The organism is Streptomyces sp. NPDC004134 (genome assembly GCF_042874195.1).
In the GTDB taxonomy this organism is placed as follows: Bacteria; Actinomycetota; Actinomycetes; order Streptomycetales; family Streptomycetaceae; genus Streptomyces.
Genome location: NZ_JBIAMS010000011.1, coordinates 112314 through 168391 on the forward strand (window position 1 = coordinate 112314; position 56078 = coordinate 168391).

At 74.5% G+C, this 56078-nt stretch carries 49 protein-coding genes and 1 pseudogene (2 of these 50 cut by a window edge); 33 read left to right on the forward strand and 17 right to left on the reverse strand.

Annotation, left to right across the window (positions count from 1 at the left end; genetic code table 11):
- Nucleotides 1–95 carry the final stretch of a sensor histidine kinase gene (locus tag ACFYVJ_RS16360; RefSeq protein ID WP_388891616.1) on the forward strand. 907 nt of this gene lie to the left of the window's left edge, so only the last 95 of its 1002 coding nucleotides appear in the window; its start codon lies off the left edge, out of view; the stop codon is at nucleotides 93–95.
- A complete protein-coding gene (locus ACFYVJ_RS16365) occupies nucleotides 92–754 on the forward strand; it encodes a response regulator transcription factor (protein WP_101420740.1) in 663 nt (220 codons plus the stop codon). The genes ACFYVJ_RS16360 and ACFYVJ_RS16365 overlap by 4 nt, the downstream gene beginning before the upstream one ends.
- A 109-nt stretch (nucleotides 755–863) precedes the next feature.
- Here ACFYVJ_RS16365 and ACFYVJ_RS16370 read toward each other — a convergent pair whose 3' ends face one another.
- Together ACFYVJ_RS16370 and ACFYVJ_RS16375 are read right to left on the reverse strand one after the other, a co-directional pair.
- Nucleotides 864–1532, reverse strand: coding sequence for a response regulator (locus tag ACFYVJ_RS16370; RefSeq protein WP_388891621.1), 669 nt, complete (start codon nucleotides 1530–1532; stop codon nucleotides 864–866).
- 369 nt (nucleotides 1533–1901) lie between these two features.
- Complete coding sequence (locus ACFYVJ_RS16375) at nucleotides 1902–3005, reverse strand: FAD-dependent monooxygenase (RefSeq protein ID WP_388891623.1); 1104 nt, start codon at nucleotides 3003–3005, stop codon at nucleotides 1902–1904.
- Nucleotides 3006–3144: 139 nt separating this feature from the next.
- On the opposite strand from ACFYVJ_RS16375, the gene ACFYVJ_RS16380 reads away from it, so the two are divergent.
- The 6 genes from ACFYVJ_RS16380 to ACFYVJ_RS16405 are packed head-to-tail and all read left to right on the forward strand — an operon-like array spanning nucleotide 3145 to nucleotide 7151.
- Nucleotides 3145–3417, forward strand: a complete 273-nt coding sequence (locus tag ACFYVJ_RS16380; RefSeq protein WP_388891626.1) for a hypothetical protein — start codon at nucleotides 3145–3147, stop codon at nucleotides 3415–3417.
- Nucleotides 3414–3803, forward strand: coding sequence for a helix-turn-helix domain-containing protein (locus ACFYVJ_RS16385; RefSeq protein WP_326799220.1), 390 nt, complete (start codon nucleotides 3414–3416; stop codon nucleotides 3801–3803). Before ACFYVJ_RS16380 ends, ACFYVJ_RS16385 begins: the two co-directional genes overlap by 4 nt.
- A 56-nt stretch (nucleotides 3804–3859) precedes the next feature.
- Nucleotides 3860–4372 carry a 2-oxo-4-hydroxy-4-carboxy-5-ureidoimidazoline decarboxylase gene (uraD, locus tag ACFYVJ_RS16390; RefSeq protein WP_388891629.1) on the forward strand — a complete coding sequence of 171 codons (513 nt, stop codon included), beginning with the start codon at nucleotides 3860–3862 and terminating at the stop codon, nucleotides 4370–4372.
- A gap of 2 nt (nucleotides 4373–4374) precedes the next feature.
- A complete protein-coding gene (gene uraH, locus ACFYVJ_RS16395) occupies nucleotides 4375–4776 on the forward strand; it encodes a hydroxyisourate hydrolase (protein WP_388891632.1) in 402 nt (133 codons plus the stop codon).
- Between the two features lie 3 nt (nucleotides 4777–4779).
- The gene (gene pucL, locus ACFYVJ_RS16400) at nucleotides 4780–5733 is read left to right on the forward strand and encodes a factor-independent urate hydroxylase (RefSeq protein WP_388891635.1); all 954 of its coding nucleotides are present in this window, start codon (nucleotides 4780–4782) and stop codon (nucleotides 5731–5733) included.
- Nucleotides 5734–5774: 41 nt separating this feature from the next.
- Entirely contained in the window at nucleotides 5775–7151 is a 1377-nt protein-coding gene (locus ACFYVJ_RS16405) for an 8-oxoguanine deaminase (protein WP_388891638.1), read from the forward strand.
- Between the two features lie 171 nt (nucleotides 7152–7322).
- On the opposite strand, the gene ACFYVJ_RS16410 is transcribed toward ACFYVJ_RS16405, so the two are convergent.
- Nucleotides 7323–8102, reverse strand: a complete 780-nt coding sequence (locus ACFYVJ_RS16410; RefSeq protein ID WP_388891641.1) for an SIS domain-containing protein — start codon at nucleotides 8100–8102, stop codon at nucleotides 7323–7325.
- Nucleotides 8103–8284: 182 nt separating this feature from the next.
- Between ACFYVJ_RS16410 and ACFYVJ_RS16415 the strand changes: the two are divergent.
- Nucleotides 8285–9479, forward strand: a pseudogene (locus ACFYVJ_RS16415) (RNA-guided endonuclease InsQ/TnpB family protein); the annotation flags it as partial.
- Nucleotides 9480–9608: 129 nt separating this feature from the next.
- Here the strand turns inward: ACFYVJ_RS16415 and aceB are convergent.
- The 3 genes from aceB to ACFYVJ_RS16430 form a co-directional block, all read right to left on the reverse strand.
- Nucleotides 9609–11210: a malate synthase A gene (gene aceB / locus ACFYVJ_RS16420; RefSeq protein WP_388891644.1), complete on the reverse strand. Its 1602-nt coding sequence runs from the start codon at nucleotides 11208–11210 to the stop codon at nucleotides 9609–9611.
- A 166-nt stretch (nucleotides 11211–11376) separates the two neighbouring features.
- A complete protein-coding gene (locus ACFYVJ_RS16425) occupies nucleotides 11377–12030 on the reverse strand; it encodes an NTP transferase domain-containing protein (RefSeq protein WP_388891647.1) in 654 nt (217 codons plus the stop codon).
- Nucleotides 12031–12082: 52 nt separating this feature from the next.
- Nucleotides 12083–12874: an IclR family transcriptional regulator gene (locus ACFYVJ_RS16430; RefSeq protein WP_388891650.1), complete on the reverse strand. Its 792-nt coding sequence runs from the start codon at nucleotides 12872–12874 to the stop codon at nucleotides 12083–12085.
- A gap of 174 nt (nucleotides 12875–13048) precedes the next feature.
- On the opposite strand from ACFYVJ_RS16430, the gene allB reads away from it, so the two are divergent.
- Both allB and alc read left to right on the forward strand, forming a co-directional pair.
- Nucleotides 13049–14410, forward strand: a complete 1362-nt coding sequence (gene allB, locus ACFYVJ_RS16435) for an allantoinase AllB (RefSeq protein ID WP_388891653.1) — start codon at nucleotides 13049–13051, stop codon at nucleotides 14408–14410.
- Entirely contained in the window at nucleotides 14407–15498 is a 1092-nt protein-coding gene (alc, locus tag ACFYVJ_RS16440) for an allantoicase (protein WP_388891656.1), read from the forward strand. The genes allB and alc overlap by 4 nt, the downstream gene beginning before the upstream one ends.
- A gap of 222 nt (nucleotides 15499–15720) precedes the next feature.
- Here the strand turns inward: alc and ACFYVJ_RS16445 are convergent, their stop codons facing one another.
- Complete coding sequence (locus ACFYVJ_RS16445) at nucleotides 15721–18429, reverse strand: beta-N-acetylglucosaminidase domain-containing protein (RefSeq protein ID WP_388891658.1); 2709 nt, start codon at nucleotides 18427–18429, stop codon at nucleotides 15721–15723.
- 247 nt (nucleotides 18430–18676) lie between these two features.
- On the opposite strand from ACFYVJ_RS16445, the gene ACFYVJ_RS16450 reads away from it, so the two are divergent.
- Together ACFYVJ_RS16450 and ACFYVJ_RS16455 are read left to right on the forward strand one after the other, a co-directional pair.
- Nucleotides 18677–19648 (forward strand): sugar kinase, encoded by a 972-nt coding sequence (locus ACFYVJ_RS16450; RefSeq protein WP_388891832.1) that lies wholly within the window; start codon nucleotides 18677–18679, stop codon nucleotides 19646–19648.
- Nucleotides 19649–19749: 101 nt separating this feature from the next.
- Nucleotides 19750–20370 (forward strand): bifunctional 4-hydroxy-2-oxoglutarate aldolase/2-dehydro-3-deoxy-phosphogluconate aldolase, encoded by a 621-nt coding sequence (locus tag ACFYVJ_RS16455; RefSeq protein WP_388891660.1) that lies wholly within the window; start codon nucleotides 19750–19752, stop codon nucleotides 20368–20370.
- A gap of 259 nt (nucleotides 20371–20629) precedes the next feature.
- Here ACFYVJ_RS16455 and ACFYVJ_RS16460 read toward each other — a convergent pair whose 3' ends face one another.
- A complete protein-coding gene (locus tag ACFYVJ_RS16460; RefSeq protein ID WP_388891663.1) occupies nucleotides 20630–21637 on the reverse strand; it encodes a Gfo/Idh/MocA family oxidoreductase in 1008 nt (335 codons plus the stop codon).
- Between the two features lie 98 nt (nucleotides 21638–21735).
- On the opposite strand from ACFYVJ_RS16460, the gene ACFYVJ_RS16465 reads away from it, so the two are divergent.
- The 8 genes from ACFYVJ_RS16465 to ACFYVJ_RS16500 all read left to right on the forward strand — a co-directional run bounded on the left by ACFYVJ_RS16465 (nucleotide 21736) and on the right by ACFYVJ_RS16500 (nucleotide 29115).
- Entirely contained in the window at nucleotides 21736–22500 is a 765-nt protein-coding gene (locus tag ACFYVJ_RS16465) for a GntR family transcriptional regulator (protein WP_388891665.1), read from the forward strand.
- A gap of 164 nt (nucleotides 22501–22664) precedes the next feature.
- Nucleotides 22665–23666 (forward strand): sugar ABC transporter substrate-binding protein, encoded by a 1002-nt coding sequence (locus ACFYVJ_RS16470; RefSeq protein ID WP_388891668.1) that lies wholly within the window; start codon nucleotides 22665–22667, stop codon nucleotides 23664–23666.
- On the forward strand, nucleotides 23663–24715 hold the full coding sequence (locus ACFYVJ_RS16475) for an ABC transporter permease (protein ID WP_388891671.1): 1053 nt from the start codon (nucleotides 23663–23665) through the stop codon (nucleotides 24713–24715). The genes ACFYVJ_RS16470 and ACFYVJ_RS16475 overlap by 4 nt, the downstream gene beginning before the upstream one ends.
- Complete coding sequence (locus tag ACFYVJ_RS16480; protein WP_388891674.1) at nucleotides 24712–25578, forward strand: ATP-binding cassette domain-containing protein; 867 nt, start codon at nucleotides 24712–24714, stop codon at nucleotides 25576–25578. Before ACFYVJ_RS16475 ends, ACFYVJ_RS16480 begins: the two co-directional genes overlap by 4 nt.
- A 257-nt stretch (nucleotides 25579–25835) precedes the next feature.
- Nucleotides 25836–26957 (forward strand): ROK family glucokinase, encoded by a 1122-nt coding sequence (locus ACFYVJ_RS16485; protein ID WP_326799238.1) that lies wholly within the window; start codon nucleotides 25836–25838, stop codon nucleotides 26955–26957.
- A gap of 65 nt (nucleotides 26958–27022) precedes the next feature.
- Nucleotides 27023–27565 (forward strand): hypothetical protein, encoded by a 543-nt coding sequence (locus ACFYVJ_RS16490; RefSeq protein WP_388891676.1) that lies wholly within the window; start codon nucleotides 27023–27025, stop codon nucleotides 27563–27565.
- Between the two features lie 21 nt (nucleotides 27566–27586).
- Nucleotides 27587–28231: an MBL fold metallo-hydrolase gene (locus ACFYVJ_RS16495; RefSeq protein WP_388891678.1), complete on the forward strand. Its 645-nt coding sequence runs from the start codon at nucleotides 27587–27589 to the stop codon at nucleotides 28229–28231.
- Between the two features lie 92 nt (nucleotides 28232–28323).
- Nucleotides 28324–29115 (forward strand): exodeoxyribonuclease III, encoded by a 792-nt coding sequence (locus ACFYVJ_RS16500; protein ID WP_388891835.1) that lies wholly within the window; start codon nucleotides 28324–28326, stop codon nucleotides 29113–29115.
- Nucleotides 29116–29163: 48 nt separating this feature from the next.
- On the opposite strand, the gene ACFYVJ_RS16505 is transcribed toward ACFYVJ_RS16500, so the two are convergent.
- A complete protein-coding gene (locus tag ACFYVJ_RS16505) occupies nucleotides 29164–30975 on the reverse strand; it encodes an SGNH/GDSL hydrolase family protein (RefSeq protein ID WP_388891681.1) in 1812 nt (603 codons plus the stop codon).
- A 177-nt stretch (nucleotides 30976–31152) separates the two neighbouring features.
- Between ACFYVJ_RS16505 and ACFYVJ_RS16510 the strand changes: the two genes are divergently transcribed.
- Nucleotides 31153–31599 (forward strand): DUF6278 family protein, encoded by a 447-nt coding sequence (locus ACFYVJ_RS16510; protein WP_388891684.1) that lies wholly within the window; start codon nucleotides 31153–31155, stop codon nucleotides 31597–31599.
- 21 nt (nucleotides 31600–31620) lie between these two features.
- Here the strand turns inward: ACFYVJ_RS16510 and ACFYVJ_RS16515 are convergent, their stop codons facing one another.
- Together ACFYVJ_RS16515 and ACFYVJ_RS16520 are read right to left on the reverse strand one after the other, a co-directional pair.
- Nucleotides 31621–32367 (reverse strand): GntR family transcriptional regulator, encoded by a 747-nt coding sequence (locus ACFYVJ_RS16515; protein ID WP_388891687.1) that lies wholly within the window; start codon nucleotides 32365–32367, stop codon nucleotides 31621–31623.
- A 133-nt stretch (nucleotides 32368–32500) separates the two neighbouring features.
- Nucleotides 32501–33244: a hypothetical protein gene (locus tag ACFYVJ_RS16520; protein ID WP_388891689.1), complete on the reverse strand. Its 744-nt coding sequence runs from the start codon at nucleotides 33242–33244 to the stop codon at nucleotides 32501–32503.
- Nucleotides 33245–33393: 149 nt separating this feature from the next.
- On the opposite strand from ACFYVJ_RS16520, the gene ACFYVJ_RS16525 reads away from it, so the two are divergent.
- The 4 genes from ACFYVJ_RS16525 to ACFYVJ_RS16540 all read left to right on the forward strand — a co-directional run bounded on the left by ACFYVJ_RS16525 (nucleotide 33394) and on the right by ACFYVJ_RS16540 (nucleotide 37997).
- Nucleotides 33394–34842 (forward strand): hypothetical protein, encoded by a 1449-nt coding sequence (locus tag ACFYVJ_RS16525; protein WP_388891692.1) that lies wholly within the window; start codon nucleotides 33394–33396, stop codon nucleotides 34840–34842.
- 129 nt (nucleotides 34843–34971) lie between these two features.
- Nucleotides 34972–35814, forward strand: coding sequence for a nitrilase-related carbon-nitrogen hydrolase (locus tag ACFYVJ_RS16530; protein ID WP_388891695.1), 843 nt, complete (start codon nucleotides 34972–34974; stop codon nucleotides 35812–35814).
- A 68-nt stretch (nucleotides 35815–35882) separates the two neighbouring features.
- A complete protein-coding gene (locus ACFYVJ_RS16535; protein WP_388891838.1) occupies nucleotides 35883–37109 on the forward strand; it encodes an aspartate aminotransferase family protein in 1227 nt (408 codons plus the stop codon).
- Nucleotides 37110–37421: 312 nt separating this feature from the next.
- Complete coding sequence (locus ACFYVJ_RS16540) at nucleotides 37422–37997, forward strand: LuxR C-terminal-related transcriptional regulator (RefSeq protein ID WP_388891698.1); 576 nt, start codon at nucleotides 37422–37424, stop codon at nucleotides 37995–37997.
- Between the two features lie 47 nt (nucleotides 37998–38044).
- Here the strand turns inward: ACFYVJ_RS16540 and ACFYVJ_RS16545 are convergent, their stop codons facing one another.
- The 4 genes from ACFYVJ_RS16545 to lanKC form a co-directional block, all read right to left on the reverse strand.
- Nucleotides 38045–39898: an ATP-binding cassette domain-containing protein gene (locus tag ACFYVJ_RS16545; RefSeq protein ID WP_388891701.1), complete on the reverse strand. Its 1854-nt coding sequence runs from the start codon at nucleotides 39896–39898 to the stop codon at nucleotides 38045–38047.
- 47 nt (nucleotides 39899–39945) lie between these two features.
- The gene (locus tag ACFYVJ_RS16550) at nucleotides 39946–41820 is read right to left on the reverse strand and encodes an ATP-binding cassette domain-containing protein (protein ID WP_388891703.1); all 1875 of its coding nucleotides are present in this window, start codon (nucleotides 41818–41820) and stop codon (nucleotides 39946–39948) included.
- 245 nt (nucleotides 41821–42065) lie between these two features.
- Nucleotides 42066–42182: a SapB/AmfS family lanthipeptide gene (locus ACFYVJ_RS16555; RefSeq protein ID WP_018837057.1), complete on the reverse strand. Its 117-nt coding sequence runs from the start codon at nucleotides 42180–42182 to the stop codon at nucleotides 42066–42068.
- Nucleotides 42183–42204: 22 nt separating this feature from the next.
- The gene (lanKC, locus tag ACFYVJ_RS16560) at nucleotides 42205–45000 is read right to left on the reverse strand and encodes a class III lanthionine synthetase LanKC (RefSeq protein WP_388891707.1); all 2796 of its coding nucleotides are present in this window, start codon (nucleotides 44998–45000) and stop codon (nucleotides 42205–42207) included.
- 277 nt (nucleotides 45001–45277) lie between these two features.
- On the opposite strand from lanKC, the gene hydA reads away from it, so the two are divergent.
- From hydA to ACFYVJ_RS16575, 3 genes are read left to right on the forward strand one after another with little or no spacing between them, the layout of a single operon-like run.
- Nucleotides 45278–46678 (forward strand): dihydropyrimidinase, encoded by a 1401-nt coding sequence (gene hydA / locus ACFYVJ_RS16565; protein ID WP_388891710.1) that lies wholly within the window; start codon nucleotides 45278–45280, stop codon nucleotides 46676–46678.
- A gap of 50 nt (nucleotides 46679–46728) precedes the next feature.
- Complete coding sequence (locus ACFYVJ_RS16570; protein ID WP_388891713.1) at nucleotides 46729–47748, forward strand: TIGR03842 family LLM class F420-dependent oxidoreductase; 1020 nt, start codon at nucleotides 46729–46731, stop codon at nucleotides 47746–47748.
- Nucleotides 47749–47757: 9 nt separating this feature from the next.
- Nucleotides 47758–49320 (forward strand): NCS1 family nucleobase:cation symporter-1, encoded by a 1563-nt coding sequence (locus ACFYVJ_RS16575; RefSeq protein WP_388891716.1) that lies wholly within the window; start codon nucleotides 47758–47760, stop codon nucleotides 49318–49320.
- Nucleotides 49321–49330: 10 nt separating this feature from the next.
- Here the strand turns inward: ACFYVJ_RS16575 and ACFYVJ_RS16580 are convergent, their stop codons facing one another.
- Both ACFYVJ_RS16580 and ACFYVJ_RS16585 read right to left on the reverse strand, forming a co-directional pair.
- Nucleotides 49331–50692 (reverse strand): hypothetical protein, encoded by a 1362-nt coding sequence (locus ACFYVJ_RS16580; RefSeq protein ID WP_388891718.1) that lies wholly within the window; start codon nucleotides 50690–50692, stop codon nucleotides 49331–49333.
- Between the two features lie 37 nt (nucleotides 50693–50729).
- Complete coding sequence (locus ACFYVJ_RS16585) at nucleotides 50730–51488, reverse strand: NAD-dependent deacetylase (RefSeq protein ID WP_388891721.1); 759 nt, start codon at nucleotides 51486–51488, stop codon at nucleotides 50730–50732.
- A gap of 431 nt (nucleotides 51489–51919) precedes the next feature.
- Between ACFYVJ_RS16585 and ACFYVJ_RS16590 the strand changes: the two genes are divergently transcribed.
- The 4 genes from ACFYVJ_RS16590 to ACFYVJ_RS16605 all read left to right on the forward strand — a co-directional run.
- Nucleotides 51920–52780, forward strand: coding sequence for an inositol monophosphatase family protein (locus tag ACFYVJ_RS16590; RefSeq protein ID WP_388891724.1), 861 nt, complete (start codon nucleotides 51920–51922; stop codon nucleotides 52778–52780).
- Nucleotides 52781–52882: 102 nt separating this feature from the next.
- Complete coding sequence (locus tag ACFYVJ_RS16595) at nucleotides 52883–54298, forward strand: phytoene desaturase family protein (protein ID WP_388891727.1); 1416 nt, start codon at nucleotides 52883–52885, stop codon at nucleotides 54296–54298.
- A 96-nt stretch (nucleotides 54299–54394) separates the two neighbouring features.
- Complete coding sequence (locus ACFYVJ_RS16600) at nucleotides 54395–55921, forward strand: AlkA N-terminal domain-containing protein (RefSeq protein ID WP_388891730.1); 1527 nt, start codon at nucleotides 54395–54397, stop codon at nucleotides 55919–55921.
- A 5-nt stretch (nucleotides 55922–55926) separates the two neighbouring features.
- Nucleotides 55927–56078 carry the start of a methylated-DNA--[protein]-cysteine S-methyltransferase gene (locus ACFYVJ_RS16605; RefSeq protein ID WP_388891732.1) on the forward strand. 334 nt of this gene lie beyond the right edge of the window, so only the first 152 of its 486 coding nucleotides appear in the window; its start codon is at nucleotides 55927–55929; its stop codon lies off the right edge, out of view.

Consider the following 56078-nt stretch of genomic DNA (forward strand, 5'->3'; position numbering starts at 1 on the left):
CGGAGGAGGTGGGCGGCACGCTGCGGATACTGCCGCGGACCGACCTGCCGCACGGGACGCTGGTGCGCGCGCTGCTGCCGGGAGGGACGGTATGACCGCGGTGCGGGTGTACGTCGTGGACGACCACCCGGTGTTCCGGGACGGGGTGCGGGTGGCGCTGGAGAACGTGCCGGACCTGGAGATCGCGGGCGAGTCGGGGGCGGGGGAGGACGCGCTGACGGCGCTGGCGGAGCCGGACGCGCGGGTGGACGTGGTGCTGATGGACCTCCATCTGCCGGGCTGCTCGGGGGTGGAGGCGACGCGGCAGCTCAACTCCCCGCGCCGCGGGGGGCCTTCGCCGCGGGTGCTGGTGATGTCGGCATCGGTGGAGGACGACGCGGTGGTGGCGGCGCTGCGCGCGGGCGCGTACGGGTACCTGGACAAGGCGGCGTCGCGGGCGGAGCTGCTGGGGGCGGTGCGGTGTGTGGCGGCGGGCGGCGCGGTCTTCAGCCCGGCGGTGGCGGAGCGGCTGAGCCGGTACTTCTCGGCGCTGCACACGGTGCCGGCGGGGCGGGCCTTTCCGCAGTTGACGCAGCGGGAGCGGGAGGTGCTCGACCTGATCGCGCGCAGCTACAACAACCGGCGGATCGCGCGGGAGCTGGTGCTGTCGGAGAAGACGGTGCGCAACCACATCTCGAACATCTTCACGAAGCTGGGGGTCCAGGACCGGATTGCCGCGATGCTGCGGGCGCGGGAGGCGGGGTTGGGGGAGTGACGTCGTGGTGACCTGCGGTCGGCGGTGGGTGGGAGGGGTTCCGTGGGGGTGCAGGACCGGATCGCGGTGACGTTGCGGGCGCGGGAGGCGGGGTTGGGGGAGTGAGCGGTTACCGGCGGGAGGGGGTTACCAGGCCGGTTTCGTAGGCGGTGATGACCAGTTGGATGCGGTCGCGGGCGTCCAGCTTCGTCAGGAGGTGGCTCACGTGGGACTTCACCGTCGGCAGGCTCAGCCCCAGCCGGTCCGCGATCTCCCCGTTCGCCAGCCCGCGCGCCACCAGCACCAGCACCTCCTGCTCCCGCACCGTCACCCGCGTCAGATCCCGCGGCAGGTCGGGCAGCGGCTCCGGCAGCCGGCTGAAGTGGCGGATCAGGCGCTGCGTCACCGACGGCGCCAGCAGCGCCTGCCCCCGGGCCACGACGCGGATCGCGCGCAGCAGTTCCGCCGGCGGGGTGTCCTTGAGCAGGAAGCCGCTCGCGCCCGCGCGCAGCGCCCCGTACACGTACTCGTCGAGGTCGAACATCGTCAGGATCAGCACCCGCACCCCGGCCGTCGCGGGTGAGCCGCAGATCTGCCGCGTCGCCTCGATGCCGTCGAGCTCCGGCATCCGTACGTCCATCAGCACCACGTCCGGCAGCTCCGCCGCCGCCAGTCCCACCGCCTCCGCCCCGGTCGCCGCCTCGCCCACCACGCTGAGCCCGGGCGCCGTCTCGACCAGCACCCGGAAGCTCCCGCGCAGCAGCGCCTGGTCGTCGGCGACCACGACTCGGATCGACATGTGTACACGCCCCGTCCCCGGCCCCCTGCGGGCGTGACGATACCCGGCGGTGCGTCACCACTTCGTCACGGGGGGTGCAACTCCGGCCAGAGGCGGGCCCCTTCCCCCGCCACGCGAAACGGGGGAAGGGGCACTGACGGCCCGCGAGTTCCGCGGGGCCGCGCGCCGTCTCGGACCGGCGTGCGGGCCCGCGCGAAGTGGCCGGTGGCGGGGCGGGGAGCCGGTGCGAGGCCCAGTCGCACCGCTTGCCGTGCCCGCCGCCTGCCGGCCGCTCGCGGCCGTGCGGCCCGGTGCCGACCTCCGGGCCGTCCTTCCCGGCACCCCGCCCCCAAGACGGGGCGCCGGAGTCTTCGTCTGCCCATCCGCCCGTCAGCCCGGCAGGTGTTCCTCGATGTCGTAGACCTGCGCCCAGGTCACGTCCGGTACGGCGGCGGGGCGGAAGGCGTTGGCGCGCGAGCCGAGCTGCACCCGGGCGGTGTGCGGCAGCCGCAGCGCCTCGTACCGGCGCAGCGCCTGCGCGGGAGTGGGGGCCGTGGCCAGGTGGTGGGCGAGGGCCACCGCGTCCTCCAGGCACTGGCTGACGCCCTGCCCGTGGTACGGCAGCATCGGGTGCGCGGCGTCGCCGAGGAGCGTGACGCGGCCGCTGCCCCAGCGCTTGAGCGGGGCGTGGTCGTACGGGGTCCACGACCGGATGCCGCCCGCCGCGGCCGTGATCGCCTTGACGTCCGGCGCCCAGCCGCCGAAGTCCGCCGCCAGCGCGGCGGGTTGGCCGCGTACCGCGCGCTGCCCCGCGGTCCGGCTCCGGAACGGCACCACGGCGACGAAGCCGATCTGCTCGCCCTCCGACACCGGCGCGGCCACCATGCGGGCCTCCGGGCCGAGCCACACCGTGATCCGGTCGCGGGCGAGCCCGGGCACCTCGTCGGCCTGGAGCGCGCCGCTGTAGGCGGTGGTGCCGTGGTAGACGCGCCGGGGCGTACCGATCAGCCGGGAGCGCACCAGCGAGCGCACGCCGTCGGCGCCCACCAGGACGTCGGCCGTCGCGCTGCCCCCGTCCGCGAACTCCAGCTCCACGCCGTCCGCCGTCTGGCTGAAGCCGGACAGCCGGCGGCCCAGCCGGATGCGCTCCTGCGGCAGCCGGGCGAGGAGCAGGTCGTACAACTCGTCGGTGAGCAGCGTGCAGTACGGGGCCGCGAAGGCGCCCGGGCCCATCCTCCCGAGCGGCTGGCGCCAGGTCAGCGAGCCGTCGCTCCACTCGCGGAACTCCAGCGCGATCGGCTGCACGGCGAGCGCGAGCAACTGCGTGCCCAGCCCCCAGCGCTGCAGGACGCGGGTGCCGTTGGGGGCGAGGTGCAGTGCCGTCTCGTCCTCGGGCAGCCGGGGCCGCTGTTCGTAGACGGCGACCTCCAGGCCCTGCCGGACGAGCGCCGCCGCCGCGGCGAGTCCGCCGAGCCCGGCGCCTGCGACAGCCACCCGCAGGTTCCTTGTCATGGGTTACCTCCCGGAATCACGCGGCTACGCTAGGCAACCCGCTGTCCCGGGCACCTGGGAGCGGCGCCCCGGCGCCGCCCGGCCGCCGCCGGAGCCGTGACCGGGCACGTATGCTGCTCGGATGCGACTCAGGGTGGAGTTCACGACCGAGCCGTTCGACCTGGAGGAGCCACCGCCGCACGCGGTGGCGGCCCGGGATCTGGTGGAGTCGGCGGACCTCGACGCCGTCGACGTCGGCCCGTTCGGCAACAGCGCGGAGGGTGGCGCGGAGGTCGTGCTCGACGCGGTGGACGAACTGCTGCGCAGGTCGCTGGCGTCCGGCGCCACCCGGATCTCGCTGCAGGTGAGCGTCGTCGGGGGCGCGCCGGAGGAGACGGGGAAGGCCGGCGCATGACGGTGCCCGCGGACCACCCGTTCGTCGCCGCGGTCAAGCCGCTGGTCGACGCGATGGGCGGGGAGATGGTGCCGCCGGAGGCGGCGGAGGGCGACGACGTCGTGCTGTCCTGGGAGGGCCGGCCGACGGTCGCGGTGCGGCTGCCCCATCTGGCGGACTCGCTGGACCACATGCTCGCGGAGCTGGAGCGCCGCCACGGCGTGCCGCTCGCGCGGCTCGACCGCAAGGCGAAGCAGCAGGTCGTACGGGTGCTGGAGACCCGCGGCGCGTTCTCCGTACGGCACGGGGTGGAGACGGTGGCCGGCGCGCTGGGCGTCAGCAGGTTCACCATCTACAACTACCTGAACAGGGAAGCCCGGCAGGGCCCGCCGCCGGAGGGCGGCTGACCCGGAAAATTCAACAAACTGTTGACGCGATGCGCCGGGGCTCATAGCTTGCGGCTGTGACTTCGCGCGTTCCGCCGGGCCTCGCCCGGCTCAACTCCGCCGACCGGCAGGCCGTTGCCGTGCTGCTGCACGAGGTGTGCGCGGCGGGCCCCTGGATCGAGACCGTGGCCGCGGGCCGCCCCTACCCGGACCCGGCGCACCTGTACGCCGCCGCCGAGGCCGCGCTCGCCGCGCTCGACGAGGCGGGGCTGGCCGAGGCGATGGCCGGGCACCCGCCCATCGGCAGGCCGGCGCCGGGCGATCCGGTGTCGGCACGCGAGCAGCGGGGCGTGGCGGGCGCGCCGGAGGAACTGCGGGCGGAGCTGCGGGAGCTGAACCTCGCGTACCAGGAGCGGTTCGGGCACGTCTTCCTGATCTGCGCGACCGGCCTGGGCGCCGTGCGGATGCGCGACGCGCTGCGCGCGCGCCTCGGCAACGCGCCGGAGCGGGAGCGGGAGATCGCCCGCGGCGAGCTGGGCAAGATCAACCGTATCCGGCTGACCCGCCTCGTCGAAGCAGAAGGAGCCTGACCATGAGCGTCGGCGCCACGTCCGTCTCCACGCACATCCTGGACACCAGCGTCGGCCGCCCCGCGGCCGGGGTCGCCGTCGAACTCTCCGTCAGAACCTGCGGTACGGGCGACGGGGACGCCGGCGGCTGGACCGCCCACGCCGCCTCCGCCACCGACGCCGACGGCCGCGTCCGGGACCTCCCGGCGCTGCCGGCCGGCGCCACCCACGTACGGCTGGTCTTCGCCACCGGCCCGTACCTCAGCGAACCAGCAGCCGAGGACCGGCAGGACGCCCCCGCGCACCGGGACGGCGGCGCGTTCTTCCCGGAGGTGGCGGTGGTCTTCGCCGTCGCCCCCGGCGAGCATCACCACGTGCCGCTGCTGCTCACCCCGTTCGGCTACTCCGTATACCGAGGGAGCTAGCAGATGGCAGACCGCCCCAAGACCGTGCGCGCCGCGCGCCCCGCGGTGCTCGGCCGCAACCAGTACGGCAAGGCCGAGACCCGCGTCGTCAAGGTCACCCGCGACGGCGGCACCCACCACGTACGGGACCTCAACGTCTCGGTCGCGCTGGCCGGCGACATGGACGAGGTCCACTACTCCGGCACCAACACCCACGTGCTCCCCACGGACACCACCAAGAACACCGTCTACGCCTTCGCCAGGCGCTACGGCATCGAGTCCCCCGAGGCGTTCGCGATCCACCTCGCCCGGCATTTCACCGGCACCCAGGAGGCGATCCACCGCGCCCGCATCCGCGTCGAGGAGTACGCCTGGGAGCGGATCGACGCCCCCGGCCGGCACTCCTTCGTACGCGGCGGCCGGCAGACCCGCGTCGCCCAGGTGACCTGCGACGGCGAGCGCCTCGAAGTCCTCGGCGGGCTCAAGGACCTGGTGGTCATGAACACCACCGCCTCGGAGTTCTGGGGCTACGCCAAGGACGCGTACACGACGCTCCAGGAGGACTACGACCGCATCCTCGCCACCGAGGTCTCCGCCTGGTGGCGGCACGGCTGGACCGGCGCGGCCGATGCCGCGGGCGCCGCCGGTGCCGGGCCGCCGCTGTGGGACGAGTCGTACGAGCAGACCGCGAAGCACCTCCTGGCCGCCTTCGCCGACACCTACTCGCTCTCGCTCCAGCAGAGCCTGTACGCCATGGGCGCGCGGGTCGTCGAGCACCGCCCGGAGATCGAGGAGATCCGCTTCTCCCTGCCCAACAAGCACCACTTCCGGGTCGACCTGGAGCCCTTCGGGCTGAAGAACGACGCCGCGGACGGCGCCGTCTACTTCGCCGCCGACCGTCCGTACGGTCTGATCGAGGCGACCGTCCTGCGCGCCGGCGCGGACGCCCGGATACCCGACGACATGACCAACCTCTGACCGCCGGCCACCCGCCGCCGGTGAAGGAAGCCGAGGAACCCATGGCAGCACGCCGCACCGTCGTCGAGAACTGCGCGATCGCCACCGTGGACACGGCGGGCACGGAGTACGCCTCCGGGCACGTCGTCGTCGCGGACAACCGGATCGAGTCGGTGGGCGCGGGCCCGGCGCCCGCCGGACTCGCCGGCGTGACACGCCGGATCGACGCCGCCGGCCACCTGGCCACGCCCGGACTCGTCAACACCCACCACCACTTCTACCAGTGGCTCACCCGCGGCCTCGCCCAGGACGCCAGCCTCTTCGACTGGCTCGTCGCCCTCTACCCCACCTGGGCGCGCATCGACGAGCCGATGTGCCACGCGGCGGCACGGGGTTCGCTGGCGGTGCTCGCGCGCGGCGGCGTGACCACGGCGATGGACCACCACTACGTCTACCCGCGCGGCGCGGGGGACCTCTCCGGCGCGATCATCCGCGCCGCGGGCGAGACCGGCCTGCGCTTCACCTTCGCCCGCGGCTCGATGGACCTCGGCGAGTCGTCCGGCGGCCTGCCGCCGGACTTCGCGGTCGAGACCCTGGACGGCGCGCTGGCGGGCACGGAGGCGGTCGTCGACGCGTACCACGACGCGTCGTACGACGCGATGGTGCAGGTCGCGGCGGCGCCGTGCTCGCCGTTCTCCATCTCCGCGGAACTGCTGCGCGAGGGCGCGGAACTGGGCCGCCGCAAGGGGGTACGGCTGCACACGCACGGCAGCGAGACGGTGGAGGAGGAGAAGTTCTGCCACGAGCGGTTCGGGATGGGCCCGACGGCCTACTTCGAGTCCACGGGGTGGCTGGGCGACGACGTGTGGATGGCCCACTGCGTCCACATGACCGACGCCGACATAGCGGCCTTCGCCCGCACGCGTACGGGCGTCGCCCACTGCCCGTCGTCCAACGCCCGCCTGGCGGCGGGCATCGCGCGCGTCCCGGACATGCTGGCGGCGGGCATCCCGGTCGGCCTGGGCGTGGACGGCAGCGCGTCGAACGAGTCCGGTGAACTCCACACGGAGCTGCGCAACGCGCTGCTGATCAACAGGCTGGGCGCACACCGGGAGAAGGCCCTGACGGCCCGCCAGGCGCTGCGCCTGGCCACGTACGGCGGTGCCCAAGTCCTGGGCCGCGCGGACGCGATCGGCTCCCTGGAGCCGGGCAAGCTGGCGGACCTGGTGCTGTGGAGACTCGACGGCCTGGCCCACGCGTCGATCGCGGACCCGGTGGCGGCCCTGGTCCTGGGCGCGCCGGCACCGGTGACGCTGTCGCTGGTCGACGGAAAGCCGGTGGTGGAGGAGGGCCGGCTGGTGACGGTCGACGAGGAGTCGGTGGCGGCGGTGACGAGGAAAGAGGCGAGGAGACTGGCGCGGCTGGCGGCGGGCGACTGAGGGGAACCACAGACTCCCGGCCGGGGGGACGGCCCCGGCCGGGGCCCGGCGGCGGAACTGGAACTCCCGGCTCGAACCCGGGGTCGGGAGCCTCGTGGGGGTCCGGGGGCTCCGCCCCTGATTTTCGGGAAGGGGCGGGGACAGGGGAACGACCCCGCCCCCCGCCCCCGGCTACAGCTCCGGGATGCGGTCTCCGTAGTGGGTGAAGTTGCGGCGGTTGGCCTCGTCGCCGCCCGGGACGTTCGCGCTCACCCACCGCGGCAGCTCCACCCCCCGCTCCGCCGCCCGCTCGTCCAGCTCAGCCAGCAGCAGCGCCCACGTGTACGCCCCCAGCACCGTCGACACCGCCGCCGTGCGCGGCGACTCCTGCGGATGCACCACGTCGCCCGGCGGTACGCGGGTGTCCAGCACCACCGTCGCGTGGTCCGCCAGCCGCGTGCTCGACCGCGCCGTCGCGCTCGCCGACGCCGGCATCGACGTCACCGCCACCACCGGCACCCCCCGCGCCATGCACTCCTGCGCGATCTCCACCGGATACGGGTTCCGGCCGCTGGTGGAGAAGACCACCACCACGTCCCGCGGACCCGGCTTCACCCGCTCCACCGTCGCCCGCCCCGAACCCGGCCGCCGCTCCGCGGCCGTGCTCGCCGTCGCGCCGTTCAGCGGCAGGATCTCCGGGTCCCACACGGGCCGTACGCAGGCCAGCCCGCCCGCCCGGTAGAACGTCTCGCAGACCATCGCCAGCGAGTGCCCGGCCCCGGCCGCGTACACCAGCCCGCCCGCGGCGACGGCGTCCAGGATCAGCGTGGCGGCGTCCGCGACCGCCGTCCCCGAGGTCCGGTCGAGGTCGTCGAGCAGGTCGCGGAAGCGCCCGGCGACGGCGGCGCGGGCGCCGGCTCCGGAGGCGGCACCGGGGTCGGGGGAGTCGTGCTCGGTCGTCTCGTCGGTCATCAGGTCTCCTTCGTGGATACACCCGGCTTCAGGCGGAGGAGGAAACGAAGCTCCTGCGCGTGCGGGGCACGGAGAGCCGAGTTGCCGTCAGGGTAATTCGGTGTCCACCAAGACTGCTGGCAGGGGACACCACCAAGCGCAATGGGGGTCAACTGTCAGTCCCCTCGGGTAGGTTCTGATGCGTGACGACGGAAGTGGCGACGGAGGTGGCCGGGCACGCCCGGTACACCTTTCGTCTTCGCTTGTCGTCCACGGCGCGTACGGCTCTTGAAGCTGAGTGGGGCCGGGTGCGCTGGGTGTGGAATGAGTGCGTCGCCAAGTCGAAGCAGGTGCACCAGCACAATCGGGCGACGGGCGGGAAGGCGACGTGCGGGCCGGTGCAGCTCGCGGCGATGCTGACCGAGGCCCGCGCCCGCACTCCGTGGTTGCGCGAGGGGGCCAGTGTTCCGCAGCAGCAGTTGGTACGCGACTTCGGAAGGTCCCGGGGCAAGGCGCTGAAGGACATCAAGGCCGGGTTGCCGATGCGACAGCGGGCTGGGATGCCGAAGTACAAGAAGAAGCGCGAGGCGCTGCCCACCCTCGAATACACCCGGCGCGGGTTCCGCCTCAAGGACGGCCGTCTGCACCTGGCGGGCGGGATCGTCGTACGTCTGGTGTGGTCGCGGGAACTGCACAAGCCGCCCAGTTCGGTGCGTGTGTACCGGGATGCGGTGGGGCACTGGTGGGCAAGCTTCGTCGTCCCGGCTGTGACGGAGCAGCTTCCCGTCACCGGGCGTGTGATCGGTATCGACTGGGGTGTCAAGCAGACCGCCGTCACCTCGTCCGACGACCACGACCTTCCCCACCCGCAGCACGGAAAGGCGGCTGCGCAGAAGCTGGCGAAGTACCAGCGGATGATGGCCCGCAGGAAGCCGAAGCGCGGGCAGGCCGCATCGAACGGCTACCGCGAAGCGCAGCGGCATGCCGCCAAGCTCCACAAGAAGGTCGCCCGGCAACGCCAGGACACCGCCCGCAAGTGGGCCAAGAAGGTGGTCCGTGACCATGACGCCCTGGCCGTCGAGGACTTCCGCCCGAGGTTCCTCGCGAAGTCGGCCATGGCCCGTAAGGCCGCTGACGCGGCGATCGGCGCCACCAAGGCCGCCCTGCTCGAGATGGGCCGCAAACACGGCCGGATCGTGCACCTGGTGCACCCGGTGCACACCACCATGGATTGCGCAGACTGCGGAGCGAGAACCAAGCACGCCCTGCCTCTCTCGGAACGAACGTATACGTGTACCGCGTGCGGAGTGTCCCGGCCCCGGGACAAGAACTCCGCCCGCGTGATGCTCGTCCGGGCTGGTCTTCACCCCGGCTGGCGCTGATCGTGTAAGACCTGCACCCCCGCCGAAGGGCAGGCAACGTGAGTCAGGAATCTTCCTCGTTCACGAGGAGGAGGAGTCAAGGCAGCATGCGACCATGTAGGGCCCCCGTTCCGCCAGAGGGGACCCCGCCGGCGCGCCGCCCGTGTCAGTCCAGCAGTTCGTACGCGGGCAGCGTCAGGAAGTCCGCGTAGTCCGCGTCCAGCGACACCCGCAGCAGCAGGTCGTGCGCCTGCTGCCACCGCCCGGCCGCGAACGCCTCCGCCCCCAGCTCCGCGCGGATGCCGGCGAGTTCGTCCGCCGCGATCCGCCGCACCAGTTCCTCCGTCACCGCCCGGCCGTCGTCGAAGACGACGCCCGCGTTGATCCACTGCCAGATCTGCGACCGCGAGATCTCCGCGGTGGCGGCGTCCTCCATGAGGTTGAAGATGGCCACGGCGCCCATGCCCCGCAGCCACGCCTCGATGTAACGGATGCCCACCTGCACGGCGTTGACGAGGCCCGGGTACGTCGGCCGCGCGTCCAGGGAGTCGACGGCGATCAGGTCGGCGGCGGCCACGGACACGTCCTCGCGCAGCCGGTCCTTCTGGTGCGGCCGCTCCCCGAGCACCGCGTCGAACGACTCCCTCGCGAGGGGCACCAGGTCCGGGTGCGCGACCCAGGAGCCGTCGAAGCCGTCGTGTGCCTCGCGGTCCTTGTCCGCCTTGACCTTCTCGAACGCCACCTTGTTGACCTCGGGGTCCCGCCTGGAGGGGATGAAGGCGGCCATGCCGCCGATGGCGTGGGCGCCGCGCTTGTGGCAGGTGCGGACGAGGAGTTCGGTGTACGCGCGCATGAACGGGGCCGTCATCGTGACCGCGTTGCGGTCGGGGAGTACGAACGCGGCGCCGCCGTCGCGGAAGTTCTTCACGATCGAGAAGAGGTAGTCCCAGCGGCCGGCGTTGAGGCCGGAGGCGTGGTCGCGCAGCTCGTAGAGGATCTCCTCCATCTCGTACGCGGCGGTGATCGTCTCGATCAGGACGGTGGCCCGCACGGTGCCCTGCGGGATGCCGCAGTAGTCCTGGGCGAAGACGAACACCTCGTTCCACAGGCGCGCTTCGAGGTGCGACTCGGTCTTCGGCAGGTAGAAGTACGGGCCCTTGCCGAGGTCGAGCAGCCGCCGGGCGTTGTGGAAGAAGTACAGCCCGAAGTCGACGAGCGCGCCGGGCACGGGGCGGCCGTCGACGGTGAGGTGGCGCTCGTCCAGGTGCCAGCCGCGGGGCCGGGTGACGACGGTCGCCAGCTCCGCGGCGGGCCTGAGGGCGTAGGACTTGCCCGAGGCGGGGTCGGTGAAGTCGATGCGGCGCTCGTAGGCGTCGATGAGGTTGGCCTGGCCGCCGATGACGTTCTCCCAGGTGGGTGCGGAGGCGTCCTCGAAGTCGGCGAGCCACACCCTGGCACCGGAGTTGAGGGCGTTGATCGTCATCTTGCGGTCGGTGGGACCGGTGATCTCCACCCGGCGGTCCTCCAGCGCGGCCGGGGCGGGGGCGACGCGCCAGGTGTCGTCGGCGCGGACGGCCGCGGTCTCGGGGAGGAAGTCGAGGGTGGCGGTGCGCGCGATGCCGTCGCGGCGTTCGGCGCGGCGGGCGAGGAGTTCGTCGCGGCGCGGGGTGAACCGGCGGTGGAGTTCGCCGAGGAAGGCGAGGGCGGCGTCGGTGAGGACCTCGTCCTGGCGGGGCGCGGGCTCGGCGGCGGCGACGACTGCGGACATGGCTGTCACTCCTTGGCGGCACGGGGTGCCGGGCGCAGCGGAACGTGGCGTGGGCGGCCGGAAGCGAATTCCGAACCCTTCTGGCCTGTGGAGAATAGTTTCCTTATCCCGGAAGTTCAACGGTCTGTTGACATCGAGAGTCTTTTCGGTACGGGTCGGATGGCGCTCAGTGCCAGCCTGCCCGCGGCTCGTCGAGCAGCGCCAGATCCGCGGGCGTGTCCACGTCGTCGGGCGCCGCGACGTCGCCGCACTCCACCAGGGCCAGTTCGCCGCGGCGCGCCGCGCGGGCCAGCACGTCGCGGGCGCCCCGGTCGCCGGTGGCGCCCGCCGCGACCTCCGGCCAGCGCGGGCGGGCCAGCAGCACCGGGTGGCCGCGCACCCCGTCGTACGTGGCCGCCGCCAACCCGGCGCCCCCGGCGGCGTACGCCGCGGCCACGCGCGCGATCGCCGCGGGCCCGACGCGCGGCTGGTCCACCAGCAGCACCACCGCCGCCGCGGCGGCCGTCGGCTCCAGCGACGCCAGACCGGCGCGCAGCGACGAGCCCATGCCCGACTCCCAGTCCGGGTTCGACACCGGTACGCAGCCGGCCAGCCGCGCTCCGGCCCGTACCGCCTCCTCCGCCGCGCCCAGCACCACGTGCACCGGCGCGCAGCCCGCCGCCCGCAGTGCTGCGGCCGCCCGTTCCACCAGCGGCCGCCCGTCGGGACCGGCCGGCAGCAGCGCCTTGGGCCGCCCGCCGAGCCGCCGCCCGCCGCCCGCGGCGAGCAGCAGGCCGGCGACCGCGGGGCCGCTGCCGTGGGATCCGGTGGTCGCGTTCATCCGACGTGCCCGTGCCCGGTGGTGTGTCGCGTCATCGGCCGTCCCGCCGCGGTCAGTCCGCGCCCGCGGTCGCGTCCGTCAGGCCCGCCGACAGCTCCCGCGCGACCTCCTGGAGCACCGGCACGATCCGCTCCGTCGCGGCCTCGGTCACCCGGCCCGCGGGCCCGGAGATCGAGACCGCCGCCGCGGTGGGCGCGTCCGGCACCGCGACGGCCAGGCAGCGCACGCCCATCTCCTGCTCGTTGTCGTCCACCGCGTAGCCGTCCGCGCGGACGGCGGCCAGCGCCTTGAGGAAGACGTCGGGCGAGGTGATCGTCTTGTCGGTCGCCGCCGGCATGCCGGTACGGGCCAGCAGGGCCCGTACCTCCTCGTCCGGCAGATGCGCGAGCAGCGCCTTGCCGACCCCGGTCGAGTGCGGCAGCACCCGCCGTCCGACCTCGGTGAACATCCGCATCGAGTGCCGCGACGGCACCTGCGCGACGTACACGACCTCGTCGCCGTCGAGCAGCGCCATGTTCGCGGTCTCGCCGGTCTCCTCCACCAGCCGCGCCAGATGCGGCCGCGCCCAGGTGCCGAGCAGCCGGGACGCGCTCTCGCCGAGCCGGATCAGCCGCGGGCCCAGCGCGTAGCGGCGGTTGGGCTGCTGGCGTACGTAGCCGGTGGCGACCAGGGTGCGCATGAGGCGGTGGATGGTCGGCAGCGGCAGCCCGCTGCTGCCCGCCAGCTCGCTCAGCCCCACCTCGCCGCCGGCGTCGGCCATCCGTTCCAGCAGGTCGAAGGCGCGCTCCAGGGACTGGACGCCGCCGCCTGCGGGCGGCCTTGGCTCATCGGTGCTGCGGGGCACGTTCGCGGTTCCTTCCGTACGGGTGCGACCGCAGCTTAACGGTCCGGAATCCGGCTTTCAGCATGTGGAATCCGCCAAACCGCCCGCGAACCGGCCCTTGACGAGGGCGGGCGCCCGCGACGACAGTGCAATTCAACAGAACGTTGAAGCTGTGGGCCACCGAGAGGAGACCGCGTGCCGGACGCCGAACTGCTGCTGCGCTCACGCCGCGTCGTCACCCCCGGGGGCGTGCGGCCCGCCGCCGTCGCGGTCGCGGGCGGCCGGATCACCGCCGTGCTGCCGTACGAGACGCCCCCGCCACCCGGTGCCCGCGCCGAGGACTGCGGCGACGACGCGCTGCTCCCCGGCCTCGTCGACACCCACGTGCACGTCAACGACCCCGGCCGCACCGAGTGGGAGGGCTTCGCCACCGCCACCCGGGCCGCCGCCGCGGGCGGGATCACCACCCTGATCGACATGCCGCTCAACAGCCTGCCGCCGACCACCGGCACCGGGGCACTCGCGGTCAAGCAGGCCGTGGCCCGCCCCCGCGCGCACGTCGACGTCGGCTTCTGGGGCGGCGCCATCCCCGGCAACACCGCCGACCTCGCGCCGCTGTACGCCGCCGGCGTCTTCGGCTTCAAGTGCTTCCTCTCCCCGTCCGGCGTCGAGGAGTTCCCGCGGCTCGCCGGTACGGACCTGGAGCTGGCCGCCGCCGAGGCGGCCCGCCTCGGCGCGCTGCTCGTCGTGCACGCCGAGGACCCCGATGTGCTCGACGGCGCCCCGCAGGTCGCAGGCCCCGGCTACGCCGGCTTCCTCGCCTCCCGCCCGCGCGCCGCCGAGAACCGGGCCGTCGCCCGGGTCATCGCCCTCGCCGAGCGCCACGGCACCCGCGTCCACGTCCTGCACCTCTCCTCCGCCGACGCGCTGCCCGCCCTGGCCGCCGCCCGCCGCGCCGGGCTGCCCGTCACCGCCGAGACCTGCCCGCACTTCCTCACCCTCACCGCGGAGGAGATCCCGGACGGCGCCACCGAGTTCAAGTGCTGCCCGCCCATACGGGAGGCCGGCAACCGGGACCTGCTGTGGGCGGGCCTCGCCGACGGCACCGTCGACTGCGTCGTCTCCGACCACTCCCCGGCCACCGCCGAGCTGAAGACCGGCGACTTCGCCACGGCCTGGGGCGGCATCTCCTCCCTCCAACTCGGCCTGCCCGCCGTCTGGACCGAGGCGCGCCGCCGCGGCCACGGGCTCGCCGACGTCGCCCGCTGGATGGCCGCGGGCCCCGCCCGGCTCGCCGGGCTCACCGCCAAGGGCGCCATCGAGCCGGGCCGCGACGCGGACTTCGCCGTCCTCGACACCGACGCCGCCTTCACCGTCGACCCCGCGGGCCTGGAGCACAGGAACCGCGTCACCGCGTACGCGGGCCGCAGGCTCCACGGCGTCGTACGCGCCACCTGGCTCCGCGGCCGCCGCATCCACCACGGCGGCGCGCACACCGAACCCCGCGGCCGGCTCCTCGGCCGTACCGACCGGGACGAAAGGCAGCAGCAGGCATGACCGCCCAGATCACCCGCTTCACCGGCGCCGCCGCCCCGTACGGCGGCGGCGACCCCTACGCCGACTACCGCACCGCCGACTTCGCCTTCGCCGCCCTGCCCGACCTCGCCGACCGGCGCCTCGGCGGCGCGGTGATCGCCGCGAACGACGAGTTCTTCGCCCCGCGCGAGAACCTGCTGCGGCCGGAGCGGGCGGAGTTCGACCCGGCCGCGTTCGGCCACAAGGGGAAGGTCATGGACGGCTGGGAGACCAGGCGCCGCCGCGGCGCCACCGCCGAGGCCCCGCACCCGGCCGCGGGCGACCACGACTGGGCGCTGGTACGCCTCGGCGCCCCCGGCGTCGTACGCGGCATCGTCGTGGACACCGCCCACTTCCGCGGCAACCACCCGCAGTCCGTCAGCGTCGAGGGCGCGGAGGTCCCCGGCACGCCGTCGCCAGGCGCGCTGCTCGAGGCCGGGGTGCGGTGGACGGAGCTGGTGTCCCGGACGGAGGTCGGCGGCCACGCCGCGAACGGCTTCGCGGTCGCCGGGGGACGGCGGTTCACGCATCTGCGGCTGCGCCAGCACCCCGACGGGGGGATCGCGCGGCTGCGCGTCCACGGCGAGGTCGTCCCGGACCCGGCGTGGCTGGCGGCGCTCGGCACCTTCGACCTCGTCGCGCTGGAGCACGGCGGCCGGGTCGAGGACGCCTCGGACCGCTTCTACTCCCCGCCGGTCAACACCATCCGGCCGGGCCGCTCGCGGCAGATGGACGACGGCTGGGAGACGCGGCGGCGCCGCGACACGGGCCACGACTGGATCCGCTACGCGCTCGCGGGCCGGGGGGAGATCCGGGCGGTGGAGATAGACACGGCGTATCTGAAGGGCAACGCGGCGGGCTGGGCGGCGGTGTCGCTACGGGACGGCCCCGCGGGTGAGTGGACCGAGATCCTGCCCCGCACGCGCCTCCAGCCGGACACCAACCACCGCTTCGTGCTCCCCGCGACGGCGGTCGGCACCCACGCCCGCATCGACATCCATCCGGACGGGGGGATCTCGCGACTGCGACTGCACGGGAGCCTGACGCCGGCGGCGGCCGGGGAGGGGTGAGGGAGCGGACGCCGTAGGAGCGCGGCGGGGGTCGAGAGACGCGGGGGCGCCGGGGCGGCTCTGCCGCCCCGGCGCCTGCGGTCGCGGACCTGCGGTCGCGGACCTGCGGTCGCCTGACCGGCCCGCCCGCACCCGCGATCGCGCGTCCGCGGGTGCGGGCGGGCCCGGTGGCCGCGGTGGCCCGGCTGCTGGTACGGCTCGCAGCCGGGCCGCTGCCGGGCCTCAGCTTCCCGTCACCCCCACGTCCGTGATCTGCGGCACCGCCCCCCCGCCCGACCAGCGCAGCCTGACCTCCGCCACCGTCGCGCCCGGGACGCGGATTTCGGTGTACGCGCCGGCCAGCGTGCCCGCCGTACGCCACGGGCCGTCCGGCTCGTTGCGTATCTGCACCGTCGCGCCCGCGGTCGGCGCGCTCTGCGGGCGGAGCACGACCAGGGACTTCGCCGCGCGCGGCTCCGCGAAGCGGATGTCCAGTGACTCGCCCGCCTGCGGCGCCCGCGCGGCGCGGTAGACGGAGGCGGTGTTGCCGTCCGCCGCGGCGGCCAGGGAGCTGCCCTCGGCCGCCGGCGGACCGCCGGCCGTCGTGGCCGAGCCGCCGCCGGCGACGGTGAACTCCCGTACCACCAGCCAGTTGCCCTGCCCCGCCGTCGACCTCGCGCGCACGTACCGCGCCTTCGTGCCCTCCGGCGCCGTCACCTCGACGTCCGGCTTCCCGGAGAACGCCGCCAGCTCCTTCCAGGTCTCGCCGTCCGCCGAGTACTCCAGCACGCCCTGCTGGATGTAGTCGTTCGGGCTGCCGGACTTGGCCATCGCCAGGGTTACCCCGCCGATCTCCCGCTCGCCGTGCAGGTCCACGCTCACCCACGAGCCGGCGCGCGGTGCCCCGTCACTCCAGAAGAACGTCGAGTCGTCGCCGTCCGTCATCCGGTCCACGGTGTTGCCCTGGTACGTGCCGAGGTTCGTCGCGCCCTTCGGCCGCGGGGGCAGCCCCAGCGAGGTGTCGTGCGCCGCCGCGGCGTCCGCGACGAAGGCGTCCAGCACGCCCTCGCCGACGACGACCTTCACCTCGCGCCCGCCGAGCCCGGTGTAGATGTGCGACTTGGCCTGGTCCACCAGCTCCGGCAGCCGCTGCCGCAGCCGCCAGGCGCGGTCGCCGTCGCCGTCGCGGGCGGCCTCGACCATCCGCAGGGCGGTGCGGGTCGCGGTGCCCCAGTCGCGGGTGGCGTCCAGCCAGGGGCCCGACTCCTCGACGAACGCCCGGTCGGGCAGCCGGTCGCGGAGCACCCCGGGCGCGGCCTCCAGGGCGGCCAGCGCGTCGTCCAGGGCGTCGTCCCCGCCGCGGTCCCAGTACGCGGCGATGGCCGCCGACAGCTCCGGCGCCTGCCCGGGGTTGAGCGCCGAGCCGTACGAGGCGTCGGCGAAGGCGCGGAGCGCGGCGGTCGTGCGCCGGTCGCCGCCCGCCAGCTCGGCGAGCGCACCGGCCCAGGACTCCCGCGCGTCGTACGCGGCGTCGTTCCAGGCGAAGTCGGCGACCGTGTACAGCGCGATCTTCGACGCGGCGGCCTGGTTCATCGGGTTGGCGGTGATCCCGGCCAGCTCGCCCGGAAGCCCCTTCTCCCGGCCGTTGAACGGGCCGAGCAGCAGCCGCTGCTGCGCGTAGTCGTTGACCGGGTAGTTGTCCCAGGTCAGGATCGGGTGGCCGAACACCTCGCGGGCGTCGCGCGCCTGCGCGACGGTCATCACGGGCGCGACGACGCCGATGCCGGTCCACTCCACCAGCACGTCCTCGTCCAACTGCTCGGCGAGCGCCTTCTTGTACGGGGACGGGGTGGTGTCGTAGTACTCCGTCGGCACCATCTGCAGCGGCTCGGCGCCGTCGTGGGTGCGGATGAACTCGCGGTTGACGCGGTTGAGCAGATGCGCCTGGGCCGCGCCCGCGGCGCCGCCGCCGGTGCCGAAGCGCTCCTCGTCGGCGGCGCAGTTCCAGTCGGTGTAGCTGATGTCGTCCAGCGGCACGGCGAAGGTGCGGACGCCGATGTCCCACAGCGTCTGGAACTTGTCGTTCAGTGCCTGCACGTCCGCGTCGGAGCTGTAGCAGACCGACAGGCCGGGGGAGAGGGCGTAGGTGAACTCGACGTGGTTGGCGCGGGCGCGCTCGACCAGCTCGGCGATGCGGGCGAGTTCGTCCGCCGGGTACGGCTCGCGCCAGCGCTCGCGCAGGTACGGGTCGTCCTTGGGCGAGTAGACGTAGATGTTCATCTTGTGCTCGCCGTAGAACGAGAGCTGGTCCAGGCGCGATTCGTGGGACCAGGGGACGCCGTAGAAGCCCTCGATGGCGCCGCGCCAGCCGGTGCCGGGCCAGTCGCGGACGGCGGTGCCGGCGACGCGGGTGCCGGGGGAGTCGCGGTGGGGGAGGAGCTGGCGCAGGCTCTGGGCGGCGTAGTACGTGCCGGTGGCGTCGGTGCCGGCGAGCACGATGCCGTCGCCGCCGGGGGTGCCGCCGGCCGGCTCCGCGGTGCCGGCGGCCAGGACGTAGCCGTCGGCGGGCAGCCCGGCGGGGCCCTCGACGCCGAGGGCGCCGAGGGCGGCGGCGGAGGCGGGGTTGGCGTCGGGGCCGCCGAGGTAGACGGTGAGCCCGCGGCTCTCGTCCGGCGCGGTCGCCGTACGCCGTACGTCCTCGGCCCCCGCGTCGCGCAGCGCTTTCTCCGCGACGGCGAGCGCGGGCCCGTCGGGCTCGGCACCGGTGACGAGGGTGACGGTGCGGCTCACGGTGACGCTGTCGGCGCGCGCCTCGACGGAGCGCGGGGTCGGGCTGATGTCGCCGGCCCCGGCCGGCGGCGGTGGCGCGCCGGCGGCCGGCGGCACGGCGAGCGGGCTCAAGCCCAGGGCCAGGAGTACGGCGCCGACGACGGCCGGGCGGGGGACGGGCATCCGGAACCTCCGGGATCTCGGGGGTGTAGTGCACACGTCACTCAGCGTCGAGCGTCACCCCGACCGGCCCCGGAGGCAATGGACTTACCCGCGCTCCGGCATGGACTCACGTCGTCCCCGGCGCCCCGAACGGGCCGTTCGCCGGGGCCGCCGCTGTGCCCCCGCCATACCGGCGCGGCCGCCGCCCGGGATAACGTTCGGAGCACGAATCGGAGCACGAAGGTGCCCCACCACCGTGGAGGAACTGATGGCGGAACCCGCACCGGAGGTGCTGACCTGCGGCGAGGCCATGCTGCTGATGCTGGCCGAGCCCGGGATGCCGCTGGCGCGCGCCGTGAACTTCCGCCGCGCCATCGGCGGCGCCGAGTCGAACGTCGCCGCCGGGCTCTCCCGGCTCGGGCACCGGGCCCGCTGGTTCGGCCGCGTCGGCGCGGACCCCGCGGGGGAGGCCGTCCTCGCCCAACTCCGCGCGGACGGCGTGGACGTGTCGTACGCGGACGTCGACCCGGACGCGCCCACCGGCATGCTGCTGCGCGACAGCCACCCGCAGCGCGCCATCGACGTGCAGTACTACCGCGCCGGCTCCGCCGCCTCCCGCCTGGCCCCCGAGCACATCAGCCCCGAGGTCGTCGAGGGCGTGCGGGTGCTGCACGTCTCCGGCATCACGCCGATCCTGTCGCCGTCCGCCGCCGAGGCGACGGTCAAGCTGATCGAACTCGCCCGTGCGGCCGGCGCCCTGGTCTCCTTCGACCCCAACGTCCGCCGCAAGCTCGCCGGACCCGAACGCTGGGCCGAGGTCGTGGGACCGCTGCTCGCCGAGGCGGACCTGCTGCTCGCGGGCGACGACGAGCTGGAGATGCTGACCGGCGAGCCCGCCGACGACGCCGCCGCGCGGCTGCTGCGCGGCCGTACGGACACCGTCGTGATCAAGCGCGCCGACCACACCGCCACCGCGCTCACCGCCGCCGGCGAGCGCGTCGACCAGCCGCCGTACGACGTGCAGCTCGCCGACCCGGTCGGCGCCGGCGACGCCTTCGCCACCGGGTTCCTCTCCGCCCGGCTGCGGGACCTGCCGCTGGACCGTGCGCTCGCCGAGGGCGCCTGCGTCGCCGCCCTCGTCATCCAGACCGTGACCGACACCGACGGGCTGCCGACCGCGGCCGCCCGGGACCGCGCCCTGGCCGCGTTCACCGCGGGCGGCGACTCGGTCCACCGCTGAGCGCCAGGACCGTTCGAGACGTACGGCCGTACCCGCGCCGGAGCAGCGCAGCACCGCGCACCGCTCGGAGACGCCCAGAGAGAACAGCCGGAGGAAACACCGTGTACCGCTGGGAGATCACCCGGGCCGCGCTGGAACAGCGGGTCGTCGCCATCGTCCGCAGCGACACCTACGACGGTGCCGCCGCCACCGCCGACTCGCTGCTGTCCGCCGGGATCAGCAGTCTGGAGATCTCGCTGACCACGCCCTTCGCGCTGGAGCTGGTCAGCTCGCTGCGCCGCGAGGTCGGCACGGAGGCGGTCATCGGCGCCGGTACGGTCCTCGACGCCGCCTCGGCGCGGCTGGCCGTCGACGCCGGTGCCCGCTACCTCGTCGCGCCCAACCTCGACGCCGACGTGGTCGCCACCGCGCACCGCTACGGCATCCCGGTCTTCGCGGGCGTCGCCACGCCGACCGAGATGGTGCGCGCGCTGGAGCTGGGCGTGGACGTCATGAAGCTCTTCCCGGCCTCGGCGCACGAGCCGGGCTGGGTCAAGGACGTACGGGCCGCGCTGCCGCAGGCCGCGGTGCTGCCCACCGGCGGCATCTCGATCGCCGAGGCACCCGACTGGATCGCCGCGGGCGCGGTGGCCGTCGGCATGGGCTCGGCCCTCTCCGGCGGCGACCGCGAAGAGGTCGCCAAACGCGCCACCGACCTCCTCTCCCGCCTCACCCCGGCCTGACGGCTCCCGCCGGGGCGGGCGCCCCGGCGATCGCAGACGGCGAAGGCGACGGCACGCGCACGAGCCATCTCCGCGGCGAGTTGGCGCGGATCGTCGCGGAGGCCCGGAGAGGGGCGCGGCGCGCGCAGCGCCGCGGCAGGCTCTGGAACGCGACGTTCCTGACGCACAGGTTCCCCGCCGCCGTCGGACCCGCGCGTGCAGCCGACGGTCCCGCAGTCGCCACCCGTCTGACGCGGGCCCCGGCTTCCCGCCCGGAGGGTTACGGCGCGGCCGCGATCTCCTCGACGCGGACCGGGCGGCGTTCGCGGCGGGAGAGTTCGCATGCCTCCACCACGTGCAGCGCCGCCAGCGCCTCCGCGCCGTCGCACGGGTTGGCCAGCTCGCCGCGGACCACCCGGACGAACGCCGCCAGCTCGGCCTCGTACGCCGGGCCGAAGCGCTCCAGGAAGCCCTGCCACGGCTTGCCGGTCTGCGCGGGCGCGCCCGGCTCGACGGAGGTGAGCGGCGTCCGCTCGTCCAGGCCCACCGCGATCTGGTCGCGCTCGCCCGCCAGTTCCATCCGCACGTCGTAGCCCGCCCCGTTGACGCGGGTCGCCGTCGCGGTGGCCAGCGTGCCGTCGTCCAGGGTGAGCAGCGCCGCCGCGGTGTCGACGTCGCCGGCCTCGCGGAACATCGCCGGGCCCGCGTCCGAGCCCGCCGCGTACACCTCGGTGACCTCACGGCCCGTCACCCACCGCAGCGCGTCGACGTCGTGGATCACGCAGTCCCGGTACAGCCCGCCGGACAGCGGCAGGTACGCGGCCGGCGGCGGCGCCGGGTCGGAGGTGGCGGTCCTCACGGTGTGCAGCCGCCCCAGGCGCCCGCCGCGCACCGCCTCGCGGGCCGCGGCGTACCCCGCGTCGAAGCGGCGCATGAAGCCCATCTGCAGCACGATCCCGGCCGCCTCGACCTCCGCGAGCGCCGCCCGGGTGCCCGCCAGGTCGACGGCGATCGGCTTCTCGCAGAACACCGGGAGACCGGCCCGCGCCACCGCCCCCAGCAGCTCCGCGTGCGCGGCGGTGGCGGCGGCGATCACCACCGCGTCCACCCCCGCGGCCAGCGCCTCGGCGGGCGTCGCGACCGCCTCGGCGTCCGTACGGGCCGCGACCTCGGCGGCCCGCGCCGGGTCCGCGTCGGTGACGACGAGGGAGGTGACGTCGGGGTGCCGCCGCAGCGCGGCCGCGTGGAAGGCGCCGATCCTGCCGGTGCCGAGGAGTCCGATGCGCATGGCCTCAAAATCTCCCGTGGCCAGCGGGATTGTCAATTGTCAGGACAACCTGACGTGAAGCCTTCCGGTGGCCCGGCCCGACCGTTACGCTCCGGAGCGTGACGAAGCGCGGCACAGGCCCCGTCCCGGCCCTCCGGCTCGGTGTGGACCGCAGCAGCCCGGTCCCGCTGTACTTCCAGTTGTCCCAGCAACTGGAGGCGGCGATCGAGCAGGGGGCGCTGACCCCCGGCAGCCTGCTCGGCAACGAGATCGAACTGGCGGCCCGGCTCGGCCTGTCCCGGCCCACCGTGCGGCAGGCCATCCAGTCGCTGGTCGACAAGGGGCTGCTGGTGCGCAAGCGGGGCATCGGCACCCAGGTCGTGCACAGCCAGGTGCGCCGCCCGCTCGGCCTGACCAGCCTCTACGACGACCTGGAGGCCGCCGGGCAGCGCCCCGCCACCCGGGTGCTGGGGGTGGCCGAGGTGAAGGCCACCGCGGACGTCGCCGCGGCCCTCGGCATCGCCGAGGGCACCGACGTCGTCCGGGTGGACCGGCTGCGGCTGACCCACGGCGAGCCGGTCGCCGTGCTCTGCAACCACCTGCCCGCCGCGCTGGTCGGGCTGCGCGCGGACGAACTGGAGGCGACGGGGCTCTACCGGGTGCTGCGCGCCGCCGGCATCGCGCTGCACAGCGCCCGCCAGCGGGTCGGCGCCCGGCCCGCGACGGCCGCGGAGGCGGAGCGGCTGGGCGAGGAGGAGGGCGCGGCGGTGCTGACGATGGAGCGGTTCACGTACGACGACACGGGGCGCGGGGTGGAGTTCGGCTCGCATCTCTACCGGGCCTCGCGCTACAGCTTCGAGTTCCAGTTGCTCGACCGGGGCTGACCTGGCGGGGACCCACGGGGTGACTCGCGGGTAGCCGCGGGTCAGAATGATCGGACAAGGCATTGACTCGGCCCCCGCCCCCGGCTAGAACACCTCCAGCCGCCACGCGGGCGGCGGGGGACGACCAGGGAAGAAAGGCGGGTATCCAGATGGCGCGCAGCCGTATGGCCCGTAGCACGCGCGTGTTCGCGGCGGTGGCGACGGCCACCCTGCTGGCAGTCGCCGCGGCGGGCTGCAGTGACTCCGGCGGCAAGGACGCCGAGGAGAACGACGGCGGCGGGGGCGGCGGCGGTGGCGTGAACACGCCCCGCATGGAGATAGCCATGGTGACCCACTCCGCACCCGGCGACACCTTCTGGGACATCGTCCAGAGCGGCTCCAAGCAGGCCGCGGCCAAGGACAACGTCGAGTTCCTCTACGCCAACAGCGAGAAGGACGACGAGCAGGCGCGGCTGGTGCAGACGTTCGTCGACAAGAAGGTCGACGGCATCATCGTCACGCTCGCCAAGCCCGAGGCGATGAAGAGCGCGGTGCAGGCAGCCGTGGACGCCGGCATCCCGGTGGTGACGATCAACTCGGGCGCGGAGTTCTCCAAGGAGTACGGGGCCCTGAGCCACATCGGCCAGGAGGAGTCGGTCGCGGGCGAGGCGGTCGGCGAGGAGCTGAACGAGCGCGGCGGCAAGAAGGCCGTCTGCGTCATCCACGAGCAGGGCAACGTCGGCCTGGAGCAGCGCTGCGCCGGCGTGAAGAAGACGTTCTCGGGCTCGGTGGAGAACCTGACCGTGGACGGCGCGAGCAAGCCCGCCGTGCTCTCGGGGATCCAGGCCAAGCTGGAGGCCGACGGCGGCATTGACTCGGTCGTCACCCTCAACGCGGACGTCGCCGCCTCCGCCGTCGAGGCGAAGGACGCCTCCGGCAGCAAGGCGGAGGTCGCGACCTTCGACCTGAACGCGGCCGTGGCGGCGTCGCTGGAGAGCAAGGAGCTCAGCTTCGCCGTGGACCAGCAGCCCTATCTGCAGGGCTACCTCGCGGTCGACGAGCTGTGGCTGTACGAGACGAACGGCAACGTGATCGGCGGCGGCCAGACCGTGCTGACCGGTCCCGCCATCGTCACCGAGGAGGACGCCCCGGACCTGAAGAAGTTCACGGAGCGCGGCACCCGATGACCGTCACCCTCCCGGCGGAGCCGACTCCGAAGGCGCCGGACGAACGCGTGCTGCACGCCTCGCCGCTGCACCGGCTGCTCGGCCGGCCCGAGCTGGGCTCGGTGATCGGCGCCGTCGCGGTCTTCCTCTTCTTCGCCGTGCTCGCGGACAGCTTCCTGTCCAGCCTGGACACCGTGCTGTACGCCGCCTCCACCATCGGCATCATGGCGGTGCCGGTGGCGCTGCTGATGATCGGCGGCGAGTTCGACCTGTCGGCGGGCGTGCTGGTCACCTCCGCGGCGCTGACGTCGACGATGTTCGCGTACGAGATGACCGCCAACATCTGGGTGGGCGTCTTCGTCTCCCTGCTGGTCACCCTCGCCATCGGGTTCTTCAACGGCTACATGCTCGTCCGCACCGGGCTGCCCAGCTTCATCATCACGCTGGGCACGTACCTGATGCTGTGGGGCGCCAACATCGGCATCACCAAGAGGATCCAGGGCACGGTCTCGACGAAGTCCATCTCGGACATGCAGGGCTTCGAGTCGGCGCGGGTGCTCTTCGCCTCGTCGATCGACGTCGGCTCGTTCAAGCTGCGGGTGACGATCCTGTGGTGGATCGGGCTGGTCGCGCTGGCCACCTGGATCCTGCTGCGCACCCGCTGGGGCAACTGGATCTTCGCGGTCGGCGGCGGCAAGGACGCGGCCCGCGCGGTCGGCGTCCCCGTGCAGCGCACCAAGATCGGGCTCTACCTCGGGGTGGCGGTGGCGGCCTGGATCTCCGGGCAGCACCTGCTGTTCTCGTTCTCCGGCGTGGTGCAGTCCGCGGAGGGCCGCGGTCTGGAGCTGCACTACATCGCCGCGGCCGTGATCGGCGGCTGCCTGCTGACCGGCGGCTACGGCTCGGCGATCGGCGCCGCGGTCGGGGCGCTGATCTTCGGCATGGCCAAGCAGGGCATCGTCTACGCGCAGTGGGACTCGGACTGGTTCTGGTTCTTCCTCGGCGCGATGCTGCTGCTGGCCACGATCCTCAACTCCTGGGTACGCAAGCGCGCGGAGGCGGCCAGATGACCAAGGCCACGGACGACACGGCCGGGGGCGGCCCGGCCGCGGGCGACGCCGCCGCCGGCGGGGAGGCCGCCGGGGCCGCCGCGGGCCGGCCCCTGGTGGAGCTGGCGGACGTCAGCAAGTACTACGGCAACATCCGCGCGCTCGAAGGCGTCTCCCTCCAGGTGCACCCCGGCGAGATCACCTGCGTGCTCGGCGACAACGGCGCGGGCAAGTCCACCCTGATCAAGATCATCTCCGGGCTGCACCGGCACGACGCGGGCAGCTTCCGCATCGACGGCCGGGACTCCCGGCTGTCGAACCCCCGCGAGGCGCTGGACCGGGGCATCGCCACCGTCTACCAGGACCTCGCGGTGGTGCCGCTGATGCCCGTGTGGCGCAATTTCTTCCTCGGCTCCGAGCCGACGCTGGGCCGCGGCCCGCTGCGCCGGCTCGACGTGCGGAAGATGCGCGCCACCACCCACGCCGAGCTGCTGCGCATGGGCATCGACCTGCGGGACGTGGACCAGCCCATCGGCACCCTGTCCGGCGGCGAGCGGCAGTCGGTGGCGATCGCCCGGGCGATCTACTTCGGCGCCAAGGTGCTGGTCCTGGACGAGCCGACCGCGGCGCTGGGCGTCAAGCAGTCCGGCGTGGTGCTGAAGTACGTCGCCGCCGCCCGCGACCACGGCCTGGGCGTCGTGCTGATCACCCACAACCCGCACCACGCCTACCTCGTCGGCGACCGGTTCATCCTGCTCAAGCGCGGGGCCATGGCCGGCAGCCACGCCCGGGCGGCCATCACCCTGGACGAGCTGACCCGGCAGATGGCGGGCGGCAGCGAGCTGGAGCAGCTCAGCCACGAGCTGCAGCGGGAGAGAGCCTAGCCGCGGCGGAAGAACCGGGCCGCGGCCGGGGAAACGGGCCTGACCACGCCCGACCCCGTACGCCGGGGCCGCCGCCGCAGCACGCGGCGGCGGCCCGCGGTCCCGCCGCCGCCCCCTGCCCACTCCGCCGTGCGAGGGAGGGGGCCCGTGAGGCAGAATCGGCACACGTCAGCGACTCCCGACAGGGGAAGGGGCCACCCCTTGCGATCACCCGCACCCACCGAGCCGCATCCCCGGCCCGGGCGAGGGGAGCGCCCGTGACGGCCGCCGAGAGGACACCGCACGGCAGCACCGCCCGCGCCACCGTGCTGCGCAGCGTGAGCCACCGCGAGCGCCGCTCGCACCTGACCGCGCCCCGGGTGCCCACCGTGGGCATCGACATCGGCGGCACCAAGGTCGCCGCGGGCGTCGTCGACGCCGACGGGCACATCCTGGAGCGCGCGACCACCGAGACACCCGACAAGTCCAAGAGCCCGAAGGTCGTCGAGGACGTGATCGTCGAGCTGGTCCTCGACCTCTCCGAGCGCCACGACGTGCACGCCGTCGGCATCGGCGCGGCCGGCTGGATCGACGCCGACCGCAGCCGGGTCCTCTTCGCCCCGCACCTGTCCTGGCGGAACGAGCCGCTGCGCGACGCGCTCTCCGAGCGGCTGCGGGTCCCCGTCATGGTCGACAACGACGCCAACGCCGCCGCCTGGGCGGAGTGGCGCTTCGGCGCCGGCCGCGGCGAGGACTACCTCGTCATGATCACGCTGGGCACCGGCATCGGCGGCGCCATCCTGGAGGACGGCCAGGTCAAGCGCGGCAAGTACGGGGTGGCCGGCGAGTTCGGCCACATGCAGGTGGTGCCGGGCGGGCACCGCTGCCCGTGCGGCAACCGCGGCTGCTGGGAGCAGTACAGCTCCGGCAACGCACTGGTCCGCGAGGCCCGCGAGCTGGCGGCGGCCGAGTCCCCGGTCGCGTACGGGATCATCGACCGCGTCAAGGGCAACGTCGGCGACATCACGGGCCCGCTCATCACCGAGCTGGCCCGCGAGGGCGACGCGATGTGCATAGAGCTGCTCCAGGATATCGGCCAGTGGCTCGGCGTCGGCATCGCCAACCTCGCCGCCGCCCTCGACCCCTCCTGCTTCGTCATCGGCGGCGGCGTCAGCGCCGCCGACGACCTGCTGATCAAGCCCGCCCAGGACGCCTTCGGCCGCAGCCTCACCGGCCGCGGCTACCGGCCCGAGGCCCGGATAGTACGCGCCCGCCTCGGCAACGACGCCGGGCTGGTCGGCGCCGCCGACCTCGCCCGCCTGGTGGCCCGCAGGTTCCGCCGCACCAACCGCCGGCGGGTCGAGCGCTACGAGCGGTTCGCACAGGTGGTCGGCAAGTGACCCTGCAGGACTCCGGCGAGCGCCCCGTGCGCAGCCACGAGCCAGAGCCCGCCCAGAATGGGCACATGCCCCACCGCCCCCCGCGCCGCGTCGCCCGCTCCTGGAAGGCGTACCTCGCCATCGGTCTGCTCGTCGGCATCCCGCTGGTCTACGGCTGGATCTCCACCCAGCAGAGCCGCGAGAGCGGCCGCGACAAGGCCGAGCGCGCCGCCTTCACCGACATGGAGCCCGGCTGGCCACCGCGCCTGCTGCGCCGCATCTACCAGGTGCCCGTCCCCGGCGGCGCCGAGTACATCCGCTACCTGGAGCGGAACGCGCTGCACGACAGCGCCCTGTACGTCGACTTCATCGCCCCGCAGGAGTCCGTGGACGAGTACCTGGAGACGACGTTCTCGCGCTCGGACGTACGGCCCCTGCCGCGGCTGAAGGACGGGCTCAACCCCATCACCCCCGCGCAGGCGGACACCGTCGGCTGGGACTTCACCGAGGGGGACTGGTCGGGGCTGAAGCTCAAGCAGCCCGGCGCGCGCCCGGACGTGTCCATCGTCGTCAACACCGCGGACCCCGAGAACCTCGTGGTGCGTACGGTGTCCACGACGGAGTACTGACGAGGAGTTGTCACCGGCATCATGGAATTGACGAAGAAGGGGCACTCCTGCGTCCGGCTGGCCAAGGACGGCGCGGTGCTCGTCATCGACCCCGGCGGGTACAGCGAGCCGGACGCGGCGGTCGGCGCGGACGCCCTCCTCGTCACGCACGAGCACCCCGACCACTTCGACGAGGGCCGGCTGCGCGCCGCGCTCGACGCCAACCCGGCGGCGCGGTTGTGGACGCTGCGCAGCGTGGCGGAGCAGGTCTCCGCGGCGTTCCCCGGGCGGGTGCACACCGTCGGCGAGGGTGACGTCTTCACCGCCGCCGGCTTCGAGGTCGAGGTGCACGGCCAACTGCACGCCGTGATCCACCCGGACATCCCGCGGGTCACCAACGCCGGCTATGTCGTGGACGGCGCCGTCTTCCACCCGGGCGACGCGCTGACCGTGCCGGACCGGGACGTCGAGACGCTCCTGCTGCCGGTGATGGCGCCGTGGAACAAGGTGGCCGAGGTCATCGACTACGTCCGCGCCGTCGCCCCCCGCCGCGCCGTCGACGTCCACGACGCGCTCCTCTCCGACCTCGCACCGCAGCTCTACGGCCGCATGCTGGGCCCGGCAGGACCGGGCGTGGGCGGCGCGGAGCACATCCGGCTCGAACGGAGCGCGACCCTCACGGTGTAGCCCTCCCGCCCCGGGGACCGGGGGGTCGGGGCCGGGCGACGGGTGCCCCGGGCCCGGTGTCAGAGGTGCGGGGTAGGTTGTGGGACATGGCTGTGCGCATCGCTACGTGGAACGTCAACGGCATCAATCCCCGGCTGCCCCGCATCCTGCAGTGGCTTGAGGAGACCGCGCCCGACGTGGTGTGTTTCCAGGAGCTGAAGTGCACCGAGGAGGCGTTCCCCGGCGCCGCCCTGGCCGGCCTGGGGTACGAGGCGGCGATCCGCGCCGACGGCCGGTGGAACGGGGTGGCGGTCGTCTCCAAGGTAGGACTGGCCGACGTCACCGTGGACCTGCCCGACCAGCCGCAGTACGAGGACGTGACCGAGCCGCGCGCGCTGGGCGCGACGTGCGGCCCCGTGCGCGTCTGGTCGCTGTACGTGCCGAACGGCCGCGACGTCGGGCACGCCCACTACGCGTACAAGCTGCGCTGGCTGGAGGCCCTGCGCGCGATGGCCGCGCAAGAGGCCCCGGGGGAGCGCCCGTACGCCCTCCTCGGGGACTACAACGTGGCGCCCAAGGACGAGGACGTCTGGGACATCTCCCTCTTCGGCGGGCACACGCACGTCAGCGAGGCGGAGCGCACGGCCCTCGACGAGCTGCAGAAGTCCGCGGGACTCAGCGAGACCTACCCGCGCGCGCTGAAGTACGACATCCCCTTCACCTTCTGGGACTACCGCCAGCTCGGCTTCCAGAAGAACAAGGGCATGCGCATCGACCACGTCTACGGCAACGCGGCGTTCACCGCCGCCGTCACCGACTCGTACGTCGACCGGGAGGCGCGGCGGCCGGGCAAGGACAAGAACCCGTCCGACCACGCCCCCGTCGTCGTCGATCTGGACCTCTAGGCCGTCACCGGCCGCCGGGCCGCCGGGCGCCCGGTGCGGTGAGCGGCGCTACGAACGCGGCACGAGCAGCCGCAGGTCGATCGAGTCCGCCGCCGCCTTCAGCCCCGCGGGCCCGGGGTGGAGGTGGTCGCCGCTGTCGTACGCCGGCAGCAGCCGCTGCGGCCGTCCCGGGTCGCGCAGCACGGCGTCGAAGTCGAGCATCGCGTCGAACTCCGCCTCCGGCCCGCTGGCGTTGGCGCGGATGTACTCGTTGACCGCGGTGCGCCGCGCGTCGACCGCGGGGCTGCAGTCGCCGTAGCCCTCGCACGGCGCGATGGTCGCGGCCACCACCCGCAGCCCGCGCGCCTGCGCCCGCTCGGAGATGCTGCGCAGCCCGGCGATCACCTCGTCCGCACTGGTGCCCGCGCGGACGTCGTTGATGCCCTCGAAGACCACGACGGTACGGGCCGAGGTCTGGGCCAGCACGTCGCGCTCCAGCCGGTGCTGGGCGCTGACGCCGCCGACGTCGCTGCTCACGCCGTCGCCCTTGTACCGGTCGGTGACGATGCGGTTGGCGGAGATGCCCTGGTTGAGGACGCCGTAGCGGGGCACGTCGTCCTGCGCGCGCAGCCGGCCGGCGAGCACGTCGGGCCAGCGCTGGTTGGTGCCGGTGCCGGAGCTGTGCCCGTCGGTGATGGAGTCGCCGAGGGTGACGACGGAGCCGGGGCCGCCGCTGACGTCGATGCCGGTGAGGAACGGCCAGGTGCCGACGGTGCCGGTGAAGGCACCGGCGCCGGTGTCGGCGGCGCGGTTGCCGCTGCCGTCGGCGCTGATGTACGAGGTCTGCATGGCCAGCGCGTGCACCGGCGCGGCGCTGACCGTCTCCGGCAGATGGATGCTCACCAGCAGGTTCGACCCGGGCGGCACGGTGAAGCGGGCCGGGTCGCTGACCGCCTCGGCGCCGGCGGCGACCGTGGTGCCGGTCCTGCCGCCGAACGTCAGCGGCACCGGCCGGCCCGCGGTCGCGGCGCCCTCGCCCTGCACGGCGACGGTCGCCTGCCCGAACCGCACCGGCGACGCGGCGAAGGTGTTGGCCAGCCGCACCCGGGTGCGGTCGCCGCCCGCGCCGGCGTGCACCACCAGCCGCAGCGTCCGGTCCTGCCACGGCCCCACGGCGGTGTAGCCGGAGGTGCTGGCGGCCCAGCTCCCGGTCCAGCCGGTGGCCTCCGCCCGTACGGAGGCGGCGAAGACGTGCAGGTCGGACTCGGGTCCCGGGTCGTCGGGCAGGGTGAGCGAGGTGATCCGCTTGCCGCGGGTGACCGGCACGGTCACCGCGTACAGCCGGGTGGCCTCGGCCCGCGGCCCCCCGGGGGTGTTGAGCCGCGGCAGGGCCAGCGCCTTGGTGGTCAGCGGCCCGGCGCGCCAGTCCGGCGCGGTCAGGGTGTACGGGCTGGAGCTGCCGTCCGCGTACCGCACGGTGCCGGTGCCGGAGACCCCGGTGCCGGGACCGCCCGCGGTGGAGCCGGCGACGAGCAGGGAGACGGCGTTGCCCGTGCCGCGCAGCGCGACGGACTGGCCGTCGGCGACGACGTTGTCGGGTGCGCCGCGGCCGTAGCGCGGCAGCCGCAGCCCGGCGGCGTCGATGTCCAGCTTGCGCCCGGGCGTCCAGCCGGCGGCGGCCAGGTCCCGGGCGGACAGGGAGCTGCCCGCGCCGTCGAAGTCCGCGGCGCCGGGGTCGGCGTCGTCGCTGACGGCGGTGTTGTCGAACAGCTTCGCCAACGGCTGCGGCCCGCCGGGCCGTTCGGCGGCCTGGGCGGCCACCGGCACGGCGGTGGCGGCGAGGGTGAGCAGGGTGGCGGTGGTGACGAGGCGAATCCGCAAGGTGGCCCTCCGGGTCCCGGTTCGGCGTCTCGACATGACCAGTTATCTCAGGGGGGCGCAATGAAGCTAAAGAGACACGAGTGAACGGTCAAGACGGCGTTCCGGGAAACACCTGGTGAGCGAATCGGATCCGCGCGCCTGTGGTGCTCCCGCCTGCCCGGATGCGAGGGTGGGGGCATGAACATCTCCTTCCTCGACAACTGGCGTAGACGGCACGGCTCCGGGCGTGAGCAGCGGGCGTCGCACCGGGACACGTCGGTCGACCAGGAGGGCGTCACCGAGCTGCTGAGCGAATGCGAACTGCTGCGCGTCCAGGCGGAGTCGGCGGGCGTCGAGCTGGACGACACCCCGCGGTCGCTGGAGGAGCTGGACCAACTGCTGCCGCGCTGGCGGGACGACCCGGAGATCACGCCCTGGCTGGGCAGCGACGCGGGCCTCTACCTGGGCACGGTGATCGTACGGACGATCGCGGGCGCCCAGTGGGTGATCGACTCGCAGGACGGCGCGCCGGTGGTGCGGCTGTCCTCGGGGCGGGAGATGGACGTGCTGGAGATCGGCACGGAGTGGGCGGCGAACGGGGCGCCGGAGCTGTCCCAGATGTACGCGGAGGTCGCGGAGGGCTGACGCGCGCGGCGGTCCTGCCCGTCAGCCGGTGAAGGCGATGTCGTACTCCAGCCGCCAGCGGTCGGCCCGCACCACCGCCTCGGAGGTCTCCACCGCCCGGCCGCGCTCGTCGTAGTGGGTGCGCTCCACCGTCGTCACGCACTGCCCGGGCGCGCAGCCCAGCGCCTCCGCCTCCGCCGTCGTCGCCGACCGCGAGCCGACCAGCTCCGCGGCACGTACCACCCGGATCCCGATGGCCGCGAACCGGCCGCGGACGCCGCGCCTGGCGTACGGGCCGCGCTCGGGGAAGACCACGTCCGTGCCCTCGGTGAGGGCCAGCGGCTCCCAGCTCACGGCCAACTGCACCGGCTTGCGGTCGGCCAGGTACTCGTACTGCGTGCACATCACCCGGTCGCCCGCCGGGATCCCGAGCCGGCGCGCCGCCTCCCGCGGCGCGGGCGCGGGCGTGGAGACCGCCTCCCAGGTCAGCGCCACCCCTTCGGGCACGAGCCGGGCGGCGAAGGGGGAGTCCACCGCGCCCGTGCTGCGCAGCAGGCTGCCCACGGGCCTGCGGTCGGCGACGAACACGCCGCGGCCGAACTGCCCCTGGGCGTAGCCGGCGGCCTTCAGCACCCGCACGGCCCGGTCGACGGTCTGGTCGCTCGCCGCGTACGCGCGCTTGAGCTGGGAGCGCGACGGGATCTGCGCCCCCACGGACAGCTCGCCGCCGTCGATCCGCTCGCGCAGATCGTCGGCGATGCGCTGGTACACCGGCTTGGCGTCGCCCATACCCGGGGGCTCCTCTCCCGCAACTCGCCCGACAGGCTAGGTACTCAGGGAGCGAATGCGTACCTAGGTCGGCACCATCGCCGCGGCGGCCGCCGGGCGTGCGCTCCGGCCGCGCGGGCGCGGCGGGGCGGGGTCACGACTTGCCGTGCTTCCCGTTCGGCTGGGGCGGCGGCGTCTGCGCCTGCTTGGTCACGTCGTCGACGAGTTCCACCACATCGGGTCCGTACGACTGCGAGTTGACGACCTTCAGCAGCAGGACGAAGGAGCTGCCGCCGTACTTCCGGTGCAGCCGGCTCTCGTTCTTCACCAGATAGCGCATCGCCGCCTGGTTGGTGATGGAGCGCTGGCCGCAGGAGAGGAAGACCGGCCTGGCCTCCTGGCCCGCGGACAGCCGGGCCAGCAGCACGTGCTCGCTGACGCCGTTCTCCAGCCGGTAGCGCTCCGTGCCCACCGCGAACGCACCGCGGTCGGGGCCCGGCTCGGGGTCGGTGTTGATCCGTACCCCCGGCAGCAGGGACTGCATGTGCGCGGCCATGCGGCGGTTGGATATCGGGGTGCCGACGCAGAACTCGGTGCGGTCGCCGAACGCCTGCTGCGCGGTGTCCTGCGCGACGACCTGCGCGTGCGCCCCGCAGGACTTGATCACCGCGGACAGCTCCAGCAGGGCGAGCGCGTCGTGCTTGGCCACGCTCCAGTCCCCGCCGCCGGTGTCCCGGTTCACCACCACCAGGGCCTCCGAGTTGCGCGGCAGCCCGAAGAAGCGCTCCCGGCGCCGGTGGCGGCGCCCGCCGAGGGAGCCGCGCGCGTACCACCCGAGCGCGACGCCGACCACGAGGCCGGCGGCGGCCGAGACGAGGACGAGGATGGGTTCGCTCATGACGGGGCATGCTAGCGGTCGTCCGCAACGTTGTTCGAGGCCGCCGTCCATCGGGTTCCGTTTACCACCGCCGCAAAGCCCCCGTAGCGCGGACGAAACAATGCGGGTGTCGAATGCCGGCCGTGGCGGAACAATCGGTGCCGCCGGAAATGGCGGAATTCGCACGATTCTTACGGCAGATCACGGGATGGCTGGACGAAGGGTCCGGCTGGTACGGAGTCTTTCGCCGCGGCGATCCCGACGGGCTGCGAGCCTGCCTGGACGGCTCCGTTCTGCCCCCGTGGGATGTCGTCGAGTCGCTCCTGCACGACCTCGCCGAGCACGGCGGCCGACGCACGGCGGACGCGGCGCTGCCGCGCGCCCGCGACCTGCACCGCGCCGCCGTCGCCGCCCACGACGCCCGCCGCCCCGACCACGCCGCCCTGACTGCGGTGCTCCGCGCCCGGCTCGCGGAGCACCGCGCGGCGGAGGCCGGCGCCGGGCGGCTGCGCGAGCGGCTGGCGGTGGAGCGCAACCCCTGGGCGGCGCAGCAACTGGAGTACGAGCTGGCCTGGGCGCGCGACGACGCCGCCCGCGCGTCCGCCCGCTGTACGGAACTGCGCGGCCGGATCGAGGCCCTGGCGCGGCAGGCGGCGGGACGGGAGCCCGTGCCACCGCCCCCGGCGGCACTCCGGGGCGCCCGGTTCGCGGGAGCGGCTTCTGCGCCGCCGCCGGTGCTGCCCGTCGTGGGCGGCGCGTACGAGGGCGTGCCGCCGGACGCCGCCGGGGGCGGCGCCGAGCCTGCCGCGAGTGCGGCCGGTGCCGGTCCGCCGCCCGGCGCCGGGGCCGCCGCGGCCGTGCCGCCCCCGCCCCGGAGCGCCCGGTTCCCCGGCCCGGGTGCCGAGGGGGCCGGCGGCCCGTCGGCGGTCGGGGCCCCGGAGCCCGCCGCCGGTGCCGCCGCCGTGCCCGCCGTACCGCCGCCCAGTGGCGCCCGGTTCGCCGGCGCCGGATCCGGGGGCGGCGGGCGGCGCCGGAAGGACGCCGCGGAAGCCGACCGTGCCGCCGCCCGGCGCGCCGCCGCGCGCCGGCTCGCCGGCGAGACCGCCGCCGCCGTGGCCGCCCTGCGCGACGCGGGTCGTACCGGCGAGGCGTACGCCCGGCTCAGCGCCGCCGCGGCGGGCCCGCCGGAGGCGCTGCCCGGCCTCGCCGCCGAACTGGAGCGCACCGCCGGCACCGCCGAGGTGGCGACCCTGCTGTGGGAGGCCGCCGCGCTGCCCCCCGAGCGGCTGACCGGAGCCGCGGACGCGTTCGCCGCCGCCGGCCGTTCGCGCGAGGCGCTGCAACTCGTCCGGCACGCCGCCGCCCGGCCCGTACCCGAGCTGGCCGCGATCCTCTCCGCCCTCCACCGCGCGGGCCGCGACCGGGAGTCGGAGGAACTGCTCGACGCCTTCACCGGCGCCCGCAGCACCGACGAGGCCGTCGAGCTGGCCGGGGCCGATCCCGGCCGGCTCGTGCCGCAGTTGCTGCGCGCCGCCCGCCGCGGGCCTGCCCAGCGGCACCGCAGGCTCGCCCACGCGATGCGCTCCGCGGGCCTGCCCGGTGCGCCCGAATCCGCCTGACCCGGCCCGTTCCGGCCTCCCGGCGTCCGGTGCGCCGCTCTTGCCAGCGCCACCGCGGCGACTTACGTTCAGAGATCCGCCCGGCTTCTACGTGCGTAGAGCCTCCGGCGTCCCGTCCGAGGAGCAGCCATGGCCAACGTTGTACGCGCCGCACTCGTCCAGGCGACGTGGACCGGCGACACCGAGTCGATGATCGCGAAGCACGAGGAGCACGCGAGAGCCGCCGCCGCCCGCGGCGCCCGCATCATCGGCTTCCAGGAGGTCTTCAACGCCCCCTACTTCTGCCAGGTGCAGGAGCCCGAGCACTACCGCTGGGCCGAGCCCGTTCCCGACGGGCCCACCGTCGTGAGGATGCAGGCGCTCGCCCGCGAGACCGGGATGGTCGTGGTCGTCCCCGTCTTCGAGATCGAGCAGGAGGGCTTCTACTACAACACCGCCGTCGTGATCGACGCCGACGGCACGGTCCTCGGCAAGTACCGCAAGCACCACATCCCGCAGGTCAAGGGCTTCTGGGAGAAGTACTACTTCAAGCCGGGCAACGCCGGCTGGCCGGTCTTCGACACCGCCGTCGGCAAGGTCGGCGTCTACATCTGCTACGACCGGCACTTCCCCGAGGGCTGGCGCGCCCTCGGCCTCGCCGGCGCCCAGCTCGTCTACAACCCGTCGGCGACCTCCCGCGGCCTGTCGGCGTACCTGTGGCAACTGGAGCAGCCCGCGGCGGCCGTCGCCAACGAGTACTTCATCGCCGCCATCAACCGCGTCGGCGTCGAGGAGTACGGCGACAACGACTTCTACGGCACGAGCTACTTCGTCGACCCGCGCGGCCGGTTCGTCGGCGACGTCGCGAGCGACAAGGAGGAGGAACTGGTGGTGCGCGACCTGGACTTCGGCATGATCGAGGAGGTCCGCCAGCAGTGGGCCTTCTACCGGGACCGCCGCCCGGACGCGTACGGGGACCTGGTGCAGCCGTGAGCGCGGCGAACGGCGGCGGCGTACACCGCGATCTGCTCGCCCGGCACCGGGCCGTACTGCCCGACTGGATGGCGCTCTACTACGCCGAGCCCATCGAGATCACCCACGGCGAGGGCCGGCACGTCTGGGATGCCGAGGGCAACCGCTACCTCGACTTCTTCGGCGGCATCCTCACCACCATGACCGCCCACGCCCTCCCGGAGGTCACCAAGGCCGTCGCCGAGCAGGCCGGCCGCATCCTGCACACCTCCACCCTCTACCTCAACCGCCCCATGGTGGAGCTGGCCGAGCGCATCGCGCACTTGTCCGGCATCCCCGACGCGCGGGTGTTCTTCACCGCCTCCGGCACCGAGGCCACCGACACGGCACTGCTGCTGGCGAGCACGTACCGCGGCTCCAACCAGGTGCTGGCCATGCGCAACAGCTACCACGGCCGCTCCTTCACCGCGATCGGCATCACCGGCAACCGCGCCTGGTCGCCGACCAGCCTCTCCCCGCTGCAGACCCTCTACGTCCACGGCGGCATCCGCACCGCGGGCCCCTTCGCGGACCTCGACGACGCCGCGTTCATCGACGCCTGCGTCGCCGACCTGCGCGACATGCTCTCCCAGACCCGCGGCGTCGCCGCACTCATCGCCGAGCCCATCCAGGGCGTCGGCGGCTTCACCTCCCCGCCCGACGGGCTGTACGCGGCGTTCCGCGAAGTGCTCGCCGAGGAGGGGGTCCTGTGGATCACCGACGAGGTGCAGTCCGGCTGGGGCCGTACCGGCGACCACTTCTGGGGCTGGCAGGCGCACGCGGGCAACGGCCCGCCGGACATGCTCACCTTCGCCAAGGGGATCGGCAACGGCGCCTCCATCGGCGGCGTCGTCGCCCGCGCCGAGATCATGAACTGCCTGGACGCCAACTCCCTGTCCACGTTCGGCGGCAGCCCGGTCACCATGGCCGCGGGCCTGGCCAACCTCGGCTACGTCCTGGAGCACGACCTCCAGGGCAACGCCCGCCGGGTCGGCGGCCTGCTCATCGAGCGGCTGCGGGCCGCCGCGGCGGGCGTCGCCTCGGTGCGCGAGGTACGCGGCCGGGGCCTGATGATCGGCATCGAACTGGCCACCCCCGCGCACGCCGCGGCGGTGCTGGAGCACGCCCGCGCGGGCGGCCTGCTCGTCGGCCGCGGCAAGGCGGGCGAGACGCTGCGCATCGCGCCCCCGCTGTCCCTGACCGTCGCGGAGGCGGAGGAGGGCGCGGCCGTTCTCGAACGGGCCCTGCACGCCGCCGACGCCGAGACCGGCGGCTGACGCGGAGTTCGCACGCACGAGGGCCGGCCGCGGCGCGGGAGCGCGCGGCCGGCCTTCGGCTTTCGAGGTTCGGGTTTCGGGTTTTCGGTTTTCGGTGTTCGGTTTTCGCGCTTCTGGTTTCGGGTTTCGCGGGCTGACTGCTGTCAAGGGCCGGAGGGGGGCGCGCGGTCGGTCTACCCGCCGGGTTGTGCGCCCTTCTCGCACCACGATGTCCGGAACTACGCGCACAAACCGGCGGTGTCTCCGTGTATTCATAAGCGGACCGACCGTGACCCCGTCGGGCTCGGTTACGGGTGACGAGGGGGGCGCTCAGTGATCCGCGTGCTTCTGATACACGACACGATGCTCATCAGGTCGGCGCTGGCCGCCTTGCTGGGGGGAGAACAAGATCTCGACGTACTCACGACGGCGTGCCGCCACGAGCGAAGACCGGCGGACGACTGGCAGGCGCAGGTGTGCGTGGTGGACGGCGACGGCGGGTGGTCCGGGCTGCCGGACACCGCCGCGGAAAGGGTGGTGATCCTCACCGAGGCGGGCCGGCCGGGGCTGCTGCGGCGGGCCTCGCAGGCCGACGTGCGGGGCTTCGTCAGCAAGGACTCGGCGCCGGAGCGGCTGATCGCCGGCATCCGGCGGGTGGCGACCGGTGAGCGGTACGTCGACGAGGCCCTGGCCTGGGACTTCCTCAGGGCGGCTGACATGCCGCTGACCGGCAGGGAGCAGGCGGTGCTGGCGGCCGCGGCGGAGGGGGCCCCGGTCGCGGAGATCGCGGCGGCGCTGCACTTGGCGGGCGGCACCGTCCGCAACTACCTCGCCGCGGCGATCCGCAAGACGGGTGCGCGCAACCGCGTCGACGCCATCCGCATCGCGGACAGCGCGGGCTGGCTCTGACCGCCTTCCCGTCCGCCCGGGGCAGTCGGCACGGGCGGACGGGAAGGTCAGCTTCCCGGTGGCGTGTGTACGAGCCGGGGGGCGCCGGTCAGCTCGCGGTAGAAGGGCGAGCGTTCCAGCAGTTCGCCGTGCGTGCCGGCCAGCGCCGACCGGCCGTCCAGGACCAGCACCCGGTCCGCCCGCGCCGCCGAGGCGACGCGGTGCGCGACGACCACGAGCGTGCCGCCGGGCCGCCGCGCGAACGCCCGCTCCGCGACCGCCTCCGCGGCCGGGTCGAGATGGCACGTCGCCTCGTCGAGCAGCGCGAGCCGCGGCGGCGCCAGGTGCGCGCGGGCGAGCGCGAGGAGCTGCCGCTCCCCGGCCGACAGCTCCGCGGGCCGCAGCGGCGCGTCCAGCCCGCCGAGCCGGGCCACGAGCGGCGCGGCGCCGACCGCCCGCACGGAGCGGTGGAGTTCCGTGTCGGGCACGGGGGAGGGGCACAGATAGGCGAGGTTGTCGCGGAGGCTGCCGCCGAACACGTACGCCTCCTGCGGCAGCAGCACCGGTCGGCAGGCACGGCGCACCTCGCCGGCCCCGGGCACCACGAGCCCGGCCGCCAGGCTCGCCAGCGTCGACTTCCCGATGCCGCTGGGTCCCACGACGGCCAGGTGCTCGCCGTCCCGTACGACGAGGTCGAGCCCGCGGAGGACGGCGCCGGAGCGGGGCCCGTACCGGAAGGACACCCGCCGCAGTTCGAGCGCCACACCGGCGGCGAGGGGGCGGCGGGCGCCGGGCGGGGTGCCGGGTGCAGCGCCGGTACGGGGCCGGGGGAGCCCGGTACCGCCGTCGGCCGGGGTGCCCTCGCCGCCGCCGTCCTGAAGGGCCGGGCGCGGGGGGCCCGCGGCGTACAGCCTGCCCGCCACCACCGTCAGCCGGGCGCCCGTCCCGCCGAGGCCGAAGACCAGCGACTGCAGCGCCGGGAGCAGCGCCTGCGTCAGGTACGCCAGCGCGCCCACCAGGGCACCCGCCGTCACCCCGCGGTCCAGCAGCCACGGCGCGGCCAGCAGCAGGGCCAGCACCGGGAGCCGGCCGCCGACGCCCACGGCGGCGTCCCGCATCGTGCCCCAGCGCGCCAGCGCCGTCGCGGCGGCCAGTTCGGCGTTCACCCGGGCCCGTACGGCGTCGCCCGCGCGCCGCTCGCCGCCGCAGGCGACCACGTCGCGCAGGCCGTCCACGACCGACCCCAGCCCGCCGGCCAGTGCCTCGTCGGCGGCGAGGAAGTCCCGCTGGCAGCGGGACAGCGGGCGCAGCGACCAGCCGAAGACCGCCAGGCCCGCCGCCAGCGGCGGCAGCACCACGAGCAGCAGCGGCGGCGCCAGCGTCAGCAGTCCGAGCAGCGCCGCGGCGGCGGTGACCACGAAGGACCGGGTCACCATCACGAGCCCCGCGAAGCCGTCGCGGGCGATCTCCACCTGGTGCGTGAGCCGCGACACCGCCGCCGGCCCCTCGGGCCGCGCGCGGGCCGCCGCGCGCTCCAGCGCCCCGGTGACGACGCGCCGCACGAGCGTGTCCCGCAGGTCCTCGGTCAGCCGGGCGACGGCTCCGTACACCCGCAGCGTCCCGAAGGCCCCGACCGCGACGCCCACCGCGGCGGCGGCGAGCCAGGCGAGCCCCACCCCGGGGCGGTCGGCCAGGAACCCCCGGTCGACGGCCCGCGCGAGGGCGTGCCCGAGCAGGAAGGTCTGGAGCGCCTCGACGGCGGACCACCCGGCCACCGCCCCGACGACCCGCCGCCTGCGGCGCAGGAACCGCAGCCCGGCGGGCACGAGGACCCGAAGTCCCGGGGCGGGGCCGGGGGTTCCGGTCCGCACGGCGGCGGGGCTCCCGTCGGCGGGGCGGTGCCCGGCGTCGCGGTCAGGCATCGGCGGGCTCCTCGTGCGGCCGGGCGCGGTACGCGCGGGCGTCGCGGTCAGGCATCGGGCGGCTCCTCCGACCACAGCGCACGGTACGCGGGGTCGGCGCACAGCTCCGCGTGCGGGCGCAGCGCGCGCACCCGGCCGCCGTCAAGCCACGCGACGAGGCCGGCGCGCGCCGCGGTGGCCGCCCGGTGCGCCACGACCAGCCGGCTTGGGCCCGTGCCGGTACGGAGAGCGGCGCCACCCCCCTGGGCACCGCCCTCCGTACCGCCCCCGCCCCCGCCGTCGCCCGGCGGGTCGTCCGCCCCGGCCGGCGCCAGCAGCGCCCGCTCGATGCGGAGTTCCGTGGCCGCGTCGAGCCCGGAGAGCGCGTCGTCCATGATCAGCAGCCGCGCGTCACGGGCGAACGCGCGCGCGAGCCCCAGGCGTTGCAGCTCGCCCCCGGACAGCGGCGCGTCCGCCGCGGGGGTGGCGTAGCCGGCGGGGAGGGCGCGTACGAAGGCGTCGGCGTCGGCGGCGTGTGCCGCCGCGGCCACGCGGCCGGCCGCGACCGGGGTACGCGCGTCGGCGTACGCGAGCGCCTCCGCGACCGTGCCGCCGAGCAGCGCGGGGCGCGCGAACGCGTAGGCCACCGCCGCCCGCAGCTCCGTGCGCGCCAGCGCGGCCAGCGGCACGCCGTCGAGCCGTACGTCGCCCGCGTCCGGGTCGGCGAGCCGCCCCGCCACCGCGGCGAGCAGCGACTTGCCGGCGCCCGAGCGCCCCACCACCGCGACCGTCGCCCCCGGCGGCACCGTCAGGTCCAGCTCGCGCAGCACGGTCCGCCCGCCGCGCCGCACCGTGACCCCGCGCAGCTCCAGCCGGCCGCCGCCGCCCGCCGGTACGGCGTCGTGCCCGTACCGGACCGGGGGCAGCCGCAGCACCGGCGTCAGCCGCCGCGCCGCCGCCCGGCTGCGTACGAGGGTGTTGACGTGGCCGACGAGGACGCCGATGCCGCCGGCGAGCATCGCGTACCGGCCCGCCGCCAGCAGCTCGCCCACGCTCAGCCGGCCGGCGCCGAGCAGCAGCCCGGCGACGGCCACGACGGCGAGCTGGAGCAGCGGCACGACGACGGCTGCCTGCGCGGTGGCGCGGCCCTGCACGTGCCACATCCGGTGGCCTTGCCGGCTCAGCTCCGGCAACGGGCCGAGCGCGCGGCGCCGTTCGCGGCCGACGGTGCCGGCGGCGGCGATGGTCCGCGCCCCGGCCAGGGCCTCGGCCAGCCGGGACGCGATGGCGGCCTGCGCCTCCTGGTAGCGCGTCACGCAGTCGCCCGCGCTGCGGACGAACGCGCGCAGCAGCAGCACGAGTACGGGGGTGCCGGCGCCGAGGACGACGGCGAGCCACGGATCGATGACGGCCAGCGCGACGAGCGCGCCCACCGGGGTCAGCAGGGCGCCCAGGGTGGACGCGGCCGCGGCGGGGGCGGCGCCGGCGTGGGCGGCGTTGCCGGTGGCGCGGGTGACGAGGTCGCCGGTGGCCAACCGGGCGGCGTGGCGCGGCTCGGTGGCGAGTGCGGCGCCGAGCAGGCGGCGGCGCAGCCAGGCGGTGGTACGGGCGGTGGTGACGCCGTTGAGCACGGTCTCGGCGGCGTCGAGGAGGATGGTCGCGGCGGTCAGCGCGGCGCACAGGGCGAGGGCGCGGGCGGCGCCGGGGGAGTCGGCCAGCAGCCGGTCCAGGGCGACGCCGAGCGCCGCGGGCAGGGCGAGCGCCGCGCCCGCGGCGGCTGTGGTGACCAGGCAGAGCGCGGCGGTGTGTGCACCGCTGTGCCGCCCGGCCCGTAGCAGGAGCCGCCGTGTCCCGTGCCCGGCCGTCTCCCGCCCGCCGTCCACCGGATCCCCTCCCCGGCCGGCGTCGTCCGGCGGGCCTCCGGCCGCCCGGGAACCGTCCACGAGTTCCGTCCCTTCCCCGCCGGACTCCGGCGGCCGCGGCCCGATCCGTACGGCAATTGCGTGCTCCGGTGTACTTGGCCCCTGTTGCTCCGCCCGCTGCTTCCCCGTGCCGCCGACTGCCGTGCCGCCGACTGCCGTTCCCCCGTCCACCGTCCCGCTCCTCCCGCCGTCCGCCGCCCCGGCGAGGGGACCGCGCGGCCCCGGGCGCCGTCGTGTGCGCCCGGGGCCTCTTCGGTGCGGGAGGGTCAGAGGCAGAGCAGCACGCTGTGCGAGCTGTGCTTGCCGCACAGCAGGCTCAGGCTGCTGTCGCCGCCGCCGGTCTGCTCGGAAGCCTCCAGGGCCTGAAGGTCGAGAAGCGCCATGATGTCTCCTTGATTCACTCGGTTACTGCGGGGACTTGCCGGATGGTGCAGGTACTCCGGCCCCGTGGTGGGGCCGGTCCGCCCGCCGTCCGCGCCGGTGCGCGGGCGGCAGGAAGGGCAGGCCGGCGTCGCTCCCGGGCTGTGCCGCGGCGAGCGCGAGCAGGCAGCCGGCGGTGCCGGTGGCCAGGTCCATGGACAGCCGCATCATCTGGTCGCCGGGGAAGGCGAGGCCGCCGCCGTACGGCAGGGCGTACCAGGAGAGCGCGGCGGCCTGGGCGCCGGGGTCCGCGGGGCGGACGCCGGGGGTCGCGGTGCGGCCGAGGTGCAGCAGCATCCCGGCCCGCCCCTGGAACAGGCCGGGTTGGGCGTAGTAGCGCATCCGGACCGCGGGCAGGACCGCCGCGCGCGCCGCGGCGAAGTCCTCGTCGTCGCGGTGCGCGAGGTAGTCGTCGAGCACGGCCGCGATGCCCGCGCTGCCGTCGCCGAGGTACGGCATGGTGCGATGGCCCTCGTCGACGACGAGGCCGCCGGTGCGGTCGGTGCGGCAGCGGTCGAGGTCGCGGCGGAGCGCGGTGGCGGCGGCGTCGAGCAGCGCGGGGTCGCCGGTGCGCTCGTACCGCCGGACGAAGAACAGCGCGGGCCCGGTCCAGCCGCGCAGCAGCCCGGCGCGCTCGCCGCCGCGGGCCGCGGGGGTACGGGCGGCGCCGCCGTCGTACGCCGGGCCCGCCGCGGCGAGCCGGTCGGTCAGCAGCGTGGCCGCGCGCAGGGCGTGGTCGTGGAGGGACGGCTCGCCGCAGGCGGTCGCGAGGTGGTCGAGCACCAGCCCGGCGCCGGCGAGCCCGCCGTGCAGATGGGAGGCGAGCGCCTGCCAGTTCTCGGCGAGCACCTGCTCGACGAGGTCGAGCGCCCGCTTGCCGTGCCCGAGCCGCTCCAGCACGTACGCGACCCCGAGCAGCCCGTCGTACAGCCCGAACGGCGTGCCGCGGGGCGGTGCGGCGGTCCGCCTCAGCAGCCATTCCTCGCCGGCCTCGCTGCGCGGCGCGCCGGCCTCGGCGAGCGCGTACAGCACGCCGGCGGCGCCGAACGAGATCCCGAGGCCGCCGCCGTCGTTGAACTGGGCGACGTCACCGGGGAAGACGCGGTCATCGCGATCCGGGGTCGCGGAGGCGGCCAGTGCCCGGGCCATGGCCGCGCGGCTGCGCGGCCAGTCGTCGGGCTCGGCCGGCAGCAGCGGCCCACCGCCCGCAGCCGCCCGGGGTCTCGCCGCCGAGGCCGCCGTACCGCCGGCGGCACCGGCCCGGGCCTTCCTGGTACGGGCCCCCGGTTGCGTTCCCGATGGGGTTCCCCCGGTGATCTCCTCGACCGCCTCCCGCAGGAACTCCTCCGGCAGCTCCGGGAACTGCTCCGCCGCCACCCGCGCCAGATGCGCCGCCTTGCGCCGGTCGACGGCCAGCAGCGTCGTCATCGGCAGGAACAGCGCGATCCGCAGACAGGCCAGCGCGTACCGGTCGATCGCGAAGCCCTCGCGGTCCGCGGGGGCCACGTACCCGGGGTGCGCGACGATCTGCCGCGGCCCGTCCGCCACCGGCGCCGCCGCCTCGAAGTCGACCAGCGCCACCGACACCTCGGCCGCGCCCGGAGCGCCCGCATCCGCCGCGCCCGCCGCGGCGTCCGCCTCCGGCGCGACCATGATGTTGAACATATGCAGGTCGTTGAAGACCAGACCGCGCCCGTGCACCGCCGCGACCGCCCGCTCCACCGCCCCGTGCACCCGCACCGCCCAGCGGGTGTACGACGCCACCTCCGCCGGGTCCGGGTGCGCGGCCAGCAGCGGGTGGCGCTCCGCGAAGAAGGAGTTGAGGGTGCGCCCCGGCAGGAAGTCCATGACCAGGAAGCGGTGCCCGCCCAGCTCGAACCAGTCGCGTACGCCCGGCGCGACGCCGAGCCCGGCCAGTCGCTCCAGCGCCGCCCGCTCCCGCTCCAGCCGGGCCACCGCGTCCGCCCCGTCGGCGGCGAGGCCGGCGTGCGGCCTGGCCTCCTTGAGCACGACCTGTGCGCCGTCGCGCAGATCGGTGCCCGCGTAGACGCCGCCGCCGTTGGAGAAGTGCAGGGCGCGCTCGATGCGGTACGGCAGGCCGGTGGTGGTCGTGGCGTTGCGCGCGGCCAACTCGGGTGCCAGGAAGCCGGGCAGCGTCACCCAGTCGGGCACGCTGAACGCCGGGTCCTTGCGGTCGGGGACGAGCGTGCCGCCCGGGCCCTCGACGGCCGGGACCAGCGTCCCGTCGGCGCCGACGCAGTAGCGCGGGGCGAAGCCCCCGTAGCGCACGTGCAGCGGTCCTTCCTGCCAGCGCAGGTCGGTGAGGATGTACGGGCCGTCCTCCGCGCTCAGTTGCCCGCCCAGTTCACGCAGGAGCGTGTGCAGCATGGCGTCGTCGCGCGGATAGATGGTGGCGAACTTGCCGCTGATGGTGCGGCTCGCGTATTTGGAGTTCCGGAGATAGAGGAGTTGCTTTCCCGGCACGAATTTGAACGGAATACCCCGCGGCACGCAGTAGTCCCAGATGCGCGCGCCGATGCGGTCCGCGTTGTCGAGGCGGGCCGAGACGTGCACCTTCCAGCCCTGCTCCGGCCAGTCGCGATCGGCCAGCGGCTGCAACTGCCGCCAGTCCCCCGACCAGGCGTCCACCCATCCCTCCGGCGTGTCCCGGCGGGCGACGGAGAAGAGCGCGACCGAGGCGCCGGCGCCGCCGGCCAATCGGTCCGGAGTTTCGTAGAAATACTCGTCGGCCAGGCAGAACGCCTCGTATCGCTTGTCCATTTCCCCCCAAGGCCGTCTCCTTGACTGCGCCTGTGAAGGATTTCAGCGGGCGGGCGCCGGCAGTAGTCACCGCTGTCACGAAGAAGGCGTGCAGAACGCACGGGTACGGCGTGCCGCGGGCACGGCCGCGGCGCACGGCGCGCGCCACGCGGTGGCGAAGTGCGGCTGCCGCGGTATTGCCGAGCGCGGTGCCATGCTTCTACGGTCTTCGCACGCAGCTCGACTCTACGGGTGTAGACCCCGGGTGACGTCGCGTCGCCGGAATGGAGCAGTGGCCGTGAGCCGTACAGTCATCACCGGCGGTCTTGTCATCACCGCCGCCGACGAGATCCACGCCGACGTGCTCGTCGAGGACGGCCGCGTCACCGCCCTCGCCGCACACGGCAGCGACGCCGCCGCCGGCTGGCGCGAGGGCGCCGCCGTGCTCGACGCCACCGGCAAGTACGTCATCCCGGGCGGGGTGGACGCCCACACGCACATGGAACTGCCCTTCGGCGGCACGTTCGCCTCGGACACCTTCGAGACGGGCACCCGCGCCGCCGCCTGGGGCGGCACGACGACCATCGTGGACTTCGCCGTACAGAAGCAGGGCAGCGCGCTGCGGGAGGGCCTGGACGCCTGGCACGCGAAGGCCGACGCCCAGTGCAGCATCGACTACGCCTTCCACATGATCCTCTCCGACGTCAACGAGCACACGCTCAAGGAGATGGACGGCCTCGTCGAGGAGGGCGTGACCTCCTTCAAGCTCTTCATGGCCTACCCCGGCGTCTTCTACAGCGACGACGGCCAGATCCTGCGCGCCATGCAGCGCGCCGCGGGCAACGGCGGGCTGATCATGATGCACGCCGAGAACGGCATCGCCATCGACGTCCTCGTGGAGCAGGCCCTCAAGGCCGGCAAGACCGACCCGCGTTACCACGGCGAGGTGCGCAAGGTGCTGCTGGAGGCCGAGGCCACGCACCGCGCCATCCAGCTCGCCCGGGTCGCCGGCAGCCCGCTGTACGTCGTGCACGTCTCCGCCGAGGAGGCCGTCGCCGAGCTGGCGCAGGCCCGCGACGCCGGCCTGCCGGTCTTCGGCGAGACCTGCCCGCAGTACCTCTTCCTGTCCACCGACAACCTCGCCGAGCCGGACTTCGAGGGCGCGAAGTACGTCTGCTCCACGCCGCTGCGCCCCCGCGACCACCAAGCCGCCCTCTGGCGCGGGCTGCGCACCGACGACCTCCAGGTCGTCTCCACCGACCACTGCCCGTTCTGCTTCGCGGACCAGAAGGAACTGGGCCGCGGCGACTTCTCCAAGATCCCCAACGGGCTGCCGGGCGTGGAGAACCGGATGGACCTCCTCCACCAGGCCGTGCTCGACGGCCACCTCACCCGCCGCCGCTGGATCGACATCGCCTGCGCCACCCCGGCGCGGATGTTCGGCCTCTACCCCCGCAAGGGCACCATCGCCCCCGGCTCCGACGCCGACATCGTCATCTACGACCCCGGGGCCCGCCAGACGCTCTCCGCCGCCACCCACCACATGAACGTCGACTACTCGGCGTACGAGGGCAAGGAGATCACCGGCCGGGTCGAGACCGTGCTCTCCCGCGGCGAGACCGTGCTCGACGGGCGGGAGTTCACCGGCCACGCGGGACACGGCCAGTACATCCCGCGCGGAACCTGCCAGTTCCTGTAGAACCAGCCACCAGACCCACACCTCCGGCATCGCGACCAAAGGGGGCCGAAGTGGATTTCGGACTCGTGCTGCAGACAGATCCGCCCGCATCCGCCGTCGTCGGCCTCATGCGCCGCGCGGAGAACAACGGCTTCCGCTACGGCTGGACGTTCGACTCCACCGTCCTGTGGCAGGAGCCGTACGTCATCTACAGCCGCATCCTGGAGCACACCGACCGGCTCACCGTCGGCCCCATGGTCACCAACCCCGGCACCCGCACCTGGGAGGTCACCGCCTCCGCCTTCGCCACCCTCAACGAGATGTACGGCAACCGCACCGTCTGCGGCATCGGCCGCGGCGACTCCGCCATGCGCGTCGCCGGCCGCCCGCCCAACACCCTGGCCCGCCTCGGCGACGCCATCCGCGTCATCCGCGACCTCGCCGAGGGCCGCGAGACCGTCGTCGACCGCGAGTCCGGCACGACGCTGCGGCTGCCGTGGGTCGAGAACGGCCGGCTGCCGGTGTGGATGGCGGCGTACGGGCCGAAGGCGCTGGCGCTCGCCGGGCAGGTCGCGGACGGCTTCATCCTCCAGCTCTCGGACGTCTACCTCACGGAGTTCATGGTCAAGGCCGTACGCACCGCCGCCGCCCAGGCGGGCCGCGACCCGGACGACCTGACGATCTGCGTCGCCGCCCCCGCGTACGTCACGGACGGCACCCCCGAGGGCCTGGCGCACGCGCGCGAGCAGTGCCGCTGGTTCGGCGGCATGGTCGGCAACCACGTCGCCGACCTCGTCGACCGCTACGGCGAGCACTCCGACGTCGTCCCCGAGGCGCTCACGGCGTACGTCAAGCAGCGCCAGGGCTACGACTACTCGCACCACGGCCGCGCCGGAAACCCCTCCACCGACTTCGTCCCGGACGACATCGTGGACCGCTTCTGCATCCTGGGCCCCGTCGAGGCGCACCTGGAGAAGCTGCGCCGGCTGCGGGAGCTGGGCGTGCACCAGTTCGCGATCTACGCGATGCACGACGCGAAGGAGTCCACCATCGACGCGTACGGGAAGTACGTCATCCCGGCGCTGGCCTGAGGGGGCACCATGACCGCGGACGCCGCGTCACCGTCCTACCCGGGGCCGCCGGCCGACGGCCGGGTGGAACCCGCCCCCGCCGACGACCTGGGCACCAGCCGCTACGCCAACGCCGACCTGCTCCCCGTCCCCGCCGCGCAGCGCACCTGGACCACGTACAACTTCGCCGCGCTGTGGGTCGGCATGGCGGTCAACGTGCCGACCTGGACGCTGGCCGCGGGCCTCATCGCGCTGGGCATGGACTGGAAGCAGGCCGTCCTCACCATCGCCCTGGCGAACGTCATCGTGCTGCTGCCGATGCTGCTGACCGGCCACGCGGGCCCCAAGTACGGCATCCCCTTCCCGATCCTGGCCCGCTCGTCGTTCGGCGTGGTCGGCGCCAACCTGCCGGCGCTGCTGCGGGGCGTCGTCGCCTGCGCCTGGTTCGGCATCCAGACGTGGATCGGCGGCCAGGCGATCTACTTCCTGGCCGGGAAGATCATCGGCGCCGGGAGCTGGTGGGTCGACGCCGGCTCGTGGGGCGGCTATCCGTGGCCGCAGTGGCTCTGCTTCGTGCTGTTCTGGCTGATCGAGGTCGGCATCATCCTCTTCGGCATGGAGGGGGTGAAGAAGCTGGAGAACTGGGCCGCGCCACTGATGCTCGCGGGCGCGGTCGCGCTGCTGATATGGATAGCCGACCAGGCCGGCGGCTTCGGCCCGCTGCTGGACGAGCCGTCCGAGCTGGGCTGGGGCACCGAGTTCTGGAAGGTGTTCTTCCCCGCGCTCATGGGCATGATCGGCTTCTGGTCGACGCTGTCGCTGAACATCCCGGACTTCACCCGCTTCGGCGCCGGACAGCGCGCGCAGATCTGGGGCCAGTCGCTCGGACTGCCCACCACGATGGCCGCGTTCGCGCTGCTGTCCGTGCTGGTCACCTCGGGTTCGCAGGCGGTGTACGGCAAGCCGATCTGGGAGCCGGCGGAGCTGGCCGCCCGGATGGACACCAAACTGGGCATCGCCTTCGCCCTGTTCGTCATCCTGCTCGCCACCCTGACGACGAACGTCGCGGCCAACCTGGTCAGTCCGGCGTACGACCTGTCCAACCTGGCGCCGAAGGCCATCAGTTTCCGCACCGGCTCGCTGATCGCGTGCGCGGCGGGGATGCTGATGTTCCCCTGGGAGCTGATCGCCAACCCGGACATCTACATCTTCGTCTGGCTCGGCACCTACGGCGGCCTGCTGGGCGCGGTCGCCGGCGTCCTGATCGCCGACTACTGGCTGGTCCGCCGCACCGCGCTGGCCCTGCCCGATCTGTACCGCCGCGACGGCGCGTACTGGTACAAGGGCGGCTGGAACTGGCGCGGCATCCTGGCCTTCGCGGTCGGCGCCCTCCTGGCGGTGGGCGGCTCCCACACGGACGAGGGCACGTCAGGCCCGTACCCGGAGGACGGCCTGATCCCCTTCCTGAAACCCCTGGCGGACTACGGCTGGGCGGTGGGCCTGGGCACGTCGCTGATCCTCTACACCCTGCTGATGCGGGGAACATCCGCGAAGCCGGCCACCTCACCGCCGGCACCGGCGGCCCTGCACTGACCCGCCACCCTCACAGACCGGCGGCCACGAGGATCCGGCTCATCCGGGACACCCGGAGCACGGGGTTGGCGGCTGCCTCGTCGGCGACGCCGGGTTCCGGGTCGGAGAGCAACTGCTCCAGCAGCGCGTCCGTGACGTTGGGGTGGCGGGCGACACCGCAGCGCAGGAAGGACTCGCCGGCCGAGGCGAGCCGCAGAAGGGCCGCCACGGGCAGCTCGGGGTCCTGCAAGGCGGCGTAACGCACCTGCGGGTTCTCCTCGTCGGCGAGCGTGCGCAGCGTGTGACGGGGGTAGTTGGGGTGGTCGACGAGCGACGGCCGGAGGGGGAAGACGTCACCGCCGGCGCGGACGAGCCGTTCCAGCACGTCCGAAGGTGTGTCCGGCCGCCGGGCGGCGGCGCGGCGGACGGAGAGCTCCGGGTCGGCGTCCAGCCGCTGCCATGCCTCGGCGGGCAGGTCGTGACAGGACGCCAGGACGCGCCGGAACGGCGTGTGCGGGCTCTCCAGGTAGCGCATCCGTTCGCTGACGGGCGCTTCCCGCAGCCAGTGCGGGTCGTTGAGGGCCCAGTCCAGCAGCAGGGGGACCTCGATGTTCCCCTTCCGGTCCTCGGCTGCCACGAGCGCGTAGATCCTGGCCCGGGCCTCCTCGGGGACGTGACGGCTCTGTGCCACGGCGACCCGCACGTGGAGGTCGTCGGACTCCAGGAGTTGCGCAACCATCTCCGCCGTGAGGTGGGGGTTTCCGGCGACAGCCTCGAAGACCTCCTCGTCCCCGCTCCGTATGAGCCGCGCGAACCGGTCGGGCGAGAGCGGGACGTAGCGCGCCACGTTGACGCGCACGGCGGGGTCGGCGAGGCAGCGGTCCCGCCATTCCGGCGGGACGCCCGGGTGCTCCCGCAGGGTGGCGGCGGCACGGACGGCCGGATCCGGGTCGGCGAGCAGCCTCGCCTGCACGGCGGGCGGGCGGTCATGCCATGCCTCCGCCACCACGGCGCGCAGCTTCGGGTCCGGCGCGCCGGCAAGTGCGGTCCGCGGGCTGCCGTAAGCCTCTTCGAGATCCTCGATGCCCAGGGCCACCCCGCGATCCACCATGGCGCGGACGAAGTCCACGTGCGCGTCGCGGATCGCCGGATCGGGATGCTCCGCGATCCTCCGGCGCATCGCCGGGGAGACCCGGTCCCCGTGCAGGCCCACGGCGCCGACTTCGTCGCCGTACGTCAGCAGTGCCTCGACAACGGCGTCCGCCAGCATTCCGCGGCGCCGTCCTATCCCGCGCCGGCCCGCCCGGTGGGCGGCCAGGCGTACCAGGACGTCCTGCGGGGCCGCCGGATTGCGGCCCAGTCCGGACAGTCGCGGATGCGTGAGGCTCGTCATGCGCTCAACCCGCCCAAGCCGCCGCGCCGGGCAGGCTCTACGCGCTCGCCGTCGTCAGCCGGGTCAGCAGGGGCGGCAGCGCCTCGCTGATCGGCTCGCGGACGAGTTCCGCTGCGCGGTCGTCGTACGGGGTGGGCTCGGCGTTGACGACGATCAGGTGGGCGCCGTGGTCGGCGGCCAGGCCCGCCAGGCCGGCGGCGGGCTGGACCTGGAGGCTGGTGCCCACCGCGATGAAGACCTCGCACGCCTCCGCGATCGCGGCGGCCTCGCCCAGGACGGCCGGGTCGAGCCGTTCGCCGAACATCACCGTGGCGGACTTGAGGATGCCGCCGCACTCCAGGCACGGCGGATCGGCCTCGCCCGCCTCGACGCGGGCCAGCGCGTCCGCCATCGGCCCGCGCGCGGCGCACTGCGTGCACACGAAGCTCCGGGCGGAGCCGTGCAGTTCGAGGACCTTGCGGGCCGGCGTCCCCGCGAGCTGGTGCAGTCCGTCCACGTTCTGCGTGAGGACCCGTACCGGCACACCGGCGCGCTCCAGATCCGCGATGGCCAGGTGCGCCGCGTTGGGCTCGGCGGCCAGCGTGCGGTTGGTGCGCCGCATCTGCCAGGAGCGCCGCCGGATCTCCGGGTCCGCCATGTAGTAGTCGTACGTGACGAGCTTCTGCGCCTCCGGGTCCCGGCGCCAGACCCCGTTCGGGCCGCGGTAGTCGGGGATGCCGGAGTCGGTGGAGATGCCGGCGCCGCTGAGGATCGCCACCAGCGGGCGCCGCCCCGTACTCTCCGTCGTCGCAGACATGCGGACAGGGTACGGGCGCCCACCCCCTGCCGTGCCACGGCATTTCCTAGTTCGCGAAGCCGCCCCTCGGCTCGGTGATCTCCAGGTTCGTGCCGTCCGGGTTCCCCGACCGGATCCTGGAACTGGATGAGGTCGATGCCCAGCCCGTCGAGGCAGGGGCCGGCCGGGTGGTTGATCGTCGCGTAGCGCAGGGTCGCGGCCGGCTCCCGGCCGGTGAGGGCGTAGAACGCGATCGAGGCGTCCAGGTCCGAGACCGGGATGCCGACGTGGGCGGCGCGGGTGAGGTGCACCGGGGTGGCGGCGGCAGCCATGGGGGAGTCCCTCTCGGACGAAGCCCCACGACCGGTTGGGGAGGATTCTTCAGGAAGATACGGAATCACGCATCCTCTCCGCATTCCGTGTCCTCGGCCACCGCATGGTTCGATGGACATATGATCGACGACTTCCTGGCCTCCGCCGACGCCCTCGACCGGGTCGAGGACGCCCTGCGCAAGGCGTCGGCCGAGGAGGTCATGCCCCGCTTCCGGCAGCTCCGCGCCGACGAGATCGTGCAGAAGGACGGCCCCCACGACCTGGTCACCGTCGCCGACCGGAACGCCGAGCTGCACCTGGAGCGCAGCCTGACCGCGCTGCTGCCCGGGTCCGTGCTCGTCGGCGAGGAGGGGACGCACGCCGACCCCGCCCGGCTCGCCGCGCTGCGCGGGGACGCGCCGGTGTGGATCGTGGACCCCGTCGACGGCACCCGGCAGTTCGTCCGCGGCGAGCCCGGCTTCTGCATGCTCGTCGCCCTCGCCCACCGCGGCGAGGTGCTGGTCTCCTGGACGTACCTGCCGGCGAAGGACGTCATGGCCGTCGCCCGCCGTGGCGGCGGCGCGCACATCGCCGGCGGCGAGGAGCTGCGCTCCGGCGTGCCCGAGCCCGGGCAGGAACTGCACGTCGCGGTCTCCCACCACGACTTCACCACCGACGCCGAGAAGCGCGCGCTCGCCCGCCTCGATGTCCCGGGGGTACGGGCCAGGCCCTGCGGCTCCGCCGGCCACGACTACCTGTCCGTGGCCCGCGGCGAGATCGACGCCGTGGCGTTCTCCTGGGAGAAGCCCTGGGACCACGCCGCGGGCCTGCTGCTCGTCGGCGAGGCGGGCGGCGCCAGCGGTACGGTCGCGGGGGAGCCGTTCCGCGTGGCCGGCGGCAACGCGCTGCCGTTCACCGCGGCGCGGGACGCGGAAACGGCACGTCATATCCTTGCCCTGCTGGCCGGACCCGGCCGAGGCGTGCCGGGGGCGGCGCCCTAGGGTCCTGCTGCCGGATCAGGCCGGCACGGGGCGGCAAGGACCGGGATTGTTCCACCGGAAGAGCCCTGACCCCAGTCAGTGACGACGGGAGTGGCGAGGCGGATGACGACGCTGGTCGACGTGGTGGTCGTAGGCGCGGGGCCCAACGGGCTGACCGCCGCCGTCGAACTCGCCAGACGCGGCTTCACGGTCGAGGTCTTCGAGGCGCGCGACAGCATCGGCGGCGGGGCGAGCACCGCCGAGCTGACCCTGCCGGGCTTCCGGCACGACCCGTGCTCCGCCGCCCACCCCTTCGGCATCGGCTCCCCGGTCTTCGGCGAACTGCCGCTGGCGGAACACGGCCTGGCGTGGGTGCACAGCGAGCTGGCGATGGCGCACCCGTTCCCCGACGGCTCCGCGGCCGTGCTCTCCCGCTCCGTGGGCGAGACGGCGATGTCGCTCGGCACCCGCGACGCCGGTGTCTACCGGCGGCTGGTCGAGCCGTTCCTCGGCAAGTGGGACACGCTGTCGTGGGACTTCTTCACCGCCTCGCTGCGCTCCGTGCCCCGCGACCCCGTCACCCTCCTGCGGCTCGGCCAGCTCGCCATGCCCGCATCGCTGCTGAACCGCCGCTTCCAGGGCGCGCACGCCCGCGGCATGGTGGCCGGCCTCGCCGCGCACGCCATCGCGCCGCTGCACACGCCGATCACCGCGGCCATGGCGCTGACCTTCGCGCTCGCCGGCCACGCCGTCGGCTGGCCGGTGGCCCGCGGCGGCTCGCAGGCCATCTCCGACGCGCTCGCGGCGTACCTGCGCGAGCTGGGCGGCGAGATCCACACCGGGATCGAGGTCAAGCGGCTGGACGAGCTGCCGCCGGCGCGCGCGTACGTCTTCGACACCTCGCCGACCGCGCTGGCACGCATCGCCGGGCTCGGCGGCGCGTACGACGGCTTCCGCTACGGACCGTCCGTGTTCAAGATCGACTACGCCCTGGACGGGCCGATGCCGTGGACCTCGGCGGAGGCGCGCCGCGCCACGACGGTGCACGTCGGGCCCACCGAGGGCGAGATCGGCGCGGCCCTCGACGCCGCCGTGAACGGCGTCGCGCCCGCCGTGCCGTTCCTCATCACCTGCCAGCCGACCATCGCCGACCCCACCCGCGCGCCCGAGGGCAAGCACACCTTCTGGGTCTACGGGCACGTGCCCAACGGCTGGGAGGGCGACGCCACCGACGCCATCGAGCGGCAGTTGGAGCGCTTCGCGCCCGGCTTCCGCGACCTGGTGCTGGCCCGCGCCACCGCCGGACCGCCGCAACTGGCCGCGCGCAACGCCAACTACGTCGGCGGCGACATCGCCTCCGGCGCGTTCTCCGGCATGCAGACCCTCATGCGCCCGCGGCTCGCCCGGGTGCCGTGGGCCACGGTCCACCCCCGCGTCTTCCTGTGCTCCTCGTCCACGTACCCGGGACCCGGCGTGCACGGGATGGGCGGCCACAACGCGGCCCGCGCGGTCTTCCGCACCCTGACGCGGTCCCGCTGACCGGCGGCGCTCCCGTACGCCGGAGCCGTACCGCCGCCGCACCGTGATGTCGGATTCTCGCTAGCATTCGACCTCGCGGTGGACCACGCTGGAGGCATGTTCACCGATACGGAGCGCTGCGTACGGGCCGTCCAGTCCAAGGACGCCCGCTTCGACGGCTGGTTCTTCACCGGGGTGCTGACCACCGGCATCTACTGCCGGCCCAGTTGCCCCGTCGTCCCGCCCAAGCCCCAGAACATGCGGTTCTACCCCAGCTCCGCCGCCGCCCAGCAGGCCGGTTTCCGCGCCTGCAAGCGGTGCCGCCCCGACACCAGCCCCGGTTCCCCCGAGTGGAACCACCGGGCCGACCTCACCGCCCGCGCCATGCGGCTCATCGCCGACGGCGTCGTCGACCGCGACGGCGTCGAGGGGCTCGCCGCCGGGCTCGGCTACAGCGCCCGGCAGATCGAGCGCCAGCTCCGCGCCGAGCTCGGCGCGGGCCCGCTCGCGCTCGCCCGCGCCCAGCGCGCCCAGACCGCACGGGTCCTCATCGAGACCTCCCCGCTGCCCATGGGCGACATCGCCTTCGCCGCGGGCTTCTCCTCCATCCGCACCTTCAACGACACCGTCCAGGAGGTCTTCGCGCTCGCCCCCACCGAGCTGCGCCGCCGCGCCGCGCGCAGCCGCGCCGGCACCGGCGGCGCGCCCGGCGCGACCGGCACCGGCGGCGGCGCCCCGGGCGTCATCAGCCTCCGGCTGCCCTTCCGGCAGCCGCTCACCCCCGACAACCTCTTCGGCCACCTCGTCGCCACCGCCGTCCCCGGCGTGGAGGAGTGGCGCGGCGGCGCGTACCGGCGCACGCTGCGGCTTCCGTACGGGCACGGCATCGCGTCGCTCACGCCCAGGCCGGGTCCTCATCCCTATATCGCAGCCCGCCTCGCCCTCACCGACCAGCGCGACCTGGCCATCGCCATCAGCCGCTGCCGCCGGCTGCTCGACCTCGACGCCGACCCCGTCGCCGTCGACGAGCAGCTCGCCCGCGACCCCCAGCTCGCCGAGCTGATCGCCAAGGCGCCCGGGCGGCGGGTGCCGCGCACGACGGACGGCGCCGAGTTCGCGGTACGGGCCGTCCTCGGCCAGCAGGTCTCCACCGCGGCGGCCCGCACCCACGCGGGACGGCTGGTGACCGCGTACGGGACGGAGATCGAGGACGCGGAAGGCGGCCTCACCCACCTCTTCCCCGAACCCGGCGCCCTCGCCGGACTCGACCCCGCCGCCCTGGCGATGCCGCAGTCCCGGCGGACCACTCTGACCGCGCTCGTCGCCGCCCTGGCCGCCGGCGACCTCGACCTCGGCGGCGGCAGCGACTGGGAGCAGGCCCGCCGGCAGCTCGCCGAGCTGCCCGGGATCGGCCCCTGGACCGTCGAGGTCGTCGCCATGCGCGCCCTCGGCGACCCCGACGCCTTCCCGGCCACCGACCTCGGCGTCCGCAAGGCCGCCGCCGGACTCGGCCTGCCAGGCAGCCCCGCGGCCCTCGTCCGCCACTCGGCCGCCTGGCGGCCCTGGCGGGCGTACGCCGTGCAGTACCTCTGGGCGGCGCCGCCCGCCGGCGACCACCCGATCAACCTGATGCCCACGGAGTGAAGGACATGCGAACCCACACCACAGTCGACAGCCCGGTAGGACCCCTCACCCTCGTCGCGGAGGACGACAGCCTCACCGGGCTCTACATGACCGACCAGCGCCACCGCCCCGCCGACGAGACCTTCGGCACGCCGGCCGACCCGGAGGACCCGCCGTT

What these genes read in the sequence shown, in the direction of transcription:
- ACFYVJ_RS16365 (WP_101420740.1), top strand. Translation starts at nt 92, where the DNA reads ATGACCGCGGTGCGGGTGTACGTCGTGGACGACCACCCGGTGTTCCGG.
- ACFYVJ_RS16370 (WP_388891621.1), bottom strand. Translation starts at nt 1,532, where the DNA reads ATGTCGATCCGAGTCGTGGTCGCCGACGACCAGGCGCTGCTGCGCGGG.
- ACFYVJ_RS16380 (WP_388891626.1), top strand. Translation starts at nt 3,145, where the DNA reads ATGCGACTCAGGGTGGAGTTCACGACCGAGCCGTTCGACCTGGAGGAG.
- ACFYVJ_RS16385 (WP_326799220.1), top strand. Translation starts at nt 3,414, where the DNA reads ATGACGGTGCCCGCGGACCACCCGTTCGTCGCCGCGGTCAAGCCGCTG.
- uraH (WP_388891632.1), top strand. Translation starts at nt 4,375, where the DNA reads ATGAGCGTCGGCGCCACGTCCGTCTCCACGCACATCCTGGACACCAGC.
- pucL (WP_388891635.1), top strand. Translation starts at nt 4,780, where the DNA reads ATGGCAGACCGCCCCAAGACCGTGCGCGCCGCGCGCCCCGCGGTGCTC.
- ACFYVJ_RS16405 (WP_388891638.1), top strand. Translation starts at nt 5,775, where the DNA reads ATGGCAGCACGCCGCACCGTCGTCGAGAACTGCGCGATCGCCACCGTG.
- ACFYVJ_RS16410 (WP_388891641.1), bottom strand. Translation starts at nt 8,102, where the DNA reads ATGACCGACGAGACGACCGAGCACGACTCCCCCGACCCCGGTGCCGCC.
- aceB (WP_388891644.1), bottom strand. Translation starts at nt 11,210, where the DNA reads ATGTCCGCAGTCGTCGCCGCCGCCGAGCCCGCGCCCCGCCAGGACGAG.
- ACFYVJ_RS16425 (WP_388891647.1), bottom strand. Translation starts at nt 12,030, where the DNA reads ATGAACGCGACCACCGGATCCCACGGCAGCGGCCCCGCGGTCGCCGGC.
- alc (WP_388891656.1), top strand. Translation starts at nt 14,407, where the DNA reads ATGACCGCCCAGATCACCCGCTTCACCGGCGCCGCCGCCCCGTACGGC.
- ACFYVJ_RS16445 (WP_388891658.1), bottom strand. Translation starts at nt 18,429, where the DNA reads ATGCCCGTCCCCCGCCCGGCCGTCGTCGGCGCCGTACTCCTGGCCCTG.
- ACFYVJ_RS16450 (WP_388891832.1), top strand. Translation starts at nt 18,677, where the DNA reads ATGGCGGAACCCGCACCGGAGGTGCTGACCTGCGGCGAGGCCATGCTG.
- ACFYVJ_RS16460 (WP_388891663.1), bottom strand. Translation starts at nt 21,637, where the DNA reads ATGCGCATCGGACTCCTCGGCACCGGCAGGATCGGCGCCTTCCACGCG.
- ACFYVJ_RS16470 (WP_388891668.1), top strand. Translation starts at nt 22,665, where the DNA reads ATGGCCCGTAGCACGCGCGTGTTCGCGGCGGTGGCGACGGCCACCCTG.
- ACFYVJ_RS16475 (WP_388891671.1), top strand. Translation starts at nt 23,663, where the DNA reads ATGACCGTCACCCTCCCGGCGGAGCCGACTCCGAAGGCGCCGGACGAA.
- ACFYVJ_RS16480 (WP_388891674.1), top strand. Translation starts at nt 24,712, where the DNA reads ATGACCAAGGCCACGGACGACACGGCCGGGGGCGGCCCGGCCGCGGGC.
- ACFYVJ_RS16490 (WP_388891676.1), top strand. Translation starts at nt 27,023, where the DNA reads ATGCCCCACCGCCCCCCGCGCCGCGTCGCCCGCTCCTGGAAGGCGTAC.
- ACFYVJ_RS16495 (WP_388891678.1), top strand. Translation starts at nt 27,587, where the DNA reads ATGGAATTGACGAAGAAGGGGCACTCCTGCGTCCGGCTGGCCAAGGAC.
- ACFYVJ_RS16510 (WP_388891684.1), top strand. Translation starts at nt 31,153, where the DNA reads ATGAACATCTCCTTCCTCGACAACTGGCGTAGACGGCACGGCTCCGGG.
- ACFYVJ_RS16515 (WP_388891687.1), bottom strand. Translation starts at nt 32,367, where the DNA reads ATGGGCGACGCCAAGCCGGTGTACCAGCGCATCGCCGACGATCTGCGC.
- ACFYVJ_RS16520 (WP_388891689.1), bottom strand. Translation starts at nt 33,244, where the DNA reads ATGAGCGAACCCATCCTCGTCCTCGTCTCGGCCGCCGCCGGCCTCGTG.
- ACFYVJ_RS16525 (WP_388891692.1), top strand. Translation starts at nt 33,394, where the DNA reads ATGGCGGAATTCGCACGATTCTTACGGCAGATCACGGGATGGCTGGAC.
- ACFYVJ_RS16530 (WP_388891695.1), top strand. Translation starts at nt 34,972, where the DNA reads ATGGCCAACGTTGTACGCGCCGCACTCGTCCAGGCGACGTGGACCGGC.
- ACFYVJ_RS16535 (WP_388891838.1), top strand. Translation starts at nt 35,883, where the DNA reads ATGGCGCTCTACTACGCCGAGCCCATCGAGATCACCCACGGCGAGGGC.
- ACFYVJ_RS16545 (WP_388891701.1), bottom strand. Translation starts at nt 39,898, where the DNA reads ATGCCTGACCGCGACGCCGGGCACCGCCCCGCCGACGGGAGCCCCGCC.
- ACFYVJ_RS16555 (WP_018837057.1), bottom strand. Translation starts at nt 42,182, where the DNA reads ATGGCGCTTCTCGACCTTCAGGCCCTGGAGGCTTCCGAGCAGACCGGC.
- lanKC (WP_388891707.1), bottom strand. Translation starts at nt 45,000, where the DNA reads ATGGACAAGCGATACGAGGCGTTCTGCCTGGCCGACGAGTATTTCTAC.
- ACFYVJ_RS16575 (WP_388891716.1), top strand. Translation starts at nt 47,758, where the DNA reads ATGACCGCGGACGCCGCGTCACCGTCCTACCCGGGGCCGCCGGCCGAC.
- ACFYVJ_RS16580 (WP_388891718.1), bottom strand. Translation starts at nt 50,692, where the DNA reads ATGACGAGCCTCACGCATCCGCGACTGTCCGGACTGGGCCGCAATCCG.
- ACFYVJ_RS16585 (WP_388891721.1), bottom strand. Translation starts at nt 51,488, where the DNA reads ATGTCTGCGACGACGGAGAGTACGGGGCGGCGCCCGCTGGTGGCGATC.
- ACFYVJ_RS16590 (WP_388891724.1), top strand. Translation starts at nt 51,920, where the DNA reads ATGATCGACGACTTCCTGGCCTCCGCCGACGCCCTCGACCGGGTCGAG.
- ACFYVJ_RS16595 (WP_388891727.1), top strand. Translation starts at nt 52,883, where the DNA reads ATGACGACGCTGGTCGACGTGGTGGTCGTAGGCGCGGGGCCCAACGGG.
- ACFYVJ_RS16600 (WP_388891730.1), top strand. Translation starts at nt 54,395, where the DNA reads ATGTTCACCGATACGGAGCGCTGCGTACGGGCCGTCCAGTCCAAGGAC.